The organism is Elioraea sp. Yellowstone (assembly GCF_006704265.1).
In the GTDB taxonomy this organism is placed as follows: domain Bacteria; phylum Pseudomonadota; class Alphaproteobacteria; order Acetobacterales; family Acetobacteraceae; genus Elioraea.
Map to the genome: position 1 here is coordinate 7,501 of NZ_VIKA01000010.1, position 40,411 is coordinate 47,911.

A 40,411-nucleotide genomic window follows, 5' to 3' on the forward strand; every position below is an offset into this window, starting at 1 on the left:
CTCGGCACCGCCACCCTCGCCCGTGACGACACCGGCGGGCTGCTTCCCGATCCTGCCCTCGCCAGCAGCGAAGAGACGATCGAACAGCACGCACCGCCATCCCCCATCGTGGTCGTGGTCGAACGCGGCGACACGCTCATGGCCCTGCTGACGGATGTCGGCCTTGCGCCGACGGAGGTGCATGCCCTGGCCGCCGCCATCGCCGACCATCTGCCGGCGCGCGCGCTGCGTCCCGGCCAGGAGATCGTCGTGGCACCCGACCCGCTCGATCCGACCCGCGCCCGGACGGTCGAGATCCTCCCGGACACGACACGGCGCATCCTGGCAACCCGCACCGAGGCCGGAACGTATCGCGCCACGCTCCAGGAGACCGAGCAGGTCCGGCACCTCGTGCGCGCCGAGGGTGAGATCTCCTCCAGCCTCTACGAGGCCATGGCCGCAGCCGAGGTGCCGCCGGCCCTGATCATGGGGCTGATCCGCGCCTTCAGCCACGCGGTCGACTTCCAGCGCGACCTGCAGCCCGGCGACCGCTTCGCCGTGATGTTCGAACGGTTTCGCGATCCCGAAGGCGCGCTGATCCAGCATGGCCAGGGACTCTATGCCGAACTCCGCCTGCGCGACCGCGTGCTCCGCATCTGGCGCCACGCGCCCGCAGGCGAATCGTCCGACTGGTTCGACGAGAGGGGCGAATCGGTGCGCCGCGCGCTGCTGCGCACGCCGCTGGACGCGGCGCGCGTCAGTTCCGGATTCGGCATGCGCCGCCACCCGATCCTCGGCTACAGCCGGATGCATCGCGGCGTCGACTTCGCCGCGCCGACCGGCACGCCGGTCTACGCCGCGGGCGACGGCACGGTCGCCTTCGCCGGCTGGCGCGGCGACTACGGACGGACGGTGATCCTGCGCCACGGCGGCGGCTTCTCGACGCTCTACGCGCATCTCTCGGCCATTCCGGGCAGCATCCGCCCGGGCACGCGCGTGCGCCAGGGCCAGGTGATCGGCCGGGTCGGCTCGACCGGGCTGAGCACCGGGCCGCACCTGCACTACGAGGTGCACCGCAACAGCGTCGCGGTCAACCCGGCCTCGATCCGCACGCTCGCCGGACGCAACCTGCAGGGCCGCGAGCTTGCAGCGTTCCGGGCCGAGCGCGCCCGCATCGACCGCCAGTTCGCGGCCCTCGCCGGCGTGGCGGAACTCGCCGCCGCGGAGTGACAGCGACCGGGGGCGGCTCGGCGCCGCCCCCCCTGCCCTCACGCCGCTTCCGCGAGCCTGCCGTTGATCGCGAGCCCGTCGCCCATCGCCGAGACGCGCACGGTCTCGCCCTCGCGGATCGTGCCCTCGAGCAGCATGGTGGCGAGCGGGTTCTGCAGCGACCGCTGGATCACCCGCTTGAGCGGCCGCGCGCCGTAGGTCGGGTCGTAGCCGGCCTCGGCGAGCCACGCCTTGGCGCTGTCGTCGAGCTCGAGCGTGATCTTGCGCTCGGCCAGCAGCGCGCGCAGGCGACGGAGCTGGATCTCGACGATCGCCGCCATCTGCGCCCGCCCCAGCCGGCGGAACAGGATGATCTCGTCCAGCCGGTTGAGGAACTCGGGGCGGAAGCGGGTGCGCACCACCGCCATCACCTGGCCGCGCACGAGATCGACGTCCTCGTCCTCGCGCTGCGCGGCGAGGATATCCGAGCCCAGATTCGAGGTCAGCACGATGATGGTGTTGCGGAAATCCACGGTCCGTCCCTGGCCGTCGGTCAGCCGCCCGTCATCGAGCACCTGCAGCAGCACGTTGAAGACGTCCTCGTGCGCCTTCTCGACCTCGTCGAACAGGATCACCTGGTAGGGACGGCGACGCACGGCTTCCGTCAGCGCGCCGCCCTCCTCGTAGCCGACATAGCCGGGCGGGGCGCCGATCAGGCGGCTGACGGCATGCTTCTCCATGTACTCCGACATGTCGATGCGCACCATCGCCCGCTCGTCGTCGAACAGGAACTCGGCGAGCGCCTTGCAGAGCTCGGTCTTGCCCACACCGGTGGGGCCGAGGAACAGGAACGAGCCGATCGGCCGGTTCGGGTCCTGCAGCCCCGCACGCGCGCGCCGGACCGCGTTCGCGACCGCGACCAGCGCCTCGTCCTGGCCGACCACGCGGCTCCTCAGCTTCTCCTCCATCGCGAGCAGCTTGGTGCGCTCGCCCTCCAGCATCTTGTCGACCGGGATACCGGTCCAGCGGCTCACCACCTGGGCGATGTGCTCCTCGGTCACCGACTCGTTGACGAGGTGGCCCTCCTGCGCAGCGGCGGCGATCCGCTTCTCGAGATCCGGAATGATGCCGTAGCGCAGCTCCGAGGCGCGCGTGAGGTCGCCCTTGCGCTGCGCGATCTCCATCTCGGCCCGCGCGCGGTCGAGCTTCTCCTTCAGCTCCTTGGTCTCGGTGACGCGCGCCTTCTCGGCCTGCCATTCTGCGGTGAGCGCGTTCGACTTCTCCTCGAGCTCAACGATCTCGCGCTCGAGCCGCGCAAGCCGGTCCTTCGAGGCCGGATCCTCCTCCTTCCTCAGCGCCTCGCGCTCGATCTTGAGCTGGATCAGCCGCCGATCGAGCTCGTCAAGCTCCTCGGGCTTGCTGTCCACCTGCATGCGCAGGCGCGAAGCCGCCTCGTCCACCAGGTCGATCGCCTTGTCGGGCAGGAAGCGGTCGGTGATGTAGCGGTTCGACAGCGTCGCGGCGGCGACCAGCGCGGAGTCCGAGATGCGCACGCCGTGATGCGTCTCGTACTTGTCCTTGATGCCGCGCAGGATCGAGATCGTGTCCTCGACCGAGGGCTCGCCCACGAACACCGGCTGGAAGCGGCGCGCAAGCGCCGCATCCTTCTCGACGTGCTTGCGGTACTCGTCGAGCGTGGTCGCGCCGATGCAGTGGAGCTCGCCGCGGGCGAGGGCCGGCTTGAGCAGGTTCGAGGCGTCCATCGCACCCTCGGCCTTGCCCGCGCCCACCAGCACGTGCATCTCGTCGATGAACAGCACGATCTCGCCGGCGGCGGATTCGATCTCGGCCAGCACGGCCTTCAGCCGCTCCTCGAACTCGCCGCGGAACTTCGCGCCTGCGACCAGCGCGCCGAGGTCGAGCGCCAGCACCCGCTTGCCCTTCAGCGCCTCGGGCACGTCGCCGTTGACGATGCGCAAGGCGAGCCCTTCGACGATCGCCGTCTTGCCGACGCCGGGCTCGCCGATCAGCACGGGGTTGTTCTTCGTGCGGCGCGCCAGCACCTGGACGACGCGGCGGATCTCCTCGTCGCGGCCGATCACCGGGTCGAGCTTGCCCTCGCGCGCGAGCTGGGTGATGTCGCGCGCGTACTTCTTCAGGGCATCGAAGGTGTCCTCCGCGCCCTGCGAGGTGACCTTGCGGCCCTTGCGGATGTCGGCCACCGCTTTGTCGAGCGCCTGCGCGGTGACGCCGGCCGCCTTCAGCGCGGCACCCGCCGCACCCGGGTCGGCGGCGAGCGCCACCAGCAGCCGATCCTGTGCCACGAACTCGTCGCCCGCCTTGAGCGCCGCCTGCTGTGCGGCGTCCAGCACGCGCACCAGTTCCGGCGTGATCATCGGCTGGCCGGCCCCGGAGCCCGACACCTTGGGCAGGCGCTGCACGGCCGCGTCGACCGCGGCCTTCGCACGCGCCGGATCGCCGCCCGCCGCCCGGATCAGACCGGAGGCGGCTCCCTCGGGATCGTCCAGCAGCGCCTTCAGCAGGTGCTCGGGAGCGATCCGCTGGTGATACTCGCGGATCGCGATGGTCTGCGCGGCCTGGATGAAGCCCCTGGCGCGCTCGGTGAACTTCTCGATATCCATGTGCCTGTCCCTCTCTGAGGCGACCGGCCGCCCAGGCCCCCGCAGGCGACCAGGGCGACCGTTGCCCCAAGCAGATGGGTCGTGCCTTGATCGGGCTCAAGGGCATCCGAGGGAGAGGCGCGTGCGCATCGAGCACATCTACCGCTACCCGGTGAAGGGGCTCACGGCCGAGGCGCTGGCCGAGACCCGTCTCGACCCGGGCGAGACCGTCCCCGGGGACCGCAAGTTCGCGCTCGCCCAGGGCGACGCGCCGTTCGACGAGGCCGCGCCCGAATGGCTGCAGAAGCGGCACTTCGCCTGCCTGATGGTGAACGAGCGCATCGCCGCCCTGCACGCCTCGTGGGACGAGCGCAAGGGCGTGCTGTTGATCCATGCGCCGGGCGGGCCGCCCTTCGCCGGCGACACCGCCACCGCCGAAGGGCGGGCAGCGATCGCGACGTGGCTCGCGACGTTCCTCGGCGACGAGGCGCGCGGGGCGCCACGCTTCGTCGTTGCCGACGGCCACAGCTTCTCGGATCACCGCAACAAGGTGGTCTCCCTGATCAACCTCGCCTCGCTCGCCGAGCTGGAACGGGCGATGGGCCGCAGCCTCGACCCGCTGCGGTTCCGGGCGAACGTCTACTTTTCCGGAGCGCCGGCCTGGGCCGAGTTCGGCTGGCTCGGGCGCCGGATCGAAGTCGGTGCCGCCACCCTGACCGTCACGAAGCGGATCCCACGCTGCGCCGCGACCGAGGTCAATCCGGTGACGGCACGGCGCGACTGCGACCCGGTGGCGGGTCTGCGCCAAGCCTTCGGCCACATCGATCTCGGCGTCTATGCGCGCGTGGAGGCCGGCGGGCGCGTCGCCGTCGGCGATGCGATCATGCTGCGCGAGGACGAGGAATGACGCCGATCCCGCCAATCCGGCCGATCCACTCCGGCGATCTCGATGCGGTGCTGCGCCTGAACCGCGCCCACGAGGTCGAGCTGTCGTCGCTGACGCGCGACCGGCTCGCCGCGCTGACGGGAATGGCCTTCGCGGCCTGGGTCGTGCCGCCGGCCGAGGCGTTCCTGATCGCCTTCGACCAGGACACGGCCTATGACAGCTCGAACTTCCGCTGGTTCAAGGAGAGGTTCGAGCGCTTCGTCTATGTGGACAGGATCGTGGTCGCTGCCAGCGCGCGCGGCCGGGGGCTTGCCCGCGCGCTCTACGCGCGGATCTTCGCGGAGGCGCGCGCCTGCGGCCACGACGCGGTCGTGGCGGAGGTGAACAGCGACCCGCCGAACCCGGCCTCGGATGCGTTCCACGCCGCCCTGGGCTTCGCCCCGATCGGCAGCGCCGCCCTCGCGGATCGCGGCAAGACCGTCACCTATCTCGTGAAGCGGCTCGCCTGAGCCGCCCGGGCTACTCGGCGCCGGCGATCGGCTTCGGCTGCTCCCCCTCGCCCGGCACGGGCTGGGCGGCGCCGTTCGCCCCGTCGCCATGGCCGTTCATCGCCTGCTCCACGGCCGCCTCGACCGCGTCGCCCTCCGCCTCGTAGCCGTTCACGCGCCGCGGCTGCTGGGGCTGCTGCCCCTGCATCTGCTGCATGGCGTTGAGGATGCGGAAGTAGTGCTCGGCGTGCTGGAAGTAGCTCTCGGCCATCACCCGATCCCCGCCCGAGGTCGCGTCGCGACCGAGCTGCAGGTACTTCTCGAACAGCTGCTGGGCCGTGCCGCGCAGCCGGACATCCGGACCGTTCGAGTCGAACACGTGGTTCCGGTTCATCGGCTGATGGCGGTGCTGGTGACGGCCGCCCTGGTGATGGCCGCGACCGCGCATGCGCTTGAGGTTCATGTCGTCTTCACGTCTGCCGTTGTTGTCGCAGCGTCTCAGCCCGGCTCGAGCCGGACCCCTTGCCGCCCTTCCGGCGACCTGCCCGCGTGACCGGATGCCCCTGAAGGCCGATCCGGCGACGCACCCCCGCACGCGAGCTCACGCGCACCCTAGTCCGCGGACCGCGGCTCGCCAACCGTTTTTTCCGCGTGCCGGAGCGCGATCGCACGCGGGATTCCGCCCAAATCCTGCCGCAATTCCACGGTCGCCAGCCCGGCGGTCCGGGCGAGTCCCGCGACATCCGCCGCCTGGCCGGCACCGAGCTCGATCACGGCCAGCCCCGAACGGTCGAGGAGACGGGGCAGATCCGCGAGAATCGCACGATAGGCCGCAAGCCCATCCGGCCCGCCGTCGAGGGCCGCACGAGGATCGTGGTCGCGCACCTCGGGATCGAGGGTGGCGATGTCGGCGGTCGCGACATAGGGCGGATTCGCCAGCACGAGATCGAAGCCGCCGCCGAGCGCGGCCGACCAGTCGCCGCACAGGAACAGCGCCCGCTCGGCGAGACCGCAGCGGGCGGCGTTGGCGCGGGCGACCGCGAGCGCGGCGGCCGAGAGGTCGATCCCGACCCCGATCGCGGCCGGGAACTCGCCGAGCGCGGCGAGCAGCAGCGCCCCGGAGCCGGTGCCGAGGTCGAGCACGCGTCGCACTGCGGAACGGTCCGGCAGTGCGTCCAGGGCCGCCTCGATCAGCGTCTCGCTCTCGGGGCGCGGCACCAGCACATCCGGCGTGACGGCAAGGTCGAGCGTCCAGAAGCCGCGCCTGCCGGTCAGGTGCGCGGCCGGCTCGCGCGCCGCACGGCGCGCGACCAGGGCGCGGAAACGCCCGGCGTCCGCCGCGCCGACCGGCGCGGCCGCCTCGATGGTCAGCAGGCCGGGCGCGCGGCCCAGCACATGGCCCAGCAGAAGCCGTGCCTCCCGCCGCGGCTCCTCGATGCCCGCCGCGCGCAGGATCGCACCGGCCTCGCAGAGCAGCCCCCCGATCGTGGGATTCATGCCCCTGCCGCAAGCAGCGCGGCCTGATCCTCGGCGGTCAGCGCATCGATCAGCTCGTCGAGCTCGCCGGCGAGGATGCGGTCGATCTTGTGCAGCGTGAGCCCGATGCGGTGGTCGGTCACGCGGCCCTGCGGCACGTTGTAGGTGCGGATGCGCTCGGAGCGGTCGCCGGTGCCGACCTGGCTGCGGCGGAGATCCGAGCGCGCCGAAGCCCTGGCCTGGCGCTCGCGCTCGTAGAGCTTGGCGCGCAGGATCTTCATCGCGCGCGCGCGGTTCTTGTGCTGGCTCTTCTCGTCCTGGCAGGCGACCACGATGCCGGTGGGCAGGTGGGTGATGCGCACCGCGCTCTCGGTCTTGTTCACGTGCTGACCGCCGGCACCCGAGGCGCGGAACACGTCGATGCGCAGATCGGCATCGTTCACCTGCACATCGACCTCCTCCGCCTCGGGCAGCACAGCGACCGTCGCGGTGGAGGTGTGGATGCGCCCCTGGCTCTCGGTCACCGGCACGCGCTGCACCCGGTGCACGCCGCTCTCGTATTTCAGCCGCGCGAACACGTCCGTGCCGGTGATCTCGGCGACCGCCTCGCGGTAGCCGCCGAGGTCGTTCTCGGAGATGTCCAGCACCTCGAAGCGCCAGCCGCGGCTCTCGGCGTAGCGGCGATACATCGCGAAGAGGTCGGCCGCGAACAGCGCCGCCTCGTCGCCGCCGGTACCGGCGCGCACCTCCAGGATGGCGTTGCGGCGGTCCGCCTCGTCCTTCGGCAGGAGGGCGACGCGCACCGCGCGGTCGAGGACGGCGACGCGCTCGGCGAGCGCAGCCGCCTCCTCCTCGGCCATCCGTCGGAGTTCGGGATCGGCGGCCGCGTCAGCGGCCATCGCGCGTGCCTCGGCGAGCTCGCGCTCGGCGCGGCGCAGCGCCGCGACCTGGTCCGCCACCGCCTCGATCTCGGCCAGCTCGCGCGAGGCGGCGACATAGGCCGCGCCGTCCAGCCCCTCGGCGAGCCTGGCGCGCAGTTCCTCCGCGCGCGCCAGCACGCGATCGAGGCGACGGGCGAAGCCCTCGCTCATCGTCGGAGACGCGCCGGCAGCTCGGCGATCGGCACGGCCTGCTGCTCGCCGGTCGCGAGATCCTTCACCTGTGCGATCCCGGCGGCGCGCTCGCTGTCGCCCAGGATCACGGCGGCGCGCGCGCCGATCCTGTTCGCGCGCTCCATGCGGCGCTTGAGGGTGCCGCGGAACGCCATCTCGGCGCGGATGCCGGCTTCACGCAGCGCGGTGAGCACCCGGATCGCCGCCTCCTCCGCCGCCTCGCCGATCGGGATGACGGCCACCGGCGGCGCGGGCGGCGGCACCGCGCCGGTGAGCATGGCGAGCCGCTCGATCCCCGCCGCCCAGCCGACCGCCGGGGTGGGCGGGCCGCCCATCTCCTCGACCAAGCCGTCGTAGCGGCCGCCCGCCATGACGGTGCCCTGTGCGCCCAGCCGGTCGGTCACGAACTCGAACGCGGTGTGGCAGTAGTAGTCGAGCCCGCGCACGATGCGCGGGTTCACCCGGAACGGCACGCCGAAGGTCACGAGATGGCGCTGCAGCGCCTCCCAGTGTGCGCGTGCGGTCTCGGTCAGGTAGGGGAAGATGTCCGGCGCATCCGCGACGATGGCGCGATCGGTCGCGTCCTTGCTGTCGAGCACGCGCAGCGGATTGCGGTGCAGCCGCGCGCGGCTGTCGGGCGAGAGCTTCGCCTCATGGGCGGAGAGGAAGGCGACCAGCGCCGAGCGGTAGGTGGTGCGGCTCTCGCGGTCGCCCAGCGTGTTGATCTCGAGCGTGGTGCCCTCGATCACGCCGAGCGCCTTCAGGATCGCCTGGCCGCAGGCGATCGCTTCGGCGTCGGCGAGCGGCTCGGCGGCCCCGACCGTCTCGATCCCGATCTGGTGGAACTGGCGGTAGCGGCCCTTCTGCGGCCGCTCGTAGCGGAACATCGGCCCGGCGTAGAACACCTTCTGCGGCAGCGACTGGGTCAGCCCGTTGGAAACGAGGGCGCGGCACACGCCTGCGGTGTTCTCGGGGCGGAGCGTGATGCTTTCCCCGCCGCGGTCCTCGAAGGTGTACATCTCCTTCGTGACGACGTCGGAGGTGTCGCCGAGCGAGCGGGTGAAGACGCGGGTGTCCTCGATCACCGGCGTCTGCCATTCCTCGAAGCCCCAGAGCTCGGCGATCCGGCGCGCGGTCTCGGCCACGTGGCGGTGGCGGCGCATCTCCTCGCCGATCAGGTCGCGGGTGCCGCGGATGGGTTGCAGGGCGTTCATGGGGCCCGGATGGGGTGAGGGCGAAGCCGGTGTCAAGGGCGAGGGACGGGGCGAACGCTACGCGGCGAACTCGGCGCGGATCTTCGCCGAGTGCTCGCCGATCGCCGGGACCGCCCCCGGCATCCGCGCGCCGTCGGCCCAGCGCACCGGCGGGGCGGCGTAACGCACGGGCCCGTTCGGCGTGGCGACTTCGATCCGCCGCAGCGCCGGGTGCCTGGCCAGATCCGAGACCTCGTTGACGAAGCCGTAGGCGATCGCCCCCCGGTCGAGCCGCGCGCGCGCCTCCTCGCGCGAGAGTGTGGCGAAGATCGCGCCGATATGGCCGTCGACCTCGGCACGGTTCCTCACGCGGATCACGTTCGTCTCGAAGCCCGGACGCTGCGGCAGGTCGGGCTCGCGCAGCACGTGGGTGCAGAGATTGGCCCATTCGCGCTCGTTCTGGATCGAGATCAGCACGAGCGACCCGTCGGCGAGCGCGAAGGCGCCGTAGGGGCAGATCGAGGGATGGGCGAGGCCGACGCGCGCCGGCGCCCTGCCCGCCCCCTCGTAGGTGAGCAGCGGCACGTTCATCCAGTCGGCCATGCCGTCGAACAGGCTGACGGCGAGCCCCGCCCCCTTGCCGGTGATGCCGCGCCGGATCAGCGCCTCGAGCACGCCGGCATAGGCCGCCATGCCGCAGGCGATGTCGCAGACCGAGACGCCAACCCGCCCCGGTCCGGCGGGATGCCCGGTGACCGAGCAGAGCCCGCTCTCGGCCTGCACGAGGAGGTCGTAGGCCTTCATCGTCGCGTACTCGCCCTCCTCGCCGTAGCCGGAGATGTCCACGGTGATCAGGCGCGGGTAGCGTTCGCGCAGGCTTGCCGAACCGAAGCCCGCGCGCGCAGCCGCGCCGGGGGCGAGGTTCTGGATGAAGACGTCGGCGCGGGCGAGGATGCGGTGCAGCAGCGCCGCGTCGTCGGGGTTCTTGATGTCGGCGACGAGCGACTCCTTGCCGCGGTTGAGCCAGACGAAGTAGCTCGAGAGCCCCCTGGCGTAATCGTCGTAGCCGCGCGCGAAGTCGCCCTCGGGGCGCTCGAGCTTGATCACGCGCGCGCCGGCGTCGGCGAGCTTGCAGGACAGGAACGGTGCCGCGACGGCTTGTTCCAGGGAGAGGACGAGCAGGCCTTCGAGAGGGTTCATCGTGTTGCGGGGGGACCACGCCGCCCCCCGCACCCGCCCGCGGGGGGGCCCTCCCGTTGGTCGGGCCCGTGTCGCGACCAACGGGAGCGACGCCCTCCCGGGGGGCGCGGGGGGCCTTGCGGCCCCCCGCCTCCTTTCCGTCAGTAGCTTCTGGGCAAGCCGAGCACGTGCTCCGCAAGATAGGACAGGATGAGGTTGGTGCTGATCGGCGCGACCTGATAGAGCCGCGTCTCGCGGAACTTCCGCTCGACGTCGTACTCCTCGGCGAAGCCGAAGCCGCCATGCGTCTGCACGCACATCTCGGCCGCGGCCCAGGACGCCTCGGCGGCCAGCATCTTCGCCATGTTCGCCTCGGCGCCGCAGTTCAGCCCGGCCTCGAACTTCTCGCAGCCCTCGCGCACCATCAGCTCGGCGGCGCGCATCTGGGCATAGGCGCGCGCGATGGGGAACTGGATGCCCTGGTTCTGGCCGATCGGCCGGCCGAACACGCGCCGCTCCTTCGCATAGGCCACCGCCTTGGCGATGAACCACTTGGCGTCGCCGATGCACTCGGCGGCGATCAAGAGCCGTTCGGCGTTCATGCCGTCGAGGATGTAGCGGAACCCCTTGCCCTCCTCGCCCACGAGGCTGTCGGCCGGGATCGCCATGTTGTCGAAGAACACCTCGCAGGAGTTGTGGTTCATCATGGTGCGGATCGGGCGGATCGTCAGCCCCTTGCCGAGCACGGCCTTCATGTCGACGAGGAAGGTGGAGAGTCCCTCCGTCTTCTTCTTCACCTGCTCACGCGGCGTGGTGCGCGCGAGCAGCAGCATCAGATCCGAATGTTCCGCGCGCGAGGTCCAGACCTTCTGGCCGTTGACGATCCACCGGTCGCCCTCGCGCCGCGCCGTGGTGCGGAGCGAGGTCGTGTCGGTGCCAGAGGTGGGCTCGGTGACGCCGAAGGCCTGGAGCCTGAGCTCGCCGGAGGCAATCTTCGGCAGGTAGCGCTGCTTCTGTTCAGCCGAGCCGTGCCGCAGCACGGTCCCCATGATGTACATCTGCGCGTGGCAGGCCGCCCCGTTGCAGCCCTGCTCCTGGATGGTCTCGAGGATCGCCGCGGCCGCCGAAAGCGGCAGGCCCGCACCGCCGTACTCCTCGGGGATCAGCGCGGCGAGGTAGCCGGCCTCGGTGAGCGCGCGGACGAACTCCGTCGGGTAGCCCCGCTCGGCGTCGAGCTTGCGCCAGTACTCGCCGGGGAACTGCGCACAGAGCTTGGCGACCTCGCCGCGCAGATCGGCCCAGGTGTCCTGTCGGGCGAGCGTCTGGTCCATGGCGTCACCTCCGCCTCGGCTGATAGCCCCGCGCGCGAGGTCGGGCAAGGCGAGGTCAGACCAGGGCCGGCACCAGAGAGAGCACCAGCAGGATGGCCATGGTGACGTTGAAGGCGCGGAGCTGCGCCGGCGAGCGCAGGATGCGCCCCGCGCCGGCGCCGACGACGGCCCAGAACCCGACCGAAGGCGGCGAGACCAGGAGGAACACGGCGGCGATCACCAGCGTCTCGGTCACGAGGTCGCCGCCCGGCCGGGTGAAGGCCGGGATCGCGGCGAGCGCCAGCAGCCAGGCCTTCGGGTTGACCCACTGGAACGCCGCGGCGCCGAGGAAGCCGAGCGGCGGCCTGCGCGCGCCCTCGCCCGGCGCGCCGGCGCGCGCGATCTTCCAGGCGAGCCAGACGATCCAGGCCGCGCCGATCCATTTGAGGGCGGTGTGCAGGTCGGGGTTCGCGGCGAACGGACCGGCGAGGCCGAGTCCGACCAGCACGATCATCACCGGGAAGCCGATCGTGATGCCGGCCATGTGCGGCAGGGTCGCGCGCACGCCGTGATTGGCCGCCGAGGCCGCGACCATGATCACGTTCGGCCCGGGCGTGACCGAGGTCGCGAAGGCGAAGGCCGCAAGCGCCGGCAACGTGTCCATGCCGGGATGATGGGTCAGTGGCGCTGACATTGTCAGCGGTTGCGCGACCGCCCGCGCGGCATGCGAGGGTTGCGCCGCCGTCAGATCGGGAGGGGCAGCCCATGCGCGTGGCGATGTTCAGCGCCAAACCCTATGACCGCCGCAGCTTCGAGGAGCGCAACGCGCCGCACGGCCATGAGATCACCTACCTCGAGCCGCGGCTGTCGGCGCAGACCGCCGCGCTCGCCCACGGCTTCCCGGCGGTCTGCCTGTTCGTCAACGACGAGGCGGACGCGCCGGTGATCGCGCGGCTGGCGCAGGGGGGAGTGCGGCTGATCGCGCTGCGCTGCGCCGGGTTCAACAACGTCGATCTCGCCGCCGCCGAACGTCACGGCATCACGGTGGCGCGCGTCCCGGCCTACTCGCCGCACGCAGTCGCCGAGTTCACGGTCGGGCTGATGCTGTCGCTGGTCCGCCACATCCACCGCGCCTATCAGCGCACCCGCGACAACAACTTCGCGCTCGACGGACTGCTCGGCTTCGACCTCCATGGCAAGACCGTCGGCGTGGTCGGCACGGGCCGGATCGGCGCGATCGTCGCGCGCATCCTGCGCGCCGGCTTCGGCTGCCACGTGCTCGCCTCCGACCCGTGTCCGGACGAGACGCTCGCCTCCCTCGGCGTGCGCTACGCCGCGCCGGAGGAGGCGATCGCGGCGAGCGACATCGTCACGCTGCACTGCCCGCTGACGCCCGGGACGCACCACCTGCTCGACGCGGCGGCGTTCGCGCGCATGCGGCGCGGCGCGCTGGTGGTGAACACCTCGCGCGGGGCGCTCCTCGATTCGGAAGCCGCGATCGAGGCGCTGAAGTCGGGCCGGCTCGGCGGCCTCGCGATCGACGTCTACGAGCAGGAGGCCGACCTGTTCTTCGAGGACCTCTCGAACGAGATCATCCAGGACGACGTCCTGCAGCGCCTGATGATGTTCCCGAACGTGCTGGTCACCGGCCACCAGGCCTTCTTCACGCGCGAGGCGCTGGAGAACATCGCCGACACGACGCTTGCGAACATCACCGCCTTCGCGCGCGGCGCCGCACTGGAGAACGCGGTGACGGTGGCAGGCACGCGCGGCTGACGCGGCCGTCCTCGCCTTCGCTGGCGGCGTGGAGGAGGCCACGCCGCGGCGACGGGGTTCCCTCTCGCGCGCCGGCCGGAGAGGGTCAGGGTGAAGGCGATCCCGTCACCCCTTCCCGGCCTCGCGCTCCGCCGCCAGCGCGTCGTCGATCTCGCGTGCGCGCACGGCGGCGGGCCGCGTGCTGACGCGTTCCCAGTAGCGCTCGAAGGTCGGCAGGCGCGGGAAGGTGCCGAAGCGCATGCCCCAGCCGATCTGCGAGCCGAGATAGACATCGACCGCGCTGAAGGTCGCGCCGAGCACGAAGTCGTGCTGCGAGACGAGCCCGTCCAGCACGGTGACGACATCGTCGAAGCTGCCGTAGCCGGCCATGCCGCGCCGCTCCTCCGGCACGATGAAGCCGAGCGCCTTGTTGACGGCGGCGTGCTCCACCGGCCCGGCGGCGAAGAACAGCCAGCGGTAGTAGGGGCCGCGCAGCGGGCTGCCGACCGCGGGGGCGAGGCCGGCCTCGGGGAAGGCGTCGGCGAGATAGGCGCAGATCGCGGCGGCCTCGGTGACGACGACCTCGCCGTGGCGGAGCGTCGGCACCTTGCCCATCGGGTTGAGGCCCAGATAGGCGCTCGCCTTCATGGTCGTGCCGTACTCCAGGATCTCGGTGCGATAGGGCCGGCCGATCTCCTCCAGCATCCAGCGCGCGATGCGCCCGCGCGACATCGGGTTGGTGTAGAGAACAAGGTCGCCGCTCATCGCCGCCTCATGCGCTCGCGCGGGGATTCTTCAGCAGCCGTCCGGGGCGTGCGCCCGTCGGGCCCTCGCCCCAGCGATAGACGCATTCGCCGTTCACCCAGACCTGCTCGATGCCCGGTGCGGGACGCTTCGGGTCATCGAAGGTCGCCCCGTCGCTCACGGTCGCCGGATCGAACAGCACGAGATCGGCGTATGCGCCGGGACGGATCACGCCGCGGTCCTTCAGCCCGAACACCTGCGCGGTCAGTCCCGTCATCTTGCGCACGGCCTCCTCCATCGAGATGAGGCCGAGTTCGCGCGCGTAGTGGCCGAGCACGCGCGGGAAGGTGCCCCAGAGGCGGGGGTGGGGGAAGGCGTCGTGCGGCAGCCCGTCCGAGCCGATCATGGCGCGCGGATGGGCGATGATGCGGCGCACGTCCTCCTCGTTCATCTGGTAGTAGATCGCGCCTGCAGGCAGCAGCCTCTCGGCGGCTTCCCTGCGTGTGCAGCCCCACTCGGCGGCGATCGCGTCGAGGTCCCGACCCTGCATCTCCGGGTGCGGCACCGACCAGGTGACGGTGACGCGCACCTCGTCGCGCAGGCGCGCGGGCATCAGCACGGTGCTGCTGGCGTGGTAGGGATAGACATCGACCCAGACGGGCTGCCGCGCGGCCGCCTCGTCCAGTTTCGCCAGCGTTTCGACCGACCGGCCCCAGTTCTGCGGCATGGTGCACTTGTAGTGGCTCATCACCACCGGGACCTTGGCGGCGCGGCCGATCGTCAGCGTCTCCTCGATCGCGTCCAGGATGCCGTCGGCCTCGTCGCGCATGTGGGTGACGTACATGCCGCCCGCCTCGGCGAGCGCCTCGGCCACCGCGATCACCTCCTCGGTGGTGGAGGCGATCGCGGGCGGGTACCAGAGGCCGGTGGAGAGGCCCCAGGCGCCCTGGGCGAGCGCCTCCTTCAGCCGCTCCTTCATGCGCCCGGCCTCGGCATCGGTGGCGGCGCGGCCGAGTTCCCCGTCGCCCATCTCGCGCGTGCGCAGCGTGGTGTGGCCGACGAAGGCGATCGCGTTGACGGGCGTGCCCTGGCGGGCGACGTCCTCGGCGTAGTCGGCGAAGCTGTCGTAGCGCCACCAGGTCTTGTCGCCGAGCAGGTCGAGCGGCGCGGGTGGACGGCGGTCGCGCGTGAGGGGGCTGAGCGAGACGCCGCAGTTGCCGGCGACCACGGTGGTCACGCCCTGGCTCAGCTTGCAGTGCAGGCAGTCGGGGCCGCAGAGGAGCGCGCGGTCGTCATGCGTGTGGGCATCGATGAAGCCGGGCGCGATGGCGCGGCCGGCGGCGTCGATCTCGACATCGGCGGAGGTCGCGCCGAGGTCGCCCACCGCGATGATGCGGTCGCCCGAGACGCCCACGTCGCCGGTGCGCCGCGGCGCGCCGGTGCCGTCGAAGATCAGCGCGTCGCGGACGATCAGGTCGCAGCGGAACAGCGTTGCCATGGCGGCGCGAGGCTCCCGGATATCTGCCGCTCCTGGATACGCCAGCGGGGGCGGGGCGTGAAGCCGACCGCCGCGCCCGGCCGAGGCGAGCCGCCGGTGAGGTGACGCCGAGCCGCCCCGGGCGGCACCTACGGCTCCTCCCGCCGCAGCCCCTTGCGGATCCGGCGCACGCCGTACCAGGCGGCGGCGAGCACCAGCGGCGGGCCGAGCAGCCCGGCCGCTCGGCCCATCTCCGGCAGGCCGAGCAGGGGCACGCCGTCGGCAAGGTATTTCAGCAGGCTCACCGCATAGTAAGCGATCGCGAAGACCGAGAGGCCCTCGACCGCCTGCGAGAGGCGCAGCTGCAGCCGCGCGCGCCGGTCCATCGCCTCGAGCAGGTCGCGGTTCTGCGCGGCAAGCCGCACCTCGACGCGCGTGCGCAGCATCGAGGCCGCGCGCGCGATGCCGTCGAGCAGCGTGCGCTCGCGCCGCGCCACCGCAGCGCAGGTGCGCAGGCCCGGGAGAAACCGGCGTTCGAGGAACACGCCGAGCCGCTGCACACCCTCGATCCGCCCTTCCTGCAGCTCGGCGATCCGGGTGATCACCAGCGCGCCATAGGCTTCGGTCGCGGCGAAGCGGAAGCGGTTGGCGGCGGACTGCGCCTCGGCCTCGGCGGCGAGCCGCGTCAGCCGGTCGAGCAGCAGATGGTCGTCCTCGGCGGAGGCGCTGGTGGCGGCGACGATCGCATCCAGCCGGCGCTCGAAGGCGGCGAGCAGCGGGGTCGCGGCGCGCGCCGGCGGCAGCCCGAGCAGCGCGGCCATGCGGTAGGTCTCGAGCTCCAGCAGCCGCTGCGCCATGCGTCCGAGCCGCCCGGGCGTCAGCCGATGCGCATAGAGCAGCATGCGCGTGAAGCCGTCCGGGCCGATGCGGAAATCGGCGAAGGCGGCCCCCTCGCCCTCGGCGACCGTGCTGCCGACCACCTCGCCGGCGAAGGTGTCGGCCGGGGGAGCCGCGGCGATGCCTGGCAGCACGCGCAGGTGAACCGCGGCGAGGCGCGCACCCGGTTCGGTCGCGAGCCAGGACGCGATCGGGGGCGCGAAGGCGGACCAGCCATCGGTGCCGAGTTCGGACGCCGCGTCGGCGATCGCGGTGACGGCGATGAACTCGCCGTGCCGCTCCCAGCGCAGCGTGCGGCCGGCGAGCGCGACCGCATGGTGGCGCGCGCCTGCGGGCGGAGACGGGACGCCCTGGGCGTCGCAGAACGCGGCGAAGCGTGCATGGTCGGCCTCGGCCTCCGCCTCCGACGCCATCAGCACGACATGGCTGAGCGCGGCCGGCGCGGTCAGGCGCGGATGCGGGCGCGCATGCAGCTCGTCGTTGATCGTTGCACGGAGGGGATGGTCGGCCACGGCGCGACCATGCCACGCCCCGGTGCGCCGCGGGAAGCGGGACGTCGCCCCGGCACGTCCGACGGGAGGCTTGACCGATGCCGGCGCGCGTCCTCCCATCGCGAGGGCCAAGCGAGGGAGGAAGAGCCATGCGCGCCTACGCGGTCGTGGAGAACGGCAAGCCGCTGCAGCCGATCGAGCTGCCCACCCCCGAACCCGAGGGCGCGCAGGTCCTGCTGGAGGTGACGCATTGCGGCGTCTGCCACAGCGACATCCACATCTGGGACGGCTTCTACGACCTCGGCGGCGGCAAGGTGCTGACGCTGAAGGACCGCGGCGTGACGCTGCCGCTCGCGATGGGCCACGAGGTGGTCGGTCGCGTGCTGAAGCTCGGCCCCCAGGCGGCGGCGAGCGGACTCAAGCCCGGCGATCTCCGCCTCGTCTATCCCTGGGTCGGCTGCGGGACCTGCGCGAAGTGTCGCGGCGACGAGGACAACATGTGCCTCGCGCCGCGTTCGATCGGCGTCTACCAGCACGGCGGCTACGCCACGCACGTGCTGGTGCCGGAACCGCGCCACCTCGTTGCGATCGACGGGCTCGATCCGGCGCTCGCCGCGACCTATGCCTGCTCCGGGTTGACCGTCTATTCGGCGATCCGCAAGGTCATGCCGCTGCCGCCTGACGAGCCGATCGTGCTGTTCGGCTCGGGCGGGCTCGGGCTGAACGCGATCGCCGTGCTGAAGGCCCTCGGCCATCGCCGCATCGTCGCGGTGGATATCGACCCGAGGAAACGGGAGGCGGCGCTGGCCGAGGGCGCCTCCGACGCGGTGGACGGCAGGGCCGAGACGCCCGAGGAGGTCGCCAGCCGCGTGACCGCAGCCTGCGGCGGGCCGGTGGAGGCGGTGATCGACCTGGTCGGGGCCGGGCCCTCGGCCCGCGCCGCCTTCGCCAGCCTGCGCAAGGGCGGCAAGCTGATCCTTGTCGGGCTCTATGGCGGAGATCTGCCGCTGCCGCTGCCTCTGATGGCGACGCGGGCGCTGACGGTGCGCGGCAGCTATGTCGGCAGCCTGAGGGAGCTGCGCGAACTGATCGCGCTGGCCAAGGACGGCGCCCTGCCGGCGATCCCGATCGCGATCGAGCCGCTCGGGAAGGCGGGCGAGGCGCTCGAGCGGCTGCGCGCCGGGCAGGTGGTCGGCCGCATCGTGCTGGCGAACGACGGGCGGTTCTGACCCCGGCCGCAGGCACCGCGGGCACCTCGGCCGCGACGCCGGCGCGGTCCGCCGGAGGCGCCGGCACGCCCGGGCATCCGGTGATACGCGCATGATCCGAGAGGGTTCTCAACCTGGGCGTGCGGGGCCATCGGGTGCGGGAGATCGCACGCGCCTCGCATGCTCGAAAAATGTTCTTTGTGATCCGAGATTTGATGGGGTTAGAGTGCTGAAACGGCAGAGTGATGCAGCAGGACCATGGCACGCCGGCGGCCAAGGAAACTTATGGAGAATTTGCGGTCCACGGACGCTGTTGCCGTGTCCGATACAAGAGTTCTTGTGGTTGATGATGAGCGTGCAATCGTCGATCTGCTTGCAAACAGCCTGACGGGATACGATTTTGAAGTCATACCCGCCTATACGCCGATGGAGGCATGGAGCGTCATCAGTCGTGATCCGTCGATTTGCGTTGTTTTGACGGATATCAGGATGCCGGAGAAATCTGGCATCTCCCTTGCCAGCGAACTTCTCTGGAATCGTGAGGAGAGCGTCGCGCTGGAAGTCGTCGTCATGACGGGCGGTGCCACGGCCGAAGCCGCGATCGACGCGGTGCGCATCCGCGCCTTCGACTTCATCCGCAAGCCGTTCCGCATCGGCGAGGTCGTGGAGGTGATCCGCCGCGCCGCCGCGAGCGCGCGGGCGCGGCGGCAGCGTGCCGCCGAAGATGCGGCGCTGCGCGACCGCCTCGCCGTGTCGGAGACCGAGCGCCGCGCGCTCGAGGCGCGGCTCGCCAGGCTCTCGGGCGAAGGCGGAGTCCAGGTGGCGGTCGCGGAGGCGGACGCGGCCGAGACCGGACGGATGCTCGCGGCTGCATTGCACGAGAGCGCGGCGCGCGACCTCGCCCCCACCGCCGCCGGCGGGAGCGATCCCAGGGGCCGCTACGCGGTTGTGGTCGCGCAGGCCGCCGACCAGCTCGACGACCGCACGCTGCTCGAGTTCCTGCTCACCCTGGTCGCGCGGTCCGACGAGGCGCGTGCGCTCGCCGACCGCCTGATCGCCACCTTCCGCGGCTATGCCGAGGTGCTGGCGGCGCCGATCAGCGACCTGATGCGCCGGGCCGGGCTGACGCGGGAACAGGCGGTCTGCATCAAGGCCGTCAACGCCTCGGCCGTGCGCCTCCTGCGCGCGCGCATGCAGGAGGGGCTGGTGCTGCATGACTGGGACCGGCTGTCGGCCTATGTCTACGCCTCGCTCGCGAGCGAGCGGGTCGAGAACTTCCGCGTGCTCTATCTCGACAAGCGCAACCGGCTGCTCGCCGACGACCTGCAGGCGCGCGGCACGGTCGACTTCGTCGCGGTGCACACCCGCGAGCTGATCCGGCGCGGGCTCGAGCTCTACGCCACGAAGCTCGTGCTGGTGCACAACCATCCGTCGGGCGATGCCCGGCCCAGCCGGCAGGACATCGCCGTGACACGCGAGATCGCCGCCGCCTGCGCCACCGTGGAGATGGAGCTCGGCGACCACCTGATCGTCGGCCGCAACGGCATCACCTCGCTGCGCGCCGCAGGCTATCTGTAGGCGTCAGCCGATGCGGCGATAGGCGAGGCCGCGCGCGAGCCAGCAGCCGACGGCTACGCCGGCGACGCGGCCGTCCGCGCGCTCGAAGGCGAGCGTCCAGTCGCCGGGCGGGGTGTGGTCGAGCGCGCGCGGGCAGGGCAGCGTCCAGAGATCGGCCGCGATCGGCTCGAGCAGCTCCATCCGTCCCCGGCCGAGGGGCCCCGAGAACCCGCCGTAGAGCACGCCGCCCGCGGAAACGATGTCGAGCTCGGAGTCGATCTCGTCGCAGCGGTAGCGGCCTGTGACGTCCATGGCTGCGCTGCCGCTGCAGGGCACGAGGCGTGCCGAGAGATTCTCGCCACGCCGCTCCATGCGGAGCCCGTCGCCGGTCGGGCGGAGCAGCGTCGTGCCGTTGGCGGCCGAGCCGTCCGGACGCAGCGCCAGCCGTTCCGGCGCCTGGCCGAACCGCAGCTCGACCTGCCCGCCGGGCGCGGACGCGATCCGGGCGAGGAGACGCGTCTCGGGCTCGCGATAGGCGCCGAGCCAGGGCGGGGCGGGCAGGGCGGGCACGTCAGGTGATCGCTCCACCCCCAGCGCGGCCGCGAGCAGATCGAGCGCGGCTGCGCGCGCATCCGCGAGATGGTTGAACAGCACCACCACGGAGAGACGCTCCGAGGCGACGTGCAGGCGGTGACTGCGCCAGCCGCGCAGCGCCCCGCCATGGCCGGTCACGGCACGGCCGAACTCGCTCGCGCGGCCGAGGCCGAAGCCGTAGGTCGCGGGCGTGCCGTCGGCGAAGAGGACAGGCGCGCCGAGGCGGCTGTAGAGCGCCTCCGGGTCGTCGCGCGTCGCATCGATGTGGCGTTCCCAGGCGATCAGGTCGTCGAGCGAGGCGCCGATGCCGGCATCGCCGGTCCAGAGGATGCGGTTCTCGGCCGCGCGGAAGCCGCTCGCCTGCGTGCCCTCGTAGCCTTCCGTGCCGTCCGGCATGGCGCGCGTGTCGGCGGCAAGGAAGGCGCTCGCCATGCCCGCCCGCGCGAAGATGCGCGTGCGCAACAGCTCGGCGAAGCTTCGCCCCGTGCGCGCCTCGATGATGTCCGAGAGGATGCGGAAGTTCTGGTTGGCGTAGGACGAGCGCGTGCCGGGCGCGAAGTGCAGGCTCCGCGTCGCGCCGATCAGCCGCGCCGCATCCGCATCCGCGAACGGCGCCTCGACCGGGGAGCCCTGCAGCATCGCCACCGCCCAGTAATCGCGCAGTCCCGATTGGTTGTGGCAGAGATGCAGCGCGCCGGGCACCGGCCCGGCAAGGTGCGGCAGGCGCGCGCGCACCTCCTCGTCCAGCACCGCCGGATCCGGGAACGCGTCGAGCAGCAGCGCGCAGGTGAACTGCTTGGTGATCGAGCAGATGCGGAACAGCGTGCGCGGGGTGAAGGGGATGCGGCGCTCGGCGTTCGCCCAGCCCCAGGCGTGGCGCACCAGCACCTCGCCCGCGCGCAGCACGGCGACCGCGCCGCCCGGCCCGGGATAGGCGCGCGGCAGGGCCTCCACGGCGCGGTCGAGGCGGGCGGACAGGGCGGCCGTCATCGCCGCAGTCTGGCGCGGCCGGCCGTGGCGGTGAAGCGGGTCGACCCCGGTTGCCATCGCGCGCCGGACCTGTCAGCACTCCGGAGGAGAGACGACAGGAGGGTGCGGATGGGTCTGATCGAGCGGATCGGCGTGGATGTGGGGCGCCGGCTTCGGCTGGAGGATGCGATCGCGTGGGCGGCGGCGAACGGGGTCCGCTACATCGACATCCAGCTCGACACCGGGGCGAACGCGGTGACCAGCTTCGACGACGCGCGCTGCCGTGCGATCCGCGCCGCGCTGGAGAAGCACGGCATCCATCTCGGCCTGCACACGCTCTCCGCGGTCAACGTCGCCGAGTATTCGCCGTTCCTCTCCGAGGCGGTCGATGCCTACATGAAGGCATATATCGACGCCGCCCCGCGGCTCGGCGCGGCCTCGATCGTGGTGCACGCGGGCTACCACTTCACCGCCGATGCCGAGATGCGCATGCAGGCGGGGCTGGACCGGCTCAAGCGCATGGCCGCCTATGCCGAGGCCAAGGGCACCCTTCTGCTGCTCGAGAACCTGAACAAGGAGCCGGCGGAGGCCGAGGTGCACTACCTCGCGCACACGATCGAGGAGTGGCGCTACTACTACGAGGCGATCGACAGCCCCGCCCTCGCGCTGTCCTTCACGGCCAACCATGCGCATCTGCTCCCGGAGGGCGTGGAGGGGTTCGTCGCCGCGATCCCGATGCACCGCGTGGTGGAGGTAAGGCTGGCCGACTGTTTCCGCCTCGGCCACGAGCAGCACCTCGTCCCGGGACAGGGCGATTTCGACTTCGGCGCGATGTTCCGGCTGATCGAGGGCACGGGGTTCAAGGGCCACTACATGAACGCCTTCGGCACGCTCGAGGACATGCAGGAGGCGCGCGCCCGGCTGGCAGCACTCGCGCGCGCGGCCGGCGTGGCCGCCTGAGGCCCTCGGACCCGGAGACCCGCCATGCCCGTCTACGCCCTGGATGACCGCGCGCCACGCCTCGCCGCGCCGGAGCGCATCTGGATCGCGCCCGACGCGCACGTCATCGGCGACGTGGTGCTGGAGGAGGATGTCAGCGTCTGGTTCGGCGCGGTGTTGCGCGGCGACAACGAGCCGATCGTGATCGGCGCGCGGAGCAACGTGCAGGAAGGCGCGATGCTGCATGCCGATCCCGGCTTCCCGCTGACCGTGGGGGAGGACGTGACGATCGGCCACCACGCGATCCTGCACGGCTGCACGGTAGGTGCAGGCGCGCTGATCGGCATGGGGGCGACGGTGCTGAACGGCGCGCGCATCGGTGCGGGGTCGCTCGTGGGCGCGAATGCGCTGGTCACCGAGGGCAAGACGTTCCCGGAGCGGTCGCTGATCCTCGGCAGTCCGGCGAAGGCGGTGCGCACGCTGGACGAGGCGGCGGTGGAGCGGATCCGCGGCTCGGCGCTGCACTATGTGCGCAACGCGCGCCGCTTCGCGGCCGGGCTGAGGCGGCTCGGCTGAAGGGCGGGGTGGCGCCGGCGGCCGGCCGCGCGACCATCTCCGGCCGGGGCGCCCCGTCGGGTTCGGACGGAGGGTGAAGGACGCCATGGACCGCTCGCTCTTCCACCCCGCGTTCAAGGCGCGGCCCTACTGGTGGGACGACATCCCGATCGGCGAGAACCCCGAGGCCGAACTGCCGGCGAGGACCGACGTGGTGATCGTCGGCGGCGGGCTGACAGGCCTGAACTGCGCGATCGAGCTCGCCCGCGGCGGCGCGGGCTGCGTGGTGCTGGAGGCAGAGGATTTCGGCTTCGGCGCCTCGACGCGCAACGGCGGCGGCGTCTCCGGCGGAATCAATCTCGGCAAGGGCATGTCGGGTGCCAGGAGCCGCGACGGCGGCATCGATCCCGTGATGCGCGCGATGATCGGCGATGCCGCCGAGAGCTTCGCGCATATCGAGACGGTGATCGCGCGCGAGCAGATCGACTGCTGCTGGGAGCGGTCGGGCCGCTTCGTCGGCGCCTTCACGCCGAAGCACTATGACGGGCTTGCCGCGAGGCTCGACCTGCTCAACGCCGTGGCGGAGGCGGGGGCGGAGATGGTGCCGCGCGCGCGCCAGCGCGAGGAGATCGCCTCCGACTACTATTTCGGCGGGATGCGCATCGGCCGCAGCGGCAAGCTGCATCCGGGCCTCTACCATCGCGGGCTGATGCAGGCCGCAGAGCGTCACGGCGCCGTGCTGGTCGGGCGCTGCCCGGCGGGGCGCGTGACGCGCAACGGCACGACCTGGACGGTCGAGACGCCGCGCGGCACGGTCGCGGCGCGCGAGGTGATGATCGCCACCAACGGCTACACCGGCGATCTCACGCCCGATCTCAAGCGGCGCGTGATCCCGCTCGCCTCGCACATCATCGCCACCGAGCCGCTCGATCCCGGACTGGCACGCAGCCTGATCCCGCGCGGCCGCACCCTCTCCGACACGAAGCGCGTGCTCTGCTACTACCGGATGTCGCCGGACGGCACGCGCGTGATCTTTGGCGGGCGCGCGCGTTTCACGGAGGTGGGGCCGGCGGTCTCGGCCCCCGCCCTGCACGCGATGATGCTGGAGCGCTGGCCGCAGCTGAAGGGCGTCCGGATCACCCATGCGTGGAGCGGCAACACCGCCTTCACCTTCGACCACCTGCCGCATATCGGGGTGACGGCGAAGGGGCTGCACTACGCGATGGGCTGCAACGGCTCGGGTGTGGCGATGCTCTCCTATCTCGGCGCGCAGGCGGGGCGGACGATCCTCGGCGGCGGCAACCGCCTCACGGCCTTCGACGGGCGCGACTTCCCCACGCGTCCGCTCTACACCGGCCGTCCCTGGTTCCTGCCCGCGATCGGCTCCTGGTACCGCTTCCGCGACTGGCTCGATCGCCGAGTCGCCTGATCCGCGCGGCGCGCGGCTTCCGACGCCTGATACCCTCCGCACAAAGGCTCGACCTTTGTGCGGAGGGTATCGCGCGCGGGGCTGGTGGGGCGGCCGCGCGCGAACATGACCCCGTACCAGCCCGCCGAAGGTCAAACCTTCGGCGGGCTGGTATGAGCGCGATCCGGTCCGCGCGCGCGGACGCCGAGGCGGGTTCCGGCTGCGCGGAGCCGGCTCCAGGGCTTGCCGGCCCGCCTCTTCACCCGATCCGGTGCGTCCGCCGGATCGCGATCTGCGCTAGTCTCGACGTGACGACGCCCACGGGAGACGCCCCCATGCCGCAGCCCGCACCCGTGCCCTACGGAACGGCCGCACGATGAGCCTGCCGCCCGGGCTGCCGCCGGGTCTGGTGGAGGACGCGGTGCTCGGCGCCAACCAGGCCTTCTACGAGGCGTTCAACGCGCGCGACACGGCGGCGATGGAGGCGCTCTGGTCGCGGGAGGCGCCGGTCGCCTGCATCCACCCCGGCTGGAATCCGATGACCTCGCGCGAGGAGATCCTGGCCGCCTGGGCGGCCATCCTCGGCAATCCGGAGGCGCCCGAGGTCACCTGCGAGGATCCGGAGGTGATGCTGCACGGCGAGATCGCCTTCGTGATCTGCCACGAGCGCGTGGGCGGGGCGCTGCTCGCCTGCACCAACGGCTTCCGCCTCGAGGACGGGATATGGCGGATGGTGCTGCATCAGGCCGGGCCGGTGGGCGAGGAGCCGACGCGACGGGCGCCGGTGGCGACGCGCTCGCGCCGCGTCCACTGATGGCGGTAGGGTAAGGGGTTGACCTCTGGGCTGCCGGTATGGCCGCGCGGAGCTGGTGGGGCGACCGCGCGCGAAACCAGAGGAGAAGACCCATCGATCAGCGACGGCCGTTCCGGCCAGGCGGCGTGCTCAGCGCAGCGAGCGATGGGGCGCACCCCAGACCAGGCTGTCGTCGCCGAAGTCGCGCGCGGCGACCTGGTGTGGTTCCGCCGGCGGACTGCGCACGGGGCGCGCGTCGCGCACCGAGGCATCGGCAAGCTCGAGCAGGTCGCTGGCGTCGAGTCCGGCGCCCGCCTGGCCGACATAGGCGGGGGGCCGGGACGCGGCGGCGGCGGCGCGCGCGTTGAGCCGCTCCACCGCCGGCGAGACCGCACCGTCGGCGGCGGCGACGTTGGCGACGGTGCGGGGATAGATGAAGCCCCAGGTCGGGTAGATACGGCCGTAGCCCGAACCGCGGCCATGGATCTCCACACGCACGGCCGTCCAGTCGTTGGCGTCGGAGACGTCGATCACGGAGACGCTGCGCGCGACCCGGCCCTTCGGCACGCCCGGGCCCGGCCAGTTGGCATGATCGACCAGGATCTCGCGCGCCGAGACGATCTGGCTGACGACCGAGACGTGGCCGAGCCGCATCGCACCGGTCGGCTTGAAGGTCAGCACCGAGCCGACCTCCGGGCGGCTGCCGCGCTCGTAGCGGCCTTCCGCCTGGTGCCACCAGGTGCGGGCATTGCCGACGATGTCGATGCCGGAGAGATGGCGGGCGAAGGGTACGCATTGCAGGCCGATCACGGGGGCGGGGCGCGAAACCGCCTGGCGGTTCGCCTGGGCCTCCGCGGGAGCGGTCGGCATCGCCACCGCGAGAAGGGAGGCGAGAGCAACAACGCTCCGGAAGCCGCAACGATCGACGCGCATGGCTGACCCTCTCCCGAGAGATGACTGCGAAGCCCGAGGAGGAGGCCGCGCGGCACGCGAACAGGCAACCCGCGATTGCGACTGCCACCGTATTGCCCGATTGTTTCCCGTGTTTCGGCTGTGGACACCGAACCGAAACAGGATGAAAATCCTATAACAGCATATTTCGTTGTGTTTCGACGGGCGCGGCCAAGCGGTCGCAACAGGCACCCGAAAGAAGACCCCCGCCGGTGACCGGCGGGGGTCGGACCACTTCATCCCGAACGGGTGCGGGCGCTATTTGCAGGCGACGACCATGATCTCGACCAGCATGGCCGGATTGGCGAGCTTCGATTCGACGCAGGCCCGCGCCGGCGCCATCCCGGGCGGCACCCACGCGGTCCAGACCTCGTTCATGGCGTCGCGCAGCGTGATGTCGGAGAGCCAGATCTGGGCCGACAGCAGCCTGGTCTTGTCGGTGCCGCGCTCCTCGAGCAGGGCATCGATCTGGTCGAGCACGTCCCTGGTCTGGCCCTTGATGTCCTTCGACGTGTCCTTGGCGGTCACGCCGCGCAGGAACACGAAGCCGTGGTACTCGACGGCATCGGAATAGATCTTGCCCGGGTTCACGCGGTCGATCCGGCTCATGCGCCCTCTCCCCTCTCTGGTTGGTGGAACGGCGCGGAGTGTAGAGCCCGCGGCCGGACGGACAACCTGGGTGTCAGAAGCGCGGCGGCCCGGCCGCGGTGGCGGTGACGACGCAACGGCAGAACGGGCAGACCGACAGCCGCTCCACAGCCTCGGCCACATCCGGCGGGGCGTCGCGGCCCTTGAGGAGGGCAGCGATCTCGGCGCGAAGCTCGTCGTGGATCGGCGAGCGGGCGCAGGCCGCGTTGGCCGACCAGTCGGCGGCGGACGGGACGTCGAGCGGCTCGACCCGGAAGGCGCGCGCGGGTGCCACGACCGCGACGGTCGCGAACAGGCCGAGCAGCGCGCGGCGTGAACTCATGGACGGCACCTTACCCCGCGGCCGCCGCGCCCCGCACGTCACGGCACGGCGATCCAGCCGGGGCTCCGCGCGCCCCTGGCAACCGCCTCGAACATCGCCGCCGAGTGCACCGCCTCCTCGAGCGACAGCGGATAGGCCGGCCCGCCCGCGCAGGCGGCGGCGAAGGCCTCGAGCTCGGCTCGCTCGAGATCGACCGGCTCGAACCTGATGCGCTCGTGCGGCTTGCCCTCGCGGCCCACCACCAGCGTATCGGTGCCCCACATCTCCACCCAAGCCTCCGAGCCGAACACCTGCAGGCGCCAGAGCCGCGGCACGGCGGCGAGCGTGGTCAGCGTGCCGGTGACGCCGCTCCCGAACCGCACCAGCGCGGCGGTGGTGTCGTCGAGCCCGTTGGTGGCCACACGGGCATGGCTCACCACCGAGACCTCGGCCAGCGGCCCGCACAGGTTCTGGAACATGTCGAGCATGTGGATGCCCATGCCGGCGAGCCCGCCGGCAGGGCTCTCGACCGGATCGGCACGCCACATCCCGGGCTTGTAGGCGAGCGCGCCGGGGCCGGAGATGTTGCCTTCGATGTGGCAGAGCGTGCCGAGCGCGCCCTCGGCGATCATCCGCTTCAGCCGGGCGACCGCGGGCAGGAAGCGGCGGTTGTGGCCGAGCGCCATCACCACGCCGGCCTGGCGCACGGCAGCGACGGCCTGCTCGGCGGACGCCCGGGTGAGCGTGAACGGCTTCTCGACGAAGATCTGCTTGCCCGCGCGCGCCGCGGCGATCACCTGCCCGGCGTGCTGCGAATGCGGGGTGGCCAGCACCACCGCCCCGACCGCCGGATCGGCGAGCACGGCATCGTAGTCCGGAAGCATGCGGATGCCCTGGGTTCTGGCCCAGTCGGCCGCCTTCTCGGGGCTGCGCGTGCAGCCGGCGACGAAGCGGATCGCCTCCGACTTGCCCTGCACGCTCTCCACCAGCACGCGGCCCCAGCGGCCCATGCCCACGATCGCGGCGTCGATCATCAGATCCCTCCCTTCTCGGCGGGCGGAGGCGGCTTCGGGCCGATCCCCCGCTCCATCACCACGGCGACGCGGCGCTGCCGTCGCATCCCCCACCACCACACCGGCAGGCAGGCGGCCGAGGCGCAGGCCACGGCGAGCCGGAGCCCGATCGCCTCGGCCAGCGCGCCCAGGCCGAGCGCGCCGAGGGCCGGGCAGGCCCGGATGATCAGGCCCCAGAGCGAGAGCACGCGGCCGCGCATCGCCCGATCGGCCGCACCCTGGACGAGCGTCTGGATCGCCACCCCGTGGACGATCTGTGCTGCGGCGGCAATGGCCGCGCCGAGAAGCCCGATCTCGAAGATCACCGTCGCGACGAACAGGAACCCCCCGAGCGCCATGGCCGCACCGGCGGCGATCCCGATGAAGGTGAGCCCCCGCGTGCCGCCGCGCGCGGCGAGCAGCAGTCCCGCCACCAGCGCCCCGCCACCCGTCGCCGAAGCGAGCATGGCGAGCCCCGGCGCGCCGCGCTGGAACACCGAATCGGCGAAGGCGGGCAGCAGTTCCAGGAAGGGCCGCGCGAACACCCCCATCAGCGCGGCGAACAGCAGGAGAGGCCCGATGCCGCGGTGGCGCGCGGCGTAGCGGAAGCCGTCCAGCGTCTCGGCGCGCAAGGAACGGGTCGGCGCGTGGCCGAGGCGTTCGGAGGCGGCGATGCGCAGCATCAGCAGCGAGACCGAGGCGATCAGGTAGGCGGCGCAGTTCACAAGGATCGCGGGCGCGACCCCGGCCCAGACGATGAGCGCGCCGGAGATCGCCGGGCCCGCGAAGCGCGCGACATTGAAGGTGAGCGAGTTGAGCGCGACCGCGGCCGGCAGGTCCTCGCGCGGAACCAGCGCGGGGATCAGCGTCTGCCGGGCGGGCTGGGTAAAGGAGTTGGACACCCCGACCACGAATTCGAGCGCCAGCAGGAGCTCGATCGTGATCAGCCCGGTCAGCACGAGCAGGCCAAGCGTCAGCGACTGCACCGCGGTGACGCCCTGCGCCGCCATCGTGAGCCGGATGCGGTCGGTGCGGTCGGCCACCGCACCGGCGATCGGCGCGACGATCACGGCCGGGGCGAGGTCGCAGAAGACGACGAGCCCCAACCAGAACGGCGAGTAGGTGAGCTCCCAGGCGAGCCAGCCGACGGCGATGCGCTGGATCCACATCCCCGTCCAGGCAAGCAGGCTGCCCGCGTAGAACACGCGGCCATTGCGGTGGCTCAAGGTTCGGCCGAGGGAGCGGAGTCCCGCGGGGGCGCGGAGCGGCATGGGCGGTCCGACTGTTGCGCCATGCGCAGCCGTGCACAAGCGCGCCACCGGCAAGGGAGAGGCGCTCGTGCTGGCATAACAACGACATGCCGGCGAGGCCGCGATACCCATCGGCGAAGCCATGACGGACTTGCCCCGTCCCATCCTGACAGTTTAAGATCACGACGATTGATGAACGCTGAAATCTTCCATTCCTTCTCGCCATGACCGGCAAGGAAGACATGCCCGGCAAGCCTCAGATCGATTGCAGTCGGCTGCACGACTGACTTTTGGCTGCTTCGAGGGCTGCTGTCCTCCATCTTCGACTTCATTCGGCATCGTGCCGGGACGACAGGCTCGCCCACGAATCCGGGGCGCCTGCGATCGAGCCGAAATATCGGAAGGAGCACTCCAGTGAGCGAGGAGACCAAGGAGCAGATCCCCGCGACGACCGACACCGGCCTGCCGCCGCCGGAGGGCGACGTTGCGCCGATCGAGACCGACTACCAGATCGGCCAGGACAACATCACGCCGAGGCTCGGTCCGTTCAGCCTCGACATCCACAACCCAGTCTTCGCCGTCTCGGGGCTGACGATCGTCGCGTTCACCTTTCTCACCCTCGCCTTCCAGGCCGATCTGGGGCCGGTCTTCGTCGGCCTGCGCGACTGGCTCACCGCCAGGCTCGACTGGTTCTTCCTCTCCGCCGCCAACATCTTCGTGCTGGTCTGCCTCGCGCTGATCGTCTCACCGCTGGGGCGCGTGCGGATCGGCGGCACCGAAGCGACGCCGGACTTCGGCTATGCGAGCTGGTTCGCGATGCTGTTCGCCGCAGGCATGGGGATCGGGCTCGTGTTCTTCGGCGTCGCGGAGCCGATCTCGCACTACAACAGCGCCTTCGCCGGCGTTGCCCTCGAGGAGGGCATGCGCACGGACTGGGCGCCGCTCGGCGCCGCGGCCGGCGACCCGCAGGCGGCGCGCGCGCTGGGCATGGCAGCGACGATCTTCCACTGGGGCCTGCACCCTTGGGCGATCTATGCCGTGGTCGGCCTCGCGCTCGCAGTCTTCGCCTACAACAAGGGGCTGCCGCTGACGATGCGCTCGGCCTTCTATCCGGTGCTCGGAGAGCGGGTCTGGGGCTGGCCCGGCCACGTGATCGACATCCTCGCGGTGTTCGCCACGCTGTTCGGGCTCGCGACCTCGCTCGGCCTCGGCGCCGAGCAGGCGAGCGCGGGGCTGCACTTCCTGTTCGGCTTCCCCGAGGGCGATGCGGGCAAGGTGATCCTGATCGTCGCGATCACGGCTGTCGCGGTGTGGTCGGTGCTGCGCGGACTCGAAGGGGGCGTGAAGAGGCTCTCCGAGGCCAACATGATCCTTGCCGCGGCGCTGGTGCTGTTCGTGGTGCTCGCAGGGCCCACCGTGCAGATCCTGGCTGGCTTCTTCGGCAACCTTGCGGCCTATGCGCGCGAACTCGTGCCGCTGTCGATGCCGTTCTGGCGCCAGGACGACAACTTCCGCCAGGGCTGGACCGCGTTCTACTGGGCCTGGTGGATCTCCTGGTCGCCCTTCGTCGGCATGTTCATCGCGCGCGTCAGCCGCGGCCGGACGGTGCGCGAGTTCCTGGTCGCGGTACTGCTGATCCCCGCGCTCGTCTCGGTGTTCTGGATGACGGCGTTCGGCGGCACCGCGATCAGCCAGATCGTCCACCAGGGCATCACGGCTGCCGCCGACGCACCGCTCGAACTGAAGCTGTTCGCGATGCTCCAGCATCTGCCGCTGGCCGCGGTCACCTCCTTCATCGGCATCGTGCTGGTCGTGGTGTTCTTCATCACCTCCTCCGACTCCGGCAGCCTGGTGATCGACACCATCACCGCCGGCGGCAAGGTCGATGCGCCGGTGAGCCAACGCGTGTTCTGGGCCAGCTTCGAGGGGCTGGTGGCGATCGCGCTCCTGCTCGGCGGCGGGCTCGCGGCCTTGCAGGCGATGGCGGTCTCGACCGGGTTCCCGTTCACGGTCGTGCTGCTGCTCGCCTGCATCTCGATCGTGAAAGGGCTGATGGATGAGCCGCGTTGACGCGCCTCATCCCGTCGCGCGGGGGAACCCGTCACGCGGCAGGCGGCCGCCGCCGAAGATCGGCGTCACGCGCCGCGGCCGTGGCGGGCGGGCTTCCGCACCGCGTGACCCCGACGCGCCGAGCGCCTAGAGAGGCGGGGAACCCCTGCCCCGAGTCGCGCCCATGCCGATCGACATGACCGAGATTCGCGACACCCCGCTCGCCGATGCCCTCTCCGAGCGCTACCTCGCCTACGCGCTCTCCACCATCATGGCGCGGTCGCTGCCGGATGTGCGCGACGGGCTGAAGCCGGTGCACCGGCGCCTGCTCTGGGCGATGCACCAGCTCCGGCTCGACCCGCAGGCCGGGTTCAAGAAATGCGCCCGCGTGGTGGGCGACGTGATCGGCAAGTTCCACCCGCACGGCGACGCCGCGGTGTACGAGGCGCTGGTGCGGCTCGCGCAGGACTTCGCGCAGCGCTACCCGCTGATCGAGGGCCAGGGCAATTTCGGCAACATCGACGGCGACAACGCCGCGGCGATGCGCTACACCGAGGCCCGCCTGACCGAGGTCGGCCAAGCGCTCCTCGAGGGGATCGAGGAGGATGCGGTCGATTTCCGCGCCACCTATGACGGCGAGGAGCGCGAACCCGTCGTGCTCCCCGCCGCCTTCCCGAACCTGCTCGCGAACGGCGCGCAGGGGATCGCGGTCGGCATGGCGACGTCCATCCCGCCGCACAACGCAGGCGAGGTCTGCGCCGCCGCGATCCACCTGATCGAGCACCCGGACGCCACCACCGCCGATCTGCTGCGCCACCTGCAGGGACCGGACTTCCCGACGGGCGGCATCATCGTCGAGCCGGCAGACGCGATCGCGGCCGCCTACGAGACCGGGCGCGGCGGGTTCCGGCTGCGCGCCAGGTGGGAGGTCGAGCAGGGCAAGTACGGCACCTTCCGCGTGATCGTCACCGAGATCCCCTGGCAGGTGCAGAAGGCCCGCCTGGTCGAGCAGATCGCTGCCGCGATGGAGGAGAAGAAGCTACCCCTGCTCGGCGATCTGCGCGACGAGAGCACCGACCGGGTGCGGATCGTGCTGGAGCCAAAATCGAAGAGCGTCGATCCCGCGCTGCTGATGGAGAGCCTGTTCCGCGTCACTGCGCTGGAGAGCCGGGTCAGCCTCAACATGAACGTCCTGGACGCCGAGCGCACCCCGCGCGTGATGTCGCTGAAGGAGGTGCTGCGCGCCTTCCTCGACCACCGCCACGAGGTGCTGCTCCGCCGCACGCGCCATCGCCTCGCCGCCGCGGAACGGCGCATCGAGGTGCTGGAGGGCTATCTCGCCGTCTATCTCAACCTCGACGAGGTGATCCGCATCATCCGCACCGAGGACGAACCGAAGCCCGTCCTGATGCAGGCGTTTGCGCTCACCGAGATGCAGGCGGAGGCGATCCTCAACATGCGGCTGCGCAGCCTGCGCAGGCTCGAGGAGATGGAGATCCGCAAGGAACACAAGGCGGTCTCGGCCGAACGGCGGCGGCTCAAGTCGCTCCTCGGCGACGAGGGCGAGCGCTGGCGCGCGATCGCGGCCGAGCTTGCCGAGATCCGCAAGCGGTTCGGCTCGGGCGCGCTCGGGCTGCGCCGCACCTCCTTCGCCGCCGCCCCCGTCGCGACCGCCGAGGCGGTCGCGGAGGCGTTGACCGTGCGCGAGCCGATCACCGTGGTGGTCAGCGAGAAGGGCTGGGTGCGCGCGCTCAAGGGCCACGCGGTCGATCCCGCGTCCTTGCGCTTCAAGGAGGGCGACCGGCTGCGCTTCCTGCTGCCCGCGGAAACCACAGACCGGCTGGTCGCCTTCGCCACCAACGGCCGCTTCTACACCGTCGCCGCGGACAGGCTGCCCGGCGGGCGCGGCGACGGCACGGCGATCCGGCTGCTGATCGACCTGCCGAACGACGCCGATCTCGTCGCCCTGTTCGTGCACCGCGAGGGGGCACGCTACCTCGTCGCCTCCGCCTCGGGGCGCGGCTTCATCGTCAGGGCCGAGGACGCGGTCGCGGGCACGCGCGCCGGCAAGCAGGTGCTGAACCTCGAGGGCGAGGAGGCGGCCGTGTGCGCGCTCGTGCCCGCGGGCGCGGACCACCTCGCCGTGATCGGCGAGAACCGCAAGCTGCTGGTCTTCCCGCTCGAGGAGGTGCCGGAGATGGCGCGCGGCCGCGGCGTCGCGTTGCAGAAATACAAGGACGGCGGGCTTGCCGACGCCAAGCCCTTCGCGCTCGCGGAGGGGCTCGCGGTACGGCTGGGCGAGAACCGGGTGAGCGTGCGCCCCGCCGCCGAGCTCGCCGAGTGGATGGGGCACCGCGCCCAGGCCGGACGGCTGCCCTGGAAGGGGTTCCCGTCCTCTGGCCGGTTCGGCTGATACCCTCCGCACAAAGGCTCGACCTTTGTGCGGAGGGTATCGCGCGCGGGGCTGGTGGGGCGGCCGCGCGCGAACATGACCCCAGACCAGCCCGCCGAAGGTCAAACTTTCGGCGGGCTGGTATGACCCCCCGATCGGCGTCATCGGCAGAACGGATTTCCGTTCCGCCCCGGCCCTCGCCATCGTCAGAGGGCGGCGGAGGACAAAGATGACGGCGATGGCAGGACCCGGCACCGGGACGACACCGAAGCTCGCGATCGGTGAGGTGGCGCTCCGGGTGCGCGATCTCGACCGGGTCGCGCGATTCTACCGCGACGCGATCGGGCTGGAGGACGTGCCGGCCCCCGGCGGCGCGGTCGGCCTCGGCGCCGGCGGTGTCCGGCTGCTGACCCTGATCGGCGATCCGCACGCGCGGGCGCCGGACGCGCTCGCCGCCGGGCTGTTCCACACCGCCTTCCTCCTGCCCTCGCGCGCCGACCTCGCCGGCTGGCTCGCGCACGCGATCGAGCGCGGGCTCGCGATCGACGGCGCCTCCGACCACGTGGTCAGCGAGGCGATCTACCTCGCCGACCCCGAGGGCAACGGTATCGAAGTGTACGCCGACCGGCCGGCCAGCGCCTGGCGCTGGGACCGGGCGGGCGTGACCATGGACACCCGGCCGCTCGACTGCCGCGGCCTGCTTGCCGCCGCATCGGGGCCGGCGCCTCTTGCGCCCGCCGGCACACGGGTCGGCCACATCCACCTGAAGGTCGGTGACACGATCGAGGCGGAGTCGTTCTGGACCGCTTCACTCGGCCTGGAGGTGACCTCGCGCCGACCCGGCGCGGTGTTCATGGCGGCCGACCGCTACCACCACCACGTCGCGGCGAATGCCTGGATGTCGCGCGGCGCCGGCCCGCGCGACCCGCGAGCGACGGGGCTGATGTGGTTCAGCGTCGCCGGGCGCGACCTGCCGGCGGAGGGTGTCGCCGACCGTTGGGGCAATCGGGCGGTGCCGGCCCGCTGACGGCTCAGCCCGCGGTGAGCGCCGGCTCGGCGGGCACGACGAGCGGCCCGCGCTCGACCTCCGCATCCGTCAGCATGCGCCACTGCCCGCCCCAGAGGATCTCGGACGGCCGGAAGCGGGCCTTGTAGGCCATCTTGCGGCTCTCCGGCACCCAGTAGCCGAGATAGACGAAGGGCAGGCGGAGCGCGCCCGCGCGCTGCACCAGCCAGAGCACCATCCAGGTGCCGAGCGAGCGCCGCGCCAGCATGGGCTCGAAGAAGGAGTAGACCGCCGAGAGCCCGTCGGAGAGCCGGTCGGTCAGGCAGGCAGCCATCAGCGCATCCGTATGGTCGCGGAACTCCACCATCATGGTCTCGATCGGCGTGTCCTCGACCATGGCGCGGTAGTCGTAGAACCCCATCGCCGCCATGTCGCCGTCGGCGTGGCGGGCCGCCTGGTAGCGCTGGAACAGCGCGAACTGCTCGGTGGTGGCACGCGCCGGCACCTCGAACCCCTCGATCCCGGCATTGGCCGCGATCAGCCGACGCTGCGTGCGGTTCGGCTCGAACGCGGCGACGTTGACGCGGATCGGGATGCAGGCGCGGCAGCCGGGGCAGACCGGCGCATAGGCGATGTTGTGGCTGCGCCGGAAGCCCGCGCGCGAGAGGCGGTCGTGCAGCGCCTCGGCATCCGCGCCGGTGAGCTCGGTGACGATCTTGCGCTCGGTCCGGCCGGCCAGGTACGGGCAGGGGAGCGGGGCCGTCGTGTAGAAGAACTGCGGGCGCCTGGCCGGTTTCTGCAGCATCGCCGTGTGGCTCGGGTGAACTGGCAATGAAGCGGAACCGCCGCGGTGCCGTCAACCGCCGATCGGTGCGGGCCTGAGCGTGATCCGCCCGCGCACCGCCGCCGGCTCGGCCGGCAGGGTGACGTGACCGCCCGCCAGCCAGAGCGGGGCGAGGTCGCGGTAGTGCGCGCTCAGCGGGTGGCCGGACTGGCCCGGCGCGACAACGAAGCGCGAGGCGTCGAGATCGGCGAGATCGTAGACGCCGCGGAAGCTCGGTCCGTGGACGTTCTCGTACGGGCGCGGGCCGGACAGGCGGAGCCCCGCGCGCAGCACGGTGTAGCCGTCGCCCGGCGTCTCCATCTCGGCGTTGAACCAGGCGGCGATGCCGGGGATGAACTGGAACAGCAGGTGCGGGAAGCGCGCGCGGTGCACCGCGCCCCAGCGCCACGTCGCGAGGTCGGGTCCCTGCGACGCGGCCAGCTCGGCAAGGGCGTCGTCCAGGGCGCGGGCGAGCAGCGGGCGGCACGGATCCGCCCCGTCGCCGCACCAGTGCGCCCCGCGCGTCAGCACGAAGAGCTGGAACTCGGCGACCGTCTCGCGGAACGCCTCGGCGTCGGGGCCGAGCGCGCGCTCGGCCAGCAGCCGGCCGAACGCCCGCGTCCAGGCGGTGTAGATCAGCGGCTCGGGCCGGTCGGCCGCCATCGTGCCGTCCCAGCGCGCAAGCAGCGCATGCGCGCGCGCGGCCGCTCCCGGGCCCGGCTCGGCGCGCAGCATCAGTGGCAGCAGCCGGCGTGCCGCCTCGCTGACGATGTCCATCTGGATCGCGGCAAGGGTTGCGGCGTCGTGCGGCGCGCCGTGCGCCTCTAGCCGGGCGACGATCCGGCGGAAGCGGAAATCGCCCCACCAGTCGCGCGTGAGCCAGACCGGGAAGTCGTCCGGCACCACGCGGTTGTTGGCGTTCACGAGGCGGTCGGTGGGCGGATCGACGAAGCGCGGCAACGCCTCGTAGGGCGCGAAGCCGACCCAGTCATGGCTGCCGTCCCAGCCCGGCACGGGGAATGAGCCGTCGCCGGCGCGTCGGATCGGCACGCGGCCGGGCACCACCATGCCGATCCGTCCGGCGCGGTCCGCGATCACGATGTTCTGCTGCGGTGCGGCGATCAGCCGCACCGCGGCTTCGGCCTCGGCGAAGGTCCGCGCCGTGTTCAGCCGGTGCAGTGCCGCCGCTGCCGCATCGCCCGGCGCGAGCAGCGCCATCGCCACCGCCAGCACGTGGCCCTCCGGCGTGCCGGGGACCGGGTCGAGATCCGAGATCACCGGGCCGTGGCGCGTCTCGCGCACGCGCATCCGCACCGGATCGCCGAACCGGACCTCGATCACCTCCTCGCGCGTCTCGAACGGGCGCGGCCCGTCCGGGGTGAGATAGGCGTCCTCGCCGGCGAGGCGCTCGATGAACACGTCCTGGGTATCGGAATGCGTGGTCGTGAAGCCCCAGGCGACATGGCCGTTGTGGCCGAGCATGAGGAAGGGCACGCCCGGGGCGAAGGCGCCGGCGAGCGTCAGCCCCGGCGCCTCGACGCGCGCGAGGTGCCACTGGGTCGGCGTCACCAGGGCGAGATGGGGATCGTTGGCGAGCAGCGGCTTGCCGGTCGCGCTGGCTGCACCCGTGACCGCCCAGACGTTGCTCGCGGTCGAGGGCAGCGGCGCGTCCTCGCCGAACACCGGCAGGGCGGCAAGCACGCGGGCGAGATGATCCGGCGGCAGCGCCGGCAGCGCCGCGACCGGCGAATGCGGGCTCTCGTCGCGCGGCCAGAGCTCGTCGATCCGTTCGCGCGGCAGCACCGCGGAGAGGCGCAGCCGCGCGAGCTCGGTGCGCATGTTCCCCGTCAGGAACAGCGCCATCGCCTTGCCCCAGAGCAGGCTGTCGGCCTCGCGCCAGCGCTCGGGCCGCGTCGCCAGCAGCACGTACTCGGGCGCGGCCGCCATCCCGTGCCGGTCGATCCAGGCATTCACTCCGCGCGCATAGGCGGCGAGTGCCGCGCGCGTCTCCGCCGGCAGGGCGGCGAGATCGGCTTCGGCGCGGCGCTCGAGCCCGAGCAGGCGCACATAGCGATCGACCCTGAGCCCCTGCGCGCCGATCAGCGCCGACAGCCGGCCAGCAGCGCCCCTGCGCATCAGGTCCATCTGGAACAGCCGGTCGCGCGCATGCAGGTAGCCGAGCGCGGCATGGGCGTCCTCGGCCGAGGCGGCCCGCACCCAGGGGATGCCGTGCGCGTCGAGCGCGATCTCGACCGGCGCCGAGAGGCCGGGAATCGCCGCATCGTTCTCGGTCGAGGGCAGGGTGAGCCGGAACGCGAGCGCGATCGCGCCCGCCAGCAGCAGGACGAGAACCAGGACCGCGACCAGCAGGTGCTGCGACCAGCGGAGGGCGATTCGCATGGCCCGACCATGCCATGCGGCGCGACCGCACGCTGCCGATCACCGCAAGTTCATGCGATGTGCGCGGGATCACCCCGATCCGGCCGCGTCTTCGCCATGGTCCGCGCCGACGTTCGACGCCATGACGGGACCTCGCATGACCACGCCTCGCAAGACGACGCTCTGGGCCGCGATGCTCTCCGCCTGGCTGGCTGCGGGCCAGACCGCCGCGCCCCCCGCCTCCGCCGCCGAACCGCCCGGCCCACCCCATCAGGCCGACGAGGGCGCCGTGGCGGAGCCGCCGCCCCGCGGCTGACCCCTTGCGCGCGCCGGCCCCGGCACCAGACTCCGGCGCGCCATGCTCCACCTGATCAAGCTCGCAGTCGGCTGCACCTCGGTCGACGACCTCGCCGAATGGCAGGCGCGCCGGGCGAAGACCCACCCGCCGCTGCGCCACCGCACCCGCGCGACCCCGAAGCGCGCCGAGGAGATCCTCGCCGGCGGCTCGCTCTACTGGGTGATCGCGGGCTTCGTGCAGGTGCGCCAGCGCATCGTCGCGATCACGCCCGACTCGCTGGACGACGGCTCGCCCTGCTGCGCCCTGCATCTCGACCCGGCCCTGGTGCCGGTGCAGTTCCGTCCGGCCAAGCCGTTCCAGGGCTGGCGCTACCTGGCGGCGGCCGACGCGCCGCCGGACCGGCCGCGGGGCATGGCCGAGGCGCAGGAGGGATTCGCGGCCATGCCGGCGGCGATGCGGCGGGAACTCGCCGAACTCGGCCTGCTCTGAGGCGCGCGGCACTTGTCCTTGCGCGCGCGGCAGCCGAGACTGGCGCTGCCATGGCGGCGGAACGATGACAGGCGCGCTGGGGACGCCGACGGAGGTGCCCGGCCGGACGCCGCTGTTCGCCTCCTGCGGCGAGGACGCGGCCGTGCTCGCCACGGCGCTCGACCAGCTCGGCATCGCGATCTGCGTCTACGACGCCGATGATCGGGTCGTGCTCTGGAACGACTCCTACCTCGCCTTCTTCCCCGAGCAGCGCGCGACGATCGCGCCCGGCACCCCCTACGCCGACACGCTGCACCGCTTCTTCGCGGTCAACCTCGCCGAGAGCCAGCGCGAGCGGATCGACCGGCATGTCGAGGCCGCGGTGCAGCGCCACCGCGCGCAGACCGCACCCTTCACCTTCCAGCTCCGCTCCGGCCGCTGGCTGAAGGTCGCCTCGCTGCCGCTGCCCGGCGGCGGGCGCGTGCGGCTCTGGCGCGACACCTCCGAGGAGCAGCCCACGGTGACGCGCCGCTCGGCCGACCGGGCGGCCGCCTCGCTCGACGTGGGCTATGCCGTGTTCGACGCGACAGGGCGCTTCGTCACCGCCAACAAGCGCTACCAGGAGCTGTTCCCCGGCATCGGCGACCTGGTGAACGCCACCGCCACCTATCGCGACCATCTCGCCCGGATCGAGCGCGACTCGGTTCTGGAGGAGGATCGCGCCCGCCTCGCCCCGGTCGCAGCGCGGCCGCTGCCGGCCGCGCTGCCGGTGTCGCTGCCCCTGCTCCTGCGCCATGTCGAGGGCGGCTGGCTCAGCCTCGAGGAGCGGGTGGGCGAGGACGGCACGCTGATCGCGATCTGGTCGGACGCGACGCGCCAGGTGGAGGCGGATGCGCGCATCGGCGAACTCGAGCGCCACCTGCGCGACGCGGTCGAGGCGATCCCGCACGCGCTGCTGATGTTCGACGAGGAGGGGCGGCTCCTGCTGCGCAACCGACGACTCGCCGCCATCGATCCCGCCCTTGCCCGTGCGCTCGATGCGAACCCCTCGCTCGCGCGCTACGCCGCCTGGCGCGCCGGCTTCGGCGACGTGAGCGCCGACGACGCCGTGCGCGGCGAGGAGGAGGTGGTGCTGCCCGACCGGCGCACCATCGCGATCGCGCCCTTCGCGACCGACGCCGGCGAACTGCTGCTGCTGCTCACCGATGTCACGCGCGAGAGGGCGGCCGAGACGGAGCTCGCGCGCCAGAAGGATCTCGCGCACCAGAACGAGAAGCTCGCCGCGATGGGCAGCCTGCTGGCCGGTGTGGCGCACGAGCTGAACAACCCGCTCTCGGTGGTGGTGGCGCGCGCGCTGCTGCTCGAGGAGCAGGTGGCCGAACCGCAGGTCGGCGTGGCAGTGCGGGTGCTGCGCCAGGCGGCGGAGCGCTGCGCGGCGATCGTGCGCACCTTCCTCGCGATCGCCCGCGCCAAGCCGCGCGAGCGCCGACCGGTCGCGCTCGGCGGCGTGCTCTCGGCCGTGGGCGAGATCCTCGCCTACGGGCTCGGCGCGGACGACATCGCGCTCGAGATCGCCCCCGTGCCCGAGGAGGCGGTGGTCGAGGCGGAGGAGGACGCGCTGCACCAGCTCTTCCTCAACCTGCTGGTGAACGCGCAGCACGCGCTGCGCGGCTCGGCCAAGCCGCGGCGCATCGCCGTCGGCGTCACCGTGGCGGGCGGATCGGTGGAGGTGGCGGTGGCCGACAACGGCCCGGGCGTGCCGCCCGCGATCCGCGGCCGCATCTTCGAGCCCTACTTCACCACCAAGCAGCAGGGCGAGGGCACCGGCATCGGGCTCTCGGTCTGCCACGCGATCGTCGCCGCGCATGGCGGCATGATCGCGGTGGACGACGCGCCGGGCGGCGGGGCGCGCTTCACCGTGCGGCTGCCGCAGGCCGCGCGCGAGGCCGCGGCC

General features: G+C 72.1%; 35 protein-coding genes (1 of these 35 cut by a window edge). 16 read left to right on the forward strand and 19 right to left on the reverse strand.

What is annotated here, in order from left to right; all coding sequences use genetic code 11:
* A protein-coding gene (locus FK498_RS03105) for a M23 family metallopeptidase (RefSeq protein ID WP_161988292.1) crosses the window boundary here: on the forward strand, nt 1–1,209 show its 3' portion. Its footprint begins 51 nt before the window's first position; only the last 1,209 of its 1,260 coding nucleotides appear in the window; its start codon lies off the left edge, out of view; its stop codon occupies nt 1,207–1,209.
* A gap of 38 nt (nt 1,210–1,247) precedes the next feature.
* On the opposite strand, the gene clpB is transcribed toward FK498_RS03105, so the two are convergent.
* Nucleotides 1,248–3,830 carry an ATP-dependent chaperone ClpB gene (clpB, locus tag FK498_RS03110; protein WP_141851424.1) on the reverse strand — a complete coding sequence of 861 codons (2,583 nt, stop codon included), beginning with the start codon at nt 3,828–3,830 and terminating at the stop codon, nt 1,248–1,250.
* Nucleotides 3,831–3,951: 121 nt separating this feature from the next.
* Here clpB and FK498_RS03115 point away from each other — a divergent pair, with 121 nt between their 5' ends.
* Together FK498_RS03115 and FK498_RS03120 are read left to right on the forward strand one after the other, a co-directional pair.
* Nucleotides 3,952–4,716, forward strand: coding sequence for an MOSC domain-containing protein (locus tag FK498_RS03115; protein WP_141851426.1), 765 nt, complete (start codon nt 3,952–3,954; stop codon nt 4,714–4,716).
* Nucleotides 4,713–5,204 carry a GNAT family N-acetyltransferase gene (locus FK498_RS03120; RefSeq protein ID WP_141851428.1) on the forward strand — a complete coding sequence of 164 codons (492 nt, stop codon included), beginning with the start codon at nt 4,713–4,715 and terminating at the stop codon, nt 5,202–5,204. Before FK498_RS03115 ends, FK498_RS03120 begins: the two co-directional genes overlap by 4 nt.
* A gap of 10 nt (nt 5,205–5,214) precedes the next feature.
* On the opposite strand, the gene FK498_RS03125 is transcribed toward FK498_RS03120, so the two are convergent.
* From FK498_RS03125 to FK498_RS03155, 7 genes are all read right to left on the reverse strand, one after another.
* Nucleotides 5,215–5,646, reverse strand: a complete 432-nt coding sequence (locus FK498_RS03125) for a DUF4167 domain-containing protein (RefSeq protein ID WP_237560818.1) — start codon at nt 5,644–5,646, stop codon at nt 5,215–5,217.
* 149 nt (nt 5,647–5,795) lie between these two features.
* Nucleotides 5,796–6,680, reverse strand: a complete 885-nt coding sequence (gene prmC, locus FK498_RS03130; protein WP_141851430.1) for a peptide chain release factor N(5)-glutamine methyltransferase — start codon at nt 6,678–6,680, stop codon at nt 5,796–5,798.
* Nucleotides 6,677–7,750: a peptide chain release factor 1 gene (gene prfA, locus FK498_RS03135; protein ID WP_141851433.1), complete on the reverse strand. Its 1,074-nt coding sequence runs from the start codon at nt 7,748–7,750 to the stop codon at nt 6,677–6,679. Before prfA ends, prmC begins: the two co-directional genes overlap by 4 nt.
* Entirely contained in the window at nt 7,747–8,985 is a 1,239-nt protein-coding gene (gene hisS / locus FK498_RS03140; protein ID WP_141851435.1) for a histidine--tRNA ligase, read from the reverse strand. Before hisS ends, prfA begins: the two co-directional genes overlap by 4 nt.
* Nucleotides 8,986–9,042: 57 nt before the next feature.
* The gene (locus FK498_RS03145; protein WP_141851437.1) at nt 9,043–10,164 is read right to left on the reverse strand and encodes a CaiB/BaiF CoA-transferase family protein; all 1,122 of its coding nucleotides are present in this window, start codon (nt 10,162–10,164) and stop codon (nt 9,043–9,045) included.
* 140 nt (nt 10,165–10,304) lie between these two features.
* Nucleotides 10,305–11,474 carry an acyl-CoA dehydrogenase family protein gene (locus FK498_RS03150; protein ID WP_141851439.1) on the reverse strand — a complete coding sequence of 390 codons (1,170 nt, stop codon included), beginning with the start codon at nt 11,472–11,474 and terminating at the stop codon, nt 10,305–10,307.
* 55 nt (nt 11,475–11,529) lie between these two features.
* Nucleotides 11,530–12,117: a LysE family translocator gene (locus FK498_RS03155; protein ID WP_141851441.1), complete on the reverse strand. Its 588-nt coding sequence runs from the start codon at nt 12,115–12,117 to the stop codon at nt 11,530–11,532.
* 101 nt (nt 12,118–12,218) lie between these two features.
* Here FK498_RS03155 and FK498_RS03160 point away from each other — a divergent pair, with 101 nt between their 5' ends.
* Nucleotides 12,219–13,229 carry a 2-hydroxyacid dehydrogenase gene (locus FK498_RS03160; protein WP_141851443.1) on the forward strand — a complete coding sequence of 337 codons (1,011 nt, stop codon included), beginning with the start codon at nt 12,219–12,221 and terminating at the stop codon, nt 13,227–13,229.
* A gap of 105 nt (nt 13,230–13,334) precedes the next feature.
* Here FK498_RS03160 and FK498_RS03165 read toward each other — a convergent pair whose 3' ends face one another.
* The 3 genes from FK498_RS03165 to FK498_RS03175 form a co-directional block, all read right to left on the reverse strand.
* Nucleotides 13,335–13,973, reverse strand: a complete 639-nt coding sequence (locus FK498_RS03165; protein WP_141851445.1) for a glutathione S-transferase family protein — start codon at nt 13,971–13,973, stop codon at nt 13,335–13,337.
* Between the two features lie 7 nt (nt 13,974–13,980).
* On the reverse strand, nt 13,981–15,450 hold the full coding sequence (locus tag FK498_RS03170) for an amidohydrolase family protein (RefSeq protein WP_141851447.1): 1,470 nt from the start codon (nt 15,448–15,450) through the stop codon (nt 13,981–13,983).
* 128 nt (nt 15,451–15,578) lie between these two features.
* Nucleotides 15,579–16,838, reverse strand: coding sequence for a DUF3422 family protein (locus tag FK498_RS03175; protein WP_141851449.1), 1,260 nt, complete (start codon nt 16,836–16,838; stop codon nt 15,579–15,581).
* A 128-nt stretch (nt 16,839–16,966) separates the two neighbouring features.
* Between FK498_RS03175 and FK498_RS03180 the strand changes: the two genes are divergently transcribed.
* Nucleotides 16,967–18,046, forward strand: coding sequence for an alcohol dehydrogenase (locus tag FK498_RS03180; protein WP_141851451.1), 1,080 nt, complete (start codon nt 16,967–16,969; stop codon nt 18,044–18,046).
* Between the two features lie 237 nt (nt 18,047–18,283).
* On the forward strand, nt 18,284–19,603 hold the full coding sequence (gene radC, locus FK498_RS03185; protein WP_141851454.1) for a RadC family protein: 1,320 nt from the start codon (nt 18,284–18,286) through the stop codon (nt 19,601–19,603).
* Nucleotides 19,604–19,606: 3 nt separating this feature from the next.
* Here the strand turns inward: radC and FK498_RS03190 are convergent, their stop codons facing one another.
* A complete protein-coding gene (locus FK498_RS03190) occupies nt 19,607–21,166 on the reverse strand; it encodes a D-aminopeptidase (RefSeq protein ID WP_141851456.1) in 1,560 nt (519 codons plus the stop codon).
* Nucleotides 21,167–21,274: 108 nt separating this feature from the next.
* Between FK498_RS03190 and FK498_RS03195 the strand changes: the two genes are divergently transcribed.
* The 4 genes from FK498_RS03195 to FK498_RS03210 all read left to right on the forward strand — a co-directional run bounded on the left by FK498_RS03195 (nt 21,275) and on the right by FK498_RS03210 (nt 24,861).
* Nucleotides 21,275–22,105, forward strand: coding sequence for a sugar phosphate isomerase/epimerase (locus tag FK498_RS03195; RefSeq protein ID WP_141851458.1), 831 nt, complete (start codon nt 21,275–21,277; stop codon nt 22,103–22,105).
* Between the two features lie 24 nt (nt 22,106–22,129).
* Nucleotides 22,130–22,660: a gamma carbonic anhydrase family protein gene (locus FK498_RS03200; RefSeq protein ID WP_141851460.1), complete on the forward strand. Its 531-nt coding sequence runs from the start codon at nt 22,130–22,132 to the stop codon at nt 22,658–22,660.
* An 85-nt stretch (nt 22,661–22,745) separates the two neighbouring features.
* Nucleotides 22,746–24,068, forward strand: coding sequence for an FAD-binding oxidoreductase (locus FK498_RS03205; protein ID WP_141851462.1), 1,323 nt, complete (start codon nt 22,746–22,748; stop codon nt 24,066–24,068).
* 355 nt (nt 24,069–24,423) lie between these two features.
* Complete coding sequence (locus FK498_RS03210; protein ID WP_141851464.1) at nt 24,424–24,861, forward strand: nuclear transport factor 2 family protein; 438 nt, start codon at nt 24,424–24,426, stop codon at nt 24,859–24,861.
* Between the two features lie 129 nt (nt 24,862–24,990).
* Here the strand turns inward: FK498_RS03210 and FK498_RS03215 are convergent, their stop codons facing one another.
* The 5 genes from FK498_RS03215 to FK498_RS03235 all read right to left on the reverse strand — a co-directional run bounded on the left by FK498_RS03215 (nt 24,991) and on the right by FK498_RS03235 (nt 29,018).
* Nucleotides 24,991–25,773, reverse strand: coding sequence for a CHAP domain-containing protein (locus FK498_RS03215; protein ID WP_202614723.1), 783 nt, complete (start codon nt 25,771–25,773; stop codon nt 24,991–24,993).
* Between the two features lie 276 nt (nt 25,774–26,049).
* Nucleotides 26,050–26,400: a RidA family protein gene (locus FK498_RS03220; RefSeq protein WP_141851466.1), complete on the reverse strand. Its 351-nt coding sequence runs from the start codon at nt 26,398–26,400 to the stop codon at nt 26,050–26,052.
* A 73-nt stretch (nt 26,401–26,473) separates the two neighbouring features.
* Nucleotides 26,474–26,761: a hypothetical protein gene (locus tag FK498_RS03225; RefSeq protein WP_141851468.1), complete on the reverse strand. Its 288-nt coding sequence runs from the start codon at nt 26,759–26,761 to the stop codon at nt 26,474–26,476.
* Between the two features lie 38 nt (nt 26,762–26,799).
* Nucleotides 26,800–27,774 (reverse strand): Gfo/Idh/MocA family protein, encoded by a 975-nt coding sequence (locus FK498_RS03230; RefSeq protein WP_141851470.1) that lies wholly within the window; start codon nt 27,772–27,774, stop codon nt 26,800–26,802.
* Entirely contained in the window at nt 27,774–29,018 is a 1,245-nt protein-coding gene (locus tag FK498_RS03235) for an MFS transporter (RefSeq protein ID WP_161988293.1), read from the reverse strand. Before FK498_RS03235 ends, FK498_RS03230 begins: the two co-directional genes overlap by 1 nt.
* A gap of 438 nt (nt 29,019–29,456) precedes the next feature.
* Here FK498_RS03235 and FK498_RS03240 point away from each other — a divergent pair, with 438 nt between their 5' ends.
* From FK498_RS03240 to FK498_RS03250, 3 genes are all read left to right on the forward strand, one after another.
* Entirely contained in the window at nt 29,457–31,112 is a 1,656-nt protein-coding gene (locus FK498_RS03240; protein ID WP_237560819.1) for a BCCT family transporter, read from the forward strand.
* 163 nt (nt 31,113–31,275) lie between these two features.
* Entirely contained in the window at nt 31,276–33,504 is a 2,229-nt protein-coding gene (gene parC / locus FK498_RS03245) for a DNA topoisomerase IV subunit A (RefSeq protein ID WP_141851474.1), read from the forward strand.
* Nucleotides 33,505–33,721: 217 nt separating this feature from the next.
* The gene (locus FK498_RS03250; RefSeq protein WP_141851476.1) at nt 33,722–34,510 is read left to right on the forward strand and encodes a VOC family protein; all 789 of its coding nucleotides are present in this window, start codon (nt 33,722–33,724) and stop codon (nt 34,508–34,510) included.
* Nucleotides 34,511–34,514: 4 nt separating this feature from the next.
* Here FK498_RS03250 and FK498_RS03255 read toward each other — a convergent pair whose 3' ends face one another.
* Both FK498_RS03255 and FK498_RS03260 read right to left on the reverse strand, forming a co-directional pair.
* Nucleotides 34,515–35,294, reverse strand: coding sequence for an arginyltransferase (locus tag FK498_RS03255; protein WP_141851478.1), 780 nt, complete (start codon nt 35,292–35,294; stop codon nt 34,515–34,517).
* A gap of 51 nt (nt 35,295–35,345) precedes the next feature.
* Nucleotides 35,346–37,712, reverse strand: a complete 2,367-nt coding sequence (locus FK498_RS03260) for a penicillin acylase family protein (protein WP_141851480.1) — start codon at nt 37,710–37,712, stop codon at nt 35,346–35,348.
* A gap of 136 nt (nt 37,713–37,848) precedes the next feature.
* On the opposite strand from FK498_RS03260, the gene FK498_RS19165 reads away from it, so the two are divergent.
* The 3 genes from FK498_RS19165 to FK498_RS03270 form a co-directional block, all read left to right on the forward strand.
* Nucleotides 37,849–38,007 (forward strand): hypothetical protein, encoded by a 159-nt coding sequence (locus FK498_RS19165; RefSeq protein WP_161988294.1) that lies wholly within the window; start codon nt 37,849–37,851, stop codon nt 38,005–38,007.
* 42 nt (nt 38,008–38,049) lie between these two features.
* Nucleotides 38,050–38,478, forward strand: coding sequence for a DUF1489 family protein (locus tag FK498_RS03265; RefSeq protein WP_141851482.1), 429 nt, complete (start codon nt 38,050–38,052; stop codon nt 38,476–38,478).
* 64 nt (nt 38,479–38,542) lie between these two features.
* Nucleotides 38,543–40,411 (forward strand): PAS domain-containing sensor histidine kinase (locus FK498_RS03270; RefSeq protein WP_141851484.1); only part of this gene is annotated, 1,869 nt, incomplete at its 3' end.

What these genes read in the sequence shown, in the direction of transcription:
- clpB (WP_141851424.1), bottom strand. Translation starts at nt 3,830, where the DNA reads ATGGATATCGAGAAGTTCACCGAGCGCGCCAGGGGCTTCATCCAGGCC.
- FK498_RS03120 (WP_141851428.1), top strand. Translation starts at nt 4,713, where the DNA reads ATGACGCCGATCCCGCCAATCCGGCCGATCCACTCCGGCGATCTCGAT.
- FK498_RS03125 (WP_237560818.1), bottom strand. Translation starts at nt 5,646, where the DNA reads ATGAACCTCAAGCGCATGCGCGGTCGCGGCCATCACCAGGGCGGCCGT.
- prmC (WP_141851430.1), bottom strand. Translation starts at nt 6,680, where the DNA reads ATGAATCCCACGATCGGGGGGCTGCTCTGCGAGGCCGGTGCGATCCTG.
- prfA (WP_141851433.1), bottom strand. Translation starts at nt 7,750, where the DNA reads ATGAGCGAGGGCTTCGCCCGTCGCCTCGATCGCGTGCTGGCGCGCGCG.
- hisS (WP_141851435.1), bottom strand. Translation starts at nt 8,985, where the DNA reads ATGAACGCCCTGCAACCCATCCGCGGCACCCGCGACCTGATCGGCGAG.
- FK498_RS03145 (WP_141851437.1), bottom strand. Translation starts at nt 10,164, where the DNA reads ATGAACCCTCTCGAAGGCCTGCTCGTCCTCTCCCTGGAACAAGCCGTC.
- FK498_RS03150 (WP_141851439.1), bottom strand. Translation starts at nt 11,474, where the DNA reads ATGGACCAGACGCTCGCCCGACAGGACACCTGGGCCGATCTGCGCGGC.
- FK498_RS03155 (WP_141851441.1), bottom strand. Translation starts at nt 12,117, where the DNA reads ATGGACACGTTGCCGGCGCTTGCGGCCTTCGCCTTCGCGACCTCGGTC.
- FK498_RS03160 (WP_141851443.1), top strand. Translation starts at nt 12,219, where the DNA reads ATGCGCGTGGCGATGTTCAGCGCCAAACCCTATGACCGCCGCAGCTTC.
- FK498_RS03165 (WP_141851445.1), bottom strand. Translation starts at nt 13,973, where the DNA reads ATGAGCGGCGACCTTGTTCTCTACACCAACCCGATGTCGCGCGGGCGC.
- FK498_RS03170 (WP_141851447.1), bottom strand. Translation starts at nt 15,450, where the DNA reads ATGGCAACGCTGTTCCGCTGCGACCTGATCGTCCGCGACGCGCTGATC.
- FK498_RS03180 (WP_141851451.1), top strand. Translation starts at nt 16,967, where the DNA reads ATGCGCGCCTACGCGGTCGTGGAGAACGGCAAGCCGCTGCAGCCGATC.
- radC (WP_141851454.1), top strand. Translation starts at nt 18,284, where the DNA reads ATGGCACGCCGGCGGCCAAGGAAACTTATGGAGAATTTGCGGTCCACG.
- FK498_RS03190 (WP_141851456.1), bottom strand. Translation starts at nt 21,166, where the DNA reads ATGACGGCCGCCCTGTCCGCCCGCCTCGACCGCGCCGTGGAGGCCCTG.
- FK498_RS03195 (WP_141851458.1), top strand. Translation starts at nt 21,275, where the DNA reads ATGGGTCTGATCGAGCGGATCGGCGTGGATGTGGGGCGCCGGCTTCGG.
- FK498_RS03200 (WP_141851460.1), top strand. Translation starts at nt 22,130, where the DNA reads ATGCCCGTCTACGCCCTGGATGACCGCGCGCCACGCCTCGCCGCGCCG.
- FK498_RS03205 (WP_141851462.1), top strand. Translation starts at nt 22,746, where the DNA reads ATGGACCGCTCGCTCTTCCACCCCGCGTTCAAGGCGCGGCCCTACTGG.
- FK498_RS03210 (WP_141851464.1), top strand. Translation starts at nt 24,424, where the DNA reads ATGAGCCTGCCGCCCGGGCTGCCGCCGGGTCTGGTGGAGGACGCGGTG.
- FK498_RS03215 (WP_202614723.1), bottom strand. Translation starts at nt 25,773, where the DNA reads ATGCGCGTCGATCGTTGCGGCTTCCGGAGCGTTGTTGCTCTCGCCTCC.
- FK498_RS03220 (WP_141851466.1), bottom strand. Translation starts at nt 26,400, where the DNA reads ATGAGCCGGATCGACCGCGTGAACCCGGGCAAGATCTATTCCGATGCC.
- FK498_RS03225 (WP_141851468.1), bottom strand. Translation starts at nt 26,761, where the DNA reads ATGAGTTCACGCCGCGCGCTGCTCGGCCTGTTCGCGACCGTCGCGGTC.
- FK498_RS03230 (WP_141851470.1), bottom strand. Translation starts at nt 27,774, where the DNA reads ATGATCGACGCCGCGATCGTGGGCATGGGCCGCTGGGGCCGCGTGCTG.
- parC (WP_141851474.1), top strand. Translation starts at nt 31,276, where the DNA reads ATGCCGATCGACATGACCGAGATTCGCGACACCCCGCTCGCCGATGCC.
- FK498_RS03250 (WP_141851476.1), top strand. Translation starts at nt 33,722, where the DNA reads ATGGCAGGACCCGGCACCGGGACGACACCGAAGCTCGCGATCGGTGAG.
- FK498_RS03255 (WP_141851478.1), bottom strand. Translation starts at nt 35,294, where the DNA reads ATGCTGCAGAAACCGGCCAGGCGCCCGCAGTTCTTCTACACGACGGCC.
- FK498_RS03260 (WP_141851480.1), bottom strand. Translation starts at nt 37,712, where the DNA reads ATGCGAATCGCCCTCCGCTGGTCGCAGCACCTGCTGGTCGCGGTCCTG.
- FK498_RS19165 (WP_161988294.1), top strand. Translation starts at nt 37,849, where the DNA reads ATGACCACGCCTCGCAAGACGACGCTCTGGGCCGCGATGCTCTCCGCC.
- FK498_RS03265 (WP_141851482.1), top strand. Translation starts at nt 38,050, where the DNA reads ATGCTCCACCTGATCAAGCTCGCAGTCGGCTGCACCTCGGTCGACGAC.